This window comes from Spirosoma pulveris (assembly GCF_054781875.1).
This window is the reverse complement of record NZ_BAAGTO010000008.1, coordinates 230,072-279,143: the sequence shown is the minus strand read 5'-3', so window position 1 is coordinate 279,143 and position 49,072 is coordinate 230,072. Positions and strand designations below refer to the sequence as shown.

44 protein-coding genes (1 of these 44 only partly in view) are annotated in these 49,072 nt (G+C 51.0%); 24 read left to right on the top strand and 20 right to left on the bottom strand.

What is annotated here, in order from left to right:
- Nucleotides 1-114: 114 nt before the first annotated feature.
- From ACYVJM_RS24105 to ACYVJM_RS24090, 4 genes are read left to right on the top strand one after another with little or no spacing between them, the layout of a single operon-like run.
- The gene (locus ACYVJM_RS24105; RefSeq protein WP_461150797.1) at nucleotides 115-720 is read left to right on the top strand and encodes a hypothetical protein; all 606 of its coding nucleotides are present in this window, start codon (nucleotides 115-117) and stop codon (nucleotides 718-720) included.
- On the top strand, nucleotides 717-1,142 hold the full coding sequence (locus ACYVJM_RS24100) for a DUF2846 domain-containing protein (RefSeq protein WP_461150796.1): 426 nt from the start codon (nucleotides 717-719) through the stop codon (nucleotides 1,140-1,142). Before ACYVJM_RS24105 ends, ACYVJM_RS24100 begins: the two co-directional genes overlap by 4 nt.
- A gap of 27 nt (nucleotides 1,143-1,169) precedes the next feature.
- Nucleotides 1,170-2,192, top strand: coding sequence for a sensor histidine kinase (locus ACYVJM_RS24095; protein WP_461150795.1), 1,023 nt, complete (start codon nucleotides 1,170-1,172; stop codon nucleotides 2,190-2,192).
- A 5-nt stretch (nucleotides 2,193-2,197) separates the two neighbouring features.
- Nucleotides 2,198-2,881 (top strand): LytR/AlgR family response regulator transcription factor, encoded by a 684-nt coding sequence (locus ACYVJM_RS24090; protein WP_461150794.1) that lies wholly within the window; start codon nucleotides 2,198-2,200, stop codon nucleotides 2,879-2,881.
- A gap of 25 nt (nucleotides 2,882-2,906) precedes the next feature.
- On the opposite strand, the gene ACYVJM_RS24085 is transcribed toward ACYVJM_RS24090, so the two are convergent.
- The 4 genes from ACYVJM_RS24085 to ACYVJM_RS24070 form a co-directional block, all read right to left on the bottom strand.
- Nucleotides 2,907-4,178 carry a replication-associated recombination protein A gene (locus ACYVJM_RS24085; RefSeq protein WP_461150793.1) on the bottom strand — a complete coding sequence of 424 codons (1,272 nt, stop codon included), beginning with the start codon at nucleotides 4,176-4,178 and terminating at the stop codon, nucleotides 2,907-2,909.
- A 185-nt stretch (nucleotides 4,179-4,363) separates the two neighbouring features.
- Nucleotides 4,364-4,963, bottom strand: coding sequence for an RNA polymerase sigma factor (locus ACYVJM_RS24080; protein ID WP_012925035.1), 600 nt, complete (start codon nucleotides 4,961-4,963; stop codon nucleotides 4,364-4,366).
- A 101-nt stretch (nucleotides 4,964-5,064) separates the two neighbouring features.
- A complete protein-coding gene (gene ade / locus ACYVJM_RS24075) occupies nucleotides 5,065-6,720 on the bottom strand; it encodes an adenine deaminase (RefSeq protein ID WP_461150792.1) in 1,656 nt (551 codons plus the stop codon).
- 4 nt (nucleotides 6,721-6,724) lie between these two features.
- Nucleotides 6,725-7,933 (bottom strand): acyltransferase family protein, encoded by a 1,209-nt coding sequence (locus ACYVJM_RS24070; protein WP_461150791.1) that lies wholly within the window; start codon nucleotides 7,931-7,933, stop codon nucleotides 6,725-6,727.
- Nucleotides 7,934-8,066: 133 nt separating this feature from the next.
- On the opposite strand from ACYVJM_RS24070, the gene ACYVJM_RS24065 reads away from it, so the two are divergent.
- From ACYVJM_RS24065 to ACYVJM_RS24045, 5 genes are all read left to right on the top strand, one after another.
- On the top strand, nucleotides 8,067-9,740 hold the full coding sequence (locus ACYVJM_RS24065) for a UxaA family hydrolase (protein ID WP_461150790.1): 1,674 nt from the start codon (nucleotides 8,067-8,069) through the stop codon (nucleotides 9,738-9,740).
- A 77-nt stretch (nucleotides 9,741-9,817) separates the two neighbouring features.
- The gene (locus tag ACYVJM_RS24060; RefSeq protein ID WP_461150789.1) at nucleotides 9,818-10,591 is read left to right on the top strand and encodes an SDR family NAD(P)-dependent oxidoreductase; all 774 of its coding nucleotides are present in this window, start codon (nucleotides 9,818-9,820) and stop codon (nucleotides 10,589-10,591) included.
- Nucleotides 10,592-10,828: 237 nt separating this feature from the next.
- Nucleotides 10,829-11,683: a fumarylacetoacetate hydrolase family protein gene (locus ACYVJM_RS24055; RefSeq protein WP_461150788.1), complete on the top strand. Its 855-nt coding sequence runs from the start codon at nucleotides 10,829-10,831 to the stop codon at nucleotides 11,681-11,683.
- A gap of 109 nt (nucleotides 11,684-11,792) precedes the next feature.
- Nucleotides 11,793-12,617 carry an amidohydrolase family protein gene (locus ACYVJM_RS24050; RefSeq protein WP_461150787.1) on the top strand — a complete coding sequence of 275 codons (825 nt, stop codon included), beginning with the start codon at nucleotides 11,793-11,795 and terminating at the stop codon, nucleotides 12,615-12,617.
- A gap of 202 nt (nucleotides 12,618-12,819) precedes the next feature.
- On the top strand, nucleotides 12,820-14,307 hold the full coding sequence (locus ACYVJM_RS24045; RefSeq protein WP_461150786.1) for a gluconokinase: 1,488 nt from the start codon (nucleotides 12,820-12,822) through the stop codon (nucleotides 14,305-14,307).
- Here the strand turns inward: ACYVJM_RS24045 and ACYVJM_RS24040 are convergent.
- The 4 genes from ACYVJM_RS24040 to ACYVJM_RS24025 form a co-directional block, all read right to left on the bottom strand.
- Nucleotides 14,278-14,790, bottom strand: coding sequence for a GNAT family N-acetyltransferase (locus ACYVJM_RS24040; RefSeq protein ID WP_461150785.1), 513 nt, complete (start codon nucleotides 14,788-14,790; stop codon nucleotides 14,278-14,280). The genes ACYVJM_RS24045 and ACYVJM_RS24040 overlap by 30 nt on opposite strands.
- 152 nt (nucleotides 14,791-14,942) lie before the next feature.
- Nucleotides 14,943-15,926 (bottom strand): N-acetyl-gamma-glutamyl-phosphate reductase, encoded by a 984-nt coding sequence (argC, locus tag ACYVJM_RS24035; protein WP_461150784.1) that lies wholly within the window; start codon nucleotides 15,924-15,926, stop codon nucleotides 14,943-14,945.
- Nucleotides 15,927-16,006: 80 nt separating this feature from the next.
- Nucleotides 16,007-17,221, bottom strand: coding sequence for a glycosyltransferase family 9 protein (locus ACYVJM_RS24030; RefSeq protein WP_461150783.1), 1,215 nt, complete (start codon nucleotides 17,219-17,221; stop codon nucleotides 16,007-16,009).
- On the bottom strand, nucleotides 17,218-18,420 hold the full coding sequence (locus ACYVJM_RS24025; protein ID WP_461150782.1) for an argininosuccinate synthase: 1,203 nt from the start codon (nucleotides 18,418-18,420) through the stop codon (nucleotides 17,218-17,220). Before ACYVJM_RS24025 ends, ACYVJM_RS24030 begins: the two co-directional genes overlap by 4 nt.
- Before the next feature lie 286 nt (nucleotides 18,421-18,706).
- Here ACYVJM_RS24025 and ACYVJM_RS24020 point away from each other — a divergent pair, with 286 nt between their 5' ends.
- Both ACYVJM_RS24020 and ACYVJM_RS24015 read left to right on the top strand, forming a co-directional pair.
- On the top strand, nucleotides 18,707-19,255 hold the full coding sequence (locus ACYVJM_RS24020; protein ID WP_461150781.1) for an HD domain-containing protein: 549 nt from the start codon (nucleotides 18,707-18,709) through the stop codon (nucleotides 19,253-19,255).
- Between the two features lie 190 nt (nucleotides 19,256-19,445).
- Complete coding sequence (locus tag ACYVJM_RS24015; RefSeq protein ID WP_461150780.1) at nucleotides 19,446-20,330, top strand: T9SS type B sorting domain-containing protein; 885 nt, start codon at nucleotides 19,446-19,448, stop codon at nucleotides 20,328-20,330.
- Between the two features lie 31 nt (nucleotides 20,331-20,361).
- Here the strand turns inward: ACYVJM_RS24015 and ACYVJM_RS24010 are convergent, their stop codons facing one another.
- Nucleotides 20,362-21,240 carry a diacylglycerol/lipid kinase family protein gene (locus tag ACYVJM_RS24010; RefSeq protein WP_461150779.1) on the bottom strand — a complete coding sequence of 293 codons (879 nt, stop codon included), beginning with the start codon at nucleotides 21,238-21,240 and terminating at the stop codon, nucleotides 20,362-20,364.
- Between the two features lie 169 nt (nucleotides 21,241-21,409).
- Nucleotides 21,410-22,147 (bottom strand): 3-oxoacyl-ACP reductase FabG, encoded by a 738-nt coding sequence (gene fabG, locus ACYVJM_RS24005; RefSeq protein ID WP_461150778.1) that lies wholly within the window; start codon nucleotides 22,145-22,147, stop codon nucleotides 21,410-21,412.
- A 122-nt stretch (nucleotides 22,148-22,269) separates the two neighbouring features.
- On the opposite strand from fabG, the gene ACYVJM_RS24000 reads away from it, so the two are divergent.
- The 4 genes from ACYVJM_RS24000 to ACYVJM_RS23985 all read left to right on the top strand — a co-directional run bounded on the left by ACYVJM_RS24000 (nucleotide 22,270) and on the right by ACYVJM_RS23985 (nucleotide 27,706).
- Nucleotides 22,270-22,722: a YybH family protein gene (locus ACYVJM_RS24000; protein ID WP_461150777.1), complete on the top strand. Its 453-nt coding sequence runs from the start codon at nucleotides 22,270-22,272 to the stop codon at nucleotides 22,720-22,722.
- Between the two features lie 225 nt (nucleotides 22,723-22,947).
- A complete protein-coding gene (locus ACYVJM_RS23995; RefSeq protein WP_461150776.1) occupies nucleotides 22,948-24,624 on the top strand; it encodes a putative maltokinase in 1,677 nt (558 codons plus the stop codon).
- 188 nt (nucleotides 24,625-24,812) lie between these two features.
- Nucleotides 24,813-26,825: a 1,4-alpha-glucan branching protein GlgB gene (gene glgB / locus ACYVJM_RS23990; RefSeq protein ID WP_461150775.1), complete on the top strand. Its 2,013-nt coding sequence runs from the start codon at nucleotides 24,813-24,815 to the stop codon at nucleotides 26,823-26,825.
- A 107-nt stretch (nucleotides 26,826-26,932) separates the two neighbouring features.
- The gene (locus tag ACYVJM_RS23985) at nucleotides 26,933-27,706 is read left to right on the top strand and encodes a hypothetical protein (RefSeq protein WP_461150774.1); all 774 of its coding nucleotides are present in this window, start codon (nucleotides 26,933-26,935) and stop codon (nucleotides 27,704-27,706) included.
- 78 nt (nucleotides 27,707-27,784) lie between these two features.
- Here ACYVJM_RS23985 and ACYVJM_RS23980 read toward each other — a convergent pair whose 3' ends face one another.
- The gene (locus ACYVJM_RS23980) at nucleotides 27,785-28,747 is read right to left on the bottom strand and encodes an alpha-E domain-containing protein (protein WP_461150773.1); all 963 of its coding nucleotides are present in this window, start codon (nucleotides 28,745-28,747) and stop codon (nucleotides 27,785-27,787) included.
- Between the two features lie 247 nt (nucleotides 28,748-28,994).
- On the opposite strand from ACYVJM_RS23980, the gene ACYVJM_RS23975 reads away from it, so the two are divergent.
- The gene (locus ACYVJM_RS23975) at nucleotides 28,995-29,783 is read left to right on the top strand and encodes an NIPSNAP family protein (protein WP_461150772.1); all 789 of its coding nucleotides are present in this window, start codon (nucleotides 28,995-28,997) and stop codon (nucleotides 29,781-29,783) included.
- A 55-nt stretch (nucleotides 29,784-29,838) separates the two neighbouring features.
- Complete coding sequence (locus tag ACYVJM_RS23970) at nucleotides 29,839-31,230, top strand: Gfo/Idh/MocA family protein (RefSeq protein WP_461150771.1); 1,392 nt, start codon at nucleotides 29,839-29,841, stop codon at nucleotides 31,228-31,230.
- Between the two features lie 192 nt (nucleotides 31,231-31,422).
- Here ACYVJM_RS23970 and ACYVJM_RS23965 read toward each other — a convergent pair whose 3' ends face one another.
- The 5 genes from ACYVJM_RS23965 to ACYVJM_RS23945 form a co-directional block, all read right to left on the bottom strand.
- Complete coding sequence (locus ACYVJM_RS23965; protein ID WP_461150770.1) at nucleotides 31,423-32,622, bottom strand: OmpA family protein; 1,200 nt, start codon at nucleotides 32,620-32,622, stop codon at nucleotides 31,423-31,425.
- 89 nt (nucleotides 32,623-32,711) lie between these two features.
- Nucleotides 32,712-33,320 (bottom strand): hypothetical protein, encoded by a 609-nt coding sequence (locus ACYVJM_RS23960; RefSeq protein WP_461150800.1) that lies wholly within the window; start codon nucleotides 33,318-33,320, stop codon nucleotides 32,712-32,714.
- Nucleotides 33,321-33,367: 47 nt separating this feature from the next.
- A complete protein-coding gene (locus ACYVJM_RS23955; RefSeq protein WP_461150769.1) occupies nucleotides 33,368-33,622 on the bottom strand; it encodes a Txe/YoeB family addiction module toxin in 255 nt (84 codons plus the stop codon).
- 7 nt (nucleotides 33,623-33,629) lie between these two features.
- Nucleotides 33,630-33,884 (bottom strand): type II toxin-antitoxin system Phd/YefM family antitoxin, encoded by a 255-nt coding sequence (locus ACYVJM_RS23950; RefSeq protein WP_097124126.1) that lies wholly within the window; start codon nucleotides 33,882-33,884, stop codon nucleotides 33,630-33,632.
- 59 nt (nucleotides 33,885-33,943) lie between these two features.
- Nucleotides 33,944-35,794: an ABC transporter ATP-binding protein gene (locus ACYVJM_RS23945; RefSeq protein WP_461150768.1), complete on the bottom strand. Its 1,851-nt coding sequence runs from the start codon at nucleotides 35,792-35,794 to the stop codon at nucleotides 33,944-33,946.
- 1,061 nt (nucleotides 35,795-36,855) lie between these two features.
- On the opposite strand from ACYVJM_RS23945, the gene ACYVJM_RS23940 reads away from it, so the two are divergent.
- The 3 genes from ACYVJM_RS23940 (at nucleotide 36,856) to ACYVJM_RS23930 (ending at nucleotide 40,862) form a co-directional block, all read left to right on the top strand.
- On the top strand, nucleotides 36,856-37,923 hold the full coding sequence (locus tag ACYVJM_RS23940; RefSeq protein WP_461150767.1) for a thioredoxin family protein: 1,068 nt from the start codon (nucleotides 36,856-36,858) through the stop codon (nucleotides 37,921-37,923).
- 114 nt (nucleotides 37,924-38,037) lie between these two features.
- Entirely contained in the window at nucleotides 38,038-38,607 is a 570-nt protein-coding gene (locus ACYVJM_RS23935) for a low affinity iron permease family protein (protein WP_461150766.1), read from the top strand.
- Between the two features lie 224 nt (nucleotides 38,608-38,831).
- Nucleotides 38,832-40,862, top strand: a complete 2,031-nt coding sequence (locus tag ACYVJM_RS23930; protein WP_461150765.1) for a PAS domain-containing sensor histidine kinase — start codon at nucleotides 38,832-38,834, stop codon at nucleotides 40,860-40,862.
- 34 nt (nucleotides 40,863-40,896) lie between these two features.
- On the opposite strand, the gene ACYVJM_RS23925 is transcribed toward ACYVJM_RS23930, so the two are convergent.
- From ACYVJM_RS23925 to ACYVJM_RS23915, 3 genes are read right to left on the bottom strand one after another with little or no spacing between them, the layout of a single operon-like run.
- Nucleotides 40,897-41,478, bottom strand: a complete 582-nt coding sequence (locus ACYVJM_RS23925; protein WP_461150764.1) for a biliverdin-producing heme oxygenase — start codon at nucleotides 41,476-41,478, stop codon at nucleotides 40,897-40,899.
- A complete protein-coding gene (locus ACYVJM_RS23920) occupies nucleotides 41,475-41,906 on the bottom strand; it encodes a response regulator (RefSeq protein ID WP_461150763.1) in 432 nt (143 codons plus the stop codon). The genes ACYVJM_RS23925 and ACYVJM_RS23920 overlap by 4 nt, the downstream gene beginning before the upstream one ends.
- Nucleotides 41,907-41,914: 8 nt before the next feature.
- Nucleotides 41,915-44,155 carry an ATP-binding protein gene (locus tag ACYVJM_RS23915; RefSeq protein WP_461150762.1) on the bottom strand — a complete coding sequence of 747 codons (2,241 nt, stop codon included), beginning with the start codon at nucleotides 44,153-44,155 and terminating at the stop codon, nucleotides 41,915-41,917.
- 213 nt (nucleotides 44,156-44,368) lie between these two features.
- On the opposite strand from ACYVJM_RS23915, the gene ACYVJM_RS23910 reads away from it, so the two are divergent.
- On the top strand, nucleotides 44,369-45,553 hold the full coding sequence (locus ACYVJM_RS23910; RefSeq protein WP_461150761.1) for a hypothetical protein: 1,185 nt from the start codon (nucleotides 44,369-44,371) through the stop codon (nucleotides 45,551-45,553).
- Nucleotides 45,554-45,646: 93 nt separating this feature from the next.
- Here ACYVJM_RS23910 and ACYVJM_RS23905 read toward each other — a convergent pair whose 3' ends face one another.
- Nucleotides 45,647-46,315 carry an outer membrane beta-barrel protein gene (locus tag ACYVJM_RS23905; RefSeq protein ID WP_461150760.1) on the bottom strand — a complete coding sequence of 223 codons (669 nt, stop codon included), beginning with the start codon at nucleotides 46,313-46,315 and terminating at the stop codon, nucleotides 45,647-45,649.
- 338 nt (nucleotides 46,316-46,653) lie between these two features.
- Here ACYVJM_RS23905 and ACYVJM_RS23900 point away from each other — a divergent pair, with 338 nt between their 5' ends.
- From ACYVJM_RS23900 to ACYVJM_RS23890, 3 genes are all read left to right on the top strand, one after another.
- Entirely contained in the window at nucleotides 46,654-48,414 is a 1,761-nt protein-coding gene (locus tag ACYVJM_RS23900; RefSeq protein WP_461150759.1) for a DUF885 domain-containing protein, read from the top strand.
- A gap of 82 nt (nucleotides 48,415-48,496) precedes the next feature.
- Entirely contained in the window at nucleotides 48,497-48,940 is a 444-nt protein-coding gene (locus tag ACYVJM_RS23895; protein WP_461150758.1) for a DMT family transporter, read from the top strand.
- Between the two features lie 62 nt (nucleotides 48,941-49,002).
- Nucleotides 49,003-49,072 carry the beginning of a hypothetical protein gene (locus ACYVJM_RS23890; RefSeq protein ID WP_461150757.1) on the top strand. 551 nt of this gene lie beyond the right edge of the window, so only the first 70 of its 621 coding nucleotides appear in the window; the start codon lies at nucleotides 49,003-49,005; the stop codon falls past the right edge of the window.

Genomic DNA, 49,072 nt, shown 5'->3' with positions numbered 1-49,072 from the left:
CTGGAAAGGTGGAAAGAGGTGATGAGTTTTTCGCGGTCGTGTTTTCTGCCTTGCATAGATAGCTGAAGGTACAAAAACTCCATCTATCATGCAGTTTTAGGCACTGGCAGAGTTGTGCAACAGCCACGTGCGTTTTTTAAGACCAATCAAATCAAGGAAAATTATGGCCTTGATAATTTTTTTGTTGTTGGTTTTGGTTACCGTCGGCAGCGGTTTAAAGGCAGTCTGTACGCGTCCTATGGCCTTGACCAGAATTCACGCACATCCGGTACTACAAACCAAGGTTCTCTGGTAGCCCGTCGTCAGAATTTTAGCGGTGCTGTTCTTTTTGTGGGGTACGACCTGGCAAATACCCGAAATCAACGCGTATTTTTAAACGCAGGTTTTGGCAGCATTCGGTATGATTACAATGTGTTCCGAACCACGAATCAGGCTGTCCCTTTCCAGACAATATTACAGAATAATCCTTCCGGAAACATTCCTTCCCTGTTTATAAGCAGTAGTTACTGGGATGTAAACATAGAAGTTTCTCAACGGGAAAAACGCAGGCATACACTTCAGTGGGTGAGCCGATTTGGTTACCGACGGAGCTTCACCGCCGATACCTGGCAGTCTGATGCGTATCAACTCATTAATGCCCCTTCGGACCGTGTCAGTCAGTTCTATGCTCAGTTAAGCCTGTATATTTCCCGCAACTACATGGCTCGTCAAAAGCGATGAGACTACTCATACTCCCCTGGCTCCTCTTCCTGCTAATGGGAAGTAGCCAGTTGCAGACCAACCAGCCGGAGCAGGCTCAGTTGATCCTGTACCGCGAAAAAGAGTTTATTTCAGGTATGGGCAAGGGCTACCCGTTTAAGATCAATGAGGAGAAAATGGGTAAACTCTCTCCTAACCGGTATGTTCAGCTAGCCGTAAACCCCGGCCGTATCAAACTGGAGTTCGATGGCAACTACCTTTCAGACAGTCGGCCGCTCTGGCTTCGTGTGCAGGCCGGTCAAACGTATTACGTAAAGGTCGTTGTGGAAATTGATTTTTTGAGCACCACGATCGTAATGGCTCCTGTTGATCCACAAAAGGCGCAACAGGAACTTAGCCGAATGAAGCCGGAATACACGCAGACAATTGTTAAACCAGACTAAATTCACCCAGTTCCAAACCGATAATCTGTGCGTTTATCCCCATCATTACGGGCCTCGCTGCTGTTGGCAGGCTGCTTAGTCGCGCTACTTAGCTATTGGGGCTGGCTTCTTTACCGCCTTTTAGGGCCGCAGCTCACGCAGGAACTGCCAGACTTAGGCAGTCTGGCTGGCTATCTGCTGGGTTTATTTGTACTCCTGCTTGGCATCTGGCTACTGGCCTACCTGAGCTACCGATTTACGTTTAGGCAGTGGATGCCTCAGCGCGAAAAACGGCTGTATTATTGGAGCTGGCTTTGCTGTTTGGCCTGGTTGCTGTTTGAACTGCTTCAATTCCGCACCGATCAGGAACCCGCTTTCGTTGACGAAAACATTCTGGTGACGTTATTATTGCTTGGCTTTATCATACTGTATGGCTTCGTTGCAGACGCTCTACAAAGCAAACGCCTGCAACAGCGATTGATTCAGCAAAAAACGGAGGCTGAACTAACAGCCCTTAAAGCACAGATTAATCCCCACTTTCTGTTCAATGCACTCAACACGATTTATAATGAAGCCCAGCAGTCTGATAATCAATCCGTAGCCGATTTGATTGAACAGCTAGCCAGCATTATGCGGTTTACACTTCAGGAATCCACTCGCTCGCTTATCAGCATTGAGCAGGAATTTCAATTTCTGGAAAAATACCTGGCTTTGCAACGTGCCCGGCTTCCTAAACTCGAGACGCTGCAGGTACATACACACCTGGATTGGGATGGTCAACCTGCTCAACTGCCCCCACTTTTGCTGATTCCTTTCGTAGAAAATATGTTCCAGTATGGCGTCAGCCTGGAGCATCCGGCAACACTTGAGTTAAACGTGCGGGTTGAGAACGGGCTGCTTGACCTGCGAGTTTACAACACACTTAGGACAGCTATCGGCCGCAAGAATGGCTCAGGAACAGGCATCAACAACGCCCGGCAACGGCTGGCGCTGCTGTATCCGGATCGGCATGAGTTGCAGATCAAACAGGAAACTCAATTCTTTATGGTTACTTTACGGATAGCTTTATAACCTTTATGCTTCGTGCCATTGCCATTGATGATGAACCCGCTGCGCTGGACGTGCTGAGCCGGTATGCCGACAAAGTTCCATTTGTAGACCTGGTGCAAACGTTTATCAATACAACCGATGCGCTGAACTATCTCTTCACGCACCGGGTCGACTTACTTTTTCTGGACATACGGATGCCTGACTTACTGGGAACAGATTTTGCCCGGTTAGTTGCGCCCCTTCAAAAGTCGATTGTCTTTACGACCGCTTACGCCGACTATGCGCTGGAAGGGTTTACCCTCAACGCGCTCGATTATTTGCTTAAACCTATTGATTTTACCCGCTTTCTGCACAGCTGCAATCGGGCGTATACTCAACACCTGCTTCAGCGGGGTGAGCCATCAGGTATTTTTGTAAAAGATGGGTACGACTGGGTACGGGTCAATCTAAGCGAAGTTCTGTATATTCATTCGGACACGAACCTGCTGTTTATTCATGAACCTGGTCGGCAGGTCAATACCCGCATGACCTTGGCCGAGATGATGGACATCCTGCCGGGCGAGCAATTTATTCGGATCCATAAATCGTATATCGTTGCGCTGAAAGCCATCCGTAAAATCGAACGCCATCAGGTTACGGTTGGTGATGTCATTATTCCGCTGGCGTCCGGCTACCGACAATCGCTGGAGCAGCGTCTGTTACGGAAATAGACTGCTATCCCCCCATTTCCAATAGCTAGTACCCATACCAGTCACCCCACCATTTCTGTAAGCTGCGTCGGATTTCGGCTTCGCGGGCATTGTGGCCGGGTTCATAGAGTTTGTGTCCTTTCAGATCGTCGGGCAGGAAATTCTGCTGAGCGAAATTTCCTTCGTGGGCATGAGCATACTGATACTCTTTTCCGTAGCCGATCTGCTTCATCAGTTTGGTAGGGGCATTGCGCAGGTGCAACGGTACGGGCAGATGCGCCGTCTGTTCGGCCAGCGCAATGGCCTCATCAATCGCTACATAACTGGTATTACTCTTGGGCGATGTAGCCAGATAAACAGCCACCTGCGATAGTATGATTCGCCCCTCGGGCATGCCAATGGCGCGGATAGCCTGTACTGCTTCTGATGCCATGATCATAGCCGTGGGGTTGGCGTTGCCAATATCTTCCGACGCCATAATGAGCATACGCCGGGCAATAAAGATCGGGTCTTCACCCGCCACGATCATCCGGGCCATCCAGTACAGGGCGGCATTGGGATCGGAACCACGGAGCGACTTGATAAAGGCTGAAATAATATCGTAATGCTGCTCTCCCGACTTATCGTACCGGGCAATATTCTGCTGCGCTACGACGGTTACACCTTCATCCGTAATAGTCAGCGGCTCTGCCGCCACATGGGCCGATGCCACCAGTTCCAGCAGGTTTAACAGCTTACGTCCATCGCCACCCGATAACCGCAAGAGAGCGTCATACGACTCGACGGTAATCTGTTTCGATTGCAAAAACCGATCTTGTGCAATGGCCCGGTCTACGAGTTGAACAAGCTCTTCCCGACTAAGCGCTTCGAGGATGTATACCTGACAGCGCGACAGCAAAGCGCTGTTTACTTCGAACGACGGGTTTTCGGTTGTTGCGCCAATGAGTGTTATCTGTCCTTTCTCAACAGCTCCCAACAACGCATCCTGCTGGCTTTTGTTGAACCGGTGAATTTCGTCGATGAACACTACCGGCGGAAACATCCCACTGGGCCGACTCAGCACGTCACGAATTTCTTTTACGCCCGAATTTATGGCACTCAGCGCAATGAATGGCCGCTTAACGGCCTCGGCCAGTAGCAGTGCCAGTGTCGTTTTGCCCACGCCCGGCGGTCCCCATAATATCATGGATGGTAAACGTCCGGCATCCACCGCCCGCCGAAGTGCGCCCGTCGGGCCGATTAGCTTCCGTTGACCAATAACATCATTTAGGGTTTGTGGGCGTACCCGCTCGGGTAGTGGCGTTGAGTCTGTATTCATTCAGCGAAGTTACCCGAACAACGGATTCTTCACAAACACAGCCTGATTCGAGACTTTACTTCAGTTGCCAACGTCGACCGGGAAAACGGTACGACCTCCTGTCGTTGGTAAAAAATATAGGACAAACAAAAAGCCGGTAACTGTGTGAAGGTTACCGGCTTGAGGAAGGTTTGGCAAAAACAGCGTCAGAGCGACACATTTTCAAGCGTAACATAGCGCTTGAGATTGCTCATAGCTCCAAATATTAAGTTGTACACCGATTGAATATTAATTTCCATCAGTGCAGAAATTTCTTCGTTGCTCATATTCTGGAAATAACGCAGATGAACGGCTTCGCGCTGACGGCGGGGAAGTTTGTCAAGCGCCTGATGCAGGCAGTCATTCACGTAGGAATCTTCTTCGTGTGCAATCAGCAGGTTTTCGTGTGATGGATCAGCTCCCGGCAGTGTATCGCCCACGCGCCGACCGTTGATCATATCGTCCTGGCTAACCAATTTCTGTTCGGCTGTCAGGTGGCGAACCAGCTTACGTTTGATGGAAGCCATCAGATAAAAACGAACGGAAGTGGTTGGACCTATGGTGTTCCGATGCTTCCAAAGTTCAACAAACAGATCGTGGATGCAATCTTTGATTAAGGCGCGGTCAGTAGCAAAGTGCGCGCAATAATGATAGAGGGTTTGAACATAATTTTGATACAATCGGGCAAACGCATTTTCATCGCCACCGCGGAACAGATTCCAGAGGGTTTCGTCGTCGGGGCCAGTTTGGGAGCGTGAGCGAGCCATAGTTTGTAAAAGGAGGTAAAGGTTAGGAATAGCCTAGGGAAGTGTAAACGTACCCATAAAAAATAGAATTTAAAACAGTTACCAAATAAAATTTTTTTCTGTCACGATTTGACTATTTGAAGAGGAACAAAATTGAACGTTTTGCCATCAAATAAGCCTAAGTCACTCAGTTTGACCTTAGGAATGACCAGCAGCGCCATAAAGGACAAGGTCATAAAAGGCGCCAGAAGGGTACTTTTAAGTCTATACTTCGCATATTGATCTAACCTAGTATACTGCTCGGCTATGGTATACCCATCCATATCGCTCATCAGCCCGGCCACGGGCAGTGGCAGCAGCATCGACTCGGCATTCGACCCACCCCCTACTGCCGATAAACCGCCCTTTGCCTCGATTATTAAATTGACTGCTCTGCAAATGCTCTCATCATCACAACCCACAGCCGTTATGTTGTGCGAATCATGACCAACGGAAGAGGCCAAAGCGCCGGATGTAAGTCCGAAATTTTTGATAAACGCTACGGCGGGGGGCGTATCCTGGTATCGATTTACGACAACGAGCTTTAACATATCCCCTTCAACATCGGGCACAAGCTGACCATTTTCAACCTTCGCTTCCCGATGCAGTTCATTCGTGATCAATTGCCCATCGAGCGCTTCAATAACCCGGATCAGAACAGGCCCTTCCGAAACGGTTGCCTTCACCGCAAAATCTTCGGGCTTTTTTGCCGAGCAGGAAAACTGATTCACGGGCTCGCTCCGCAAGTCAGGAATAATCGATTGCCCATCCCTGGCGACAACCTCACCGTTAATTACGGTTTGCTGAACCTGAAATTCCTGAAGGTCATTAACAATGATGTAATCGGCGGGGTCGCCCTCGCGCAGGAGCCCAACCGGCATTCGGTAGTGAAGCACGGGGTTGAGGCAGGCTGCCCGCAGCACATGCCAGAGTGAATGACCTTTTCCCAAAGCCCGCACGACCAGTTGATTAATATGCCCCAGTGCCAATGTGTCGGGATGCTTATCATCCGAGCAGAACATAATCTGGCCCGGGAACTCCGCCAGCAGCGGAATCAGGGCTTCGAAGTTACGAGCCGCACTGCCTTCCCGGATTAGAATGTGCATACCGCGTTGGGCTTTGTCAAGGCCTTCTTCATAGGTAAAACATTCGTGGTCGGTGCTGATCCCGGCGTCAATATATCGCTGGGCATCGTTGCCGGTCAAGCCGGGGGCATGCCCGTCTACAGGTTTGTTAAAGGCGTTGGCCAGACTGATTTTTGTCATCATGTCGGGGTCCTGATTCAGCACACCCGGAAAGTTCATTACCTCAGCCAGATAACCAATGTCTTTCATCGCCAGTAACTCGCGGACATCCTGCGGACTGATCGTTGCTCCTGCCGTTTCGAAAGTCGTAGCGGGTACACAGGAGGGTGCCCCGAACATAAACTTAAAGGAAACCCGACGAGCCTCTTCAATCATGTACTTTACACCGGCAATGCCCAGTACATTTCCGATCTCATGCGGGTCTGATACAGTTGCAACCGTACCATGAACAACGGCCAGACGCGCAAACTGGGGCGGTGTCAATAAAGAGCTTTCTACATGAACGTGGGCATCAACAAACCCAGGAAGCACATAGGGCTCACCGGGGCGTTCGGGACCGAGTTGGGTCAGTTGCCGAATACGCCCGTTTTCAACAGCGATGGTACCGTAATAAATAGTTTGATCGAAAAGATTCAGGATATTCGCTGTAAGCATACAATCAGATACGTATAAAGAGTTTGCGACGGTACATCCACCGCAGAATGAGGTAAAAAATTCCGAGCGTAACCAGACCCGTGAGCAGCGTTTCGTAGGCAGGACCGAAAACCAGGAAAGGACGCGTACCCAGATGCGTGTGGAGCGATGTGATAATAAAGCGGTCAATAAGATGTACCAGGCAGTAAATTGCAATGGAGTTCATGCCAACGACAATGAGCGGAAAAGCCCAGTTGCGCCGGTTGGCCACGTCAATAATGCCGTAGAAAAGCGCAAGCAGCCAGAAGCACCAGCCTCCGCTAAACAATACCCAGGCGGGTGTCCAAATTCGTTTTACGATGGGACAAATGCCTGCTACATGCAGCAGGATACCTACTGCCATACAGATACCGCCAGCCACCAGAAAACGCTTTAGCAGTGCCCGTTGGTCCCTATCTGAGCGTAGCCAACGCCCGGCCTGCAACCCAAGGATCATGGTACCCAGCGTTGGAATGAAGCTAAGGGTAGCATACCCCCCGCCATTGAACAGAAATGGTTTCTCTCTCGGGAATAAATTCAGGAACCAGGTATCGAAGGCCCAGGCGAGGTTGCTGTTCTTGTTGAAGTGAGCCATTATACCCCTGTAATGCTCCGGCCAGTCGGGCGGTACGCCCACGGCCGTGTAATCGAACCCGTCGGCAGGAGCAGGATAAAGGACAAAAGCCAGCCAGTAACCTATCAGCACAACAGCCAGAGCAATCCAGCCGGTTCGGGAACTGTACTTACCCAGTAAAAATAGAAAGGGGTAACCAAGACCGATTTGGGTCAGGGTATCTTCAAACGTAAAGTTTGTCTGACTGGCATGGGTGGAACGCAGGAAAATGCCGAGCAGGATTAAAATCAGCGACCGGCGCAGGGCATGACCAAACTGTGTCGCAAACGACTGCCCCTGGGTGGCCCGGCTGGCCATTGAAAAAAGCAGGGCAACGCCTACCAGGAAGGAAAAAGACGGCTGGATCAAATCATGCAGCGAGCACCCGGCCCAGGCGACATGACTTTGATGATGCGCCAGAAAGGCCCAAAAGGCACTATCGGGGAAAGTTTCGTGCAGGTGGTCGAATTGCAGCATCTCGGCCGCCATTAACACCATGACAAAGCCTCGATAGGCATCCATGGACATCAGCCGACCGGGCAACGCAAAGCCAGTCTCGGTAGTAGACAACGGTGGGGGCATAATTAAGGGAGGAATTAGTTGTCAAAACTTAGCATTGGCGGTCACATTCGCAACAGAGTTAGTTAAAGTTTTTGGCATAGGTGGTATATTTCGAACGAATGAGACTCTTTACTATAAAATAATCCTTTAGCTGATGCCTGCCCGTGTGTTAAAAGTTCACCCTGCCGATAATGTCATCGTTGCCCTGCGCAACCTGGCGGCTGGTGAACACATTGAGTTTGATAATGCCTTGTATGAACTTCCCTATGCCGTTGGGGCCAAACATAAATTTGTGACCGAAGACCGCCAGCCCGGCGATCCGATTACGATGTACGGCGTACTCGTTGGCAAGGCAACCCAATTCATCCGCCGGGGCGAACCCATCACAACATTCAACCTTAAACATGATGCGGATACGTACGGACTCGACAAAAAGCAGCCGTACTCCTGGCAACCACCCGACGTTTCAACCTGGGAAGGTCGCACGTTTATGGGCTACCATCGGGCCGATGGCAGCGTTGGCACCCGTAACTACTGGCTGGTGGTGCCACTCGTATTCTGCGAGAATCGTAACGTACTGATCCTGAAGGACGCTTTTGAGCGAGAGCTTGGCTATGCTCAACCCGAAACCTATCGGGTGCAGGTTCACGAGCTGCTGAGTTTGTACAAAGCCGGCGAAATGGACGTTGCTAAAAAGATGCAGCCGTTTGTCGACGAGTCCCAGAACCAGACGCTTAATTCGAGCCGACATCAGGTAAACCGTCCTTTCAGGAATGTAGACGGCATTAAATTTCTAACGCATGAAATGGGCTGTGGCGGTACCCGACAGGACTCCGCCTATTTGTGTTCGCTGCTGGCCGGGTTTATTAACAACCCCAACGTAGCCGGAGCCACTATACTCAGCCTCGGTTGCCAGCATTTGCAGACCGATATGATCTCGGCCGAGATTAAACGGCAGAATCCAAAGTTCGACAAACCACTCCTGCTGTTTGAACAACAGGCAGGCACAGAATACGCGTTGATGTCGGAAGCCGTTAAAGAAACCTTTTTGGGGCTTGTTGAAATCAATAAACTCGAACGTAAACCCGCTCCTCTCAGTGCACTGACGGTTGGGCTGAAATGTGGCGGATCGGACGGATTTTCCGGTATTTCGGCAAACCCGGCGCTGGGGCAACTGTCCGATATTCTGGTAACGCTGGGCGGTAAAACCGTGCTGGCCGAATTCCCGGAACTGAACGGCGTTGAACAAGAGCTGATCAACCGCACCGATGATACCGATAAAGCCCAGAAGTTCATCACCCTCATGGGCGATTACTCGGCTCAGGCCGAAGCGGTAGGCTCGGGCTTCGACATGAACCCATCGCCGGGAAACATTAAAGATGGCTTGATTACGGACGCGATCAAGTCGGCGGGGGCTGCCAAAAAAGGAGGGACAGCGCCGGTAGCGGATGTACTGGATTACGCCGAACCTGCTACTACCCCCGGCCTTAACTTACTCTGTACGCCCGGCAACGACGTTGAAGCAACAACCGGCATGGCAGGTTCGGGCACCAATGTTATCCTGTTTACGACGGGTCTGGGCACACCCACGGGCAATCCCGTTTGCCCGGTCGTGAAGGTATCGACGAACACCATCCTCAAAAATCGGATGCCCGACGTAATCGACTTCGATAGCGGTCCCATCATTGACGGGGAACAAAGCATCGAACAAAACGCCAACGCCATGCTGGAATACATTATCAGACTGGCCTCTGGCGAGGTAATTACCCAGGCCGAACGGCTGGGGCAGGACGATTTCATTCCCTGGAAACGGGGTGTTTCACTCTAAATTGGCGAAAGAATGAACGAGCGAAAGAGCGCTGGAATCCGCGCCCGAACGTTCATTCTTTCGCTCTTTCACTCTCTATGTTCTCTCTCAATAATAAAACCGCGCTGATTACGGGCGGGGCCAGCGGTATTGGGCTGGCTATTTCTCAGACGTTCGCCCAGGCGGGCGCAACGGTTCACATTCTCGAAATTAACGGCGAGTTGGCGCAGCAGGTTGCCAGCGACATTACGGCGACTGGCGGGAAAGCACATGCCCATACGGTCGACGTGTCCGATCAGGCGCAGGTGGTGGCATTGATTGGCCGGATAGCGACCGAAGCACCCATTGCTATTCTGGTGAACAACGCTGGAGTGGCGCATATCGGGAAAGCCGACACAACGGAGGAAGCTGACTTCGACCGGATTTTCCGCATCAATGTGAAAGGTGTTTACAACTGTTTGTATGCCGTTATACCTCACTTTAAAGCCAACGGTGGCGGGGTTATCCTGAATATGGCTTCGGTAGCGGCCACCCTTGGTCTCTCCGACCGCTTTGCGTATTCGATGAGCAAAGGGGCTGTCCTGACCATGACCTTGTCAGTAGCCAAGGACTACCTGAACGACAATATCCGCTGCAACTGCATCTCGCCCGCCCGCGTACACACGCCTTTCGTGGATGGTTTTATCGCCAAAAATTATCCGGGGCAGGAAGCCGAAATGTTCGAGAAACTCTCAAAAACACAGCCTATTGGCCGCATGGCCGCACCGGGCGAAGTGGGAGCACTGGCTTTGTATCTTTGCTCGGACGAAGCAGGCTTCGTTACCGGATGCGACTACCCACTCGATGGGGGCTTTACCCGGCTGAACAGCTAGGCACTTTTTAAAGCATCCTTTTGTAAATGTCGGGGACGAAATTCTTTTTCCATCCCCGACATTCGCTTGTTATACCTGTCCGGTAGCCGTGTTTTCAGGTAGTGCCAACCGTCTGTACGACAAACTGAAGCCCGTTCTACCAGAAAACAATCATTCAACAGTAAACCATTAGGTTTGCGGCAGAATGGTTAAACTTGCAGTCTAGACTGCTTTTCGTTTAAAGAATCTCCTTTCTGCATGAAACTCTTCCGCTTCGGCTCGCCCGACCACGAACACCCTGGTGTTGTATTACCCACCGGTCAACATATCGACGTAACGCACTTTGGCGAAGATTACGACGAATCGTTTTTTGCCAGCAATGGTCCTGATCGTCTGGCGCACTGGCTGACCGCTCACGCCCATACCTGCCCGGAAGTGTCGGCCGATGAGCGCTTTGGCCCGTGTATCAAACGCCCGTCGAAAATCGTTTGTGTGGGTCTGAACTACGCCAAACATGCCGCCGAAACCGGTGCCACCACACCCGCTGAGCCCATCCTTTTCTTTAAGGCAACCACAGCCCTCTGCGGCCCGAACGATAATGTGGTCATTCCGAAACGCTCCGAAAAAACGGACTGGGAAGTAGAACTAGCCATCATCATCGGCAAACGGGCCAGCTACGTCGAGCTGGATGAGGCTATGGATTACATTGCGGGTTACGCACTGCACAACGACTATAGCGAGCGGGCGTGGCAGTTGGAACGCGGTGGCCAATGGGTGAAAGGAAAAAGCGCCGACACCTTCGCTCCGCTGGGCCCCTACTTAGTGACGACTGACGAGGTTCCCGAGCCGAACAACCTTCATCTGTGGCTCAGCATCAATGGCGAACGCCTTCAGGATTCGAATACCGACGATATGATTTTCAACGTGCCAACGCTGGTTAGTTACATTAGCCAGTTCATGACCCTGCTGCCCGGCGACATTATTTCGACCGGCACACCCGCTGGCGTAGGTCTGGGCATGAATCCACCCTGGTACCTGAAACCCGGCGACGTAGTCGAACTAGGCATCGAAGGGCTGGGCGAACAGAAACAGACGGCCGTTAGCTATCAATAACTAGTGAATAATGGAACATGTAAACTGGATAACGAAGAACAATCCACTAGTTGTTTAAGCTTCGTTATCCAGTTTACATGTTCCATTTCACATTCTTCATTAGCAATGTATGACAATCGACGCTCACCAACATTTCTGGCACTTCGACCCGGTTCGGGACAGCTGGATTACGGACGACATGGCCAACATCCGGCGCGATTTTTTACCCGCCGACCTGGAGCCGGTTCTCAAAGAGAATGGAATTGATGGGTGCGTGGCCGTTCAGGCATCGCAGTCGGAGGAAGAAACGATGTTTCTGGTTCGAATGGCCCAGACGTACGACATTGTGAAAGGTGTTGTGGGCTGGGTCGATTTGCAGTCGGACCAGTTGCCGGAACGCTTACAGGCTCTCTCGACACACAGCCAGATAAAAGGCTACCGGCATGTGGCGCAGGCCGAACCCGACGACTTTCTGGCGCGTCCTGCCGTGATCGACGGGATTCGTCAGCTAGCTGATTTTGGCCTGACGTACGATATTTTGATCTATCCAAGACAGTTGAAAGCAGCGTTGCAGCTGGTGCGGGCGGTGCCCAATGTCAACTTCGTGATCGACCATTTGGCCAAGCCCTACATTCAGAAAAAGGAAATCAGCCGCTGGTCGAATTTCATAGGAGAGATCGCCAAAAACAAACACGTTTCGTGCAAACTCTCCGGTATGGTCACCGAAGCCGACTGGCATAACTGGAGCAAAAAAGACTTTTTCCCCTATTTGGATGTTGTCTTTGAAAGCTTCGGCCCCGACCGGCTTATGTTTGGCTCCGACTGGCCCGTATGTCTGGTAGCTGCCAACTACACACAGGTTAAAACGCTGGTTGAGGAATACGTTGTCAACTGGGGTGAAGAGGTCCGGGCAAAGGTCTTTGGCGGTAACGCCGTGTCATTTTACAAACTATAAAGGTTTTCTCACAGCGATTCACAGAGACTAGAAGCGATTCACAGAGAAGAAAACAAGAACCGTCGCTCAGACGCGTGCCCCGATTACCCTAAAACGCACGAGGTAACCGTGGCACGCGTCTGAGCGAAAATCCTACAAAAAGACTCTCTGTCCCTCCTTTGCTCTCCGCGAATTTGTGTAACAAAACCCTTCCCTTTCGTTTATGAATTGTTTTGTGGGTGTTGATGTCGGTACAACAAATATAAAAGCGCTGGCTATGCCGCCGGATCTAAGTCAGATTCTGGCCCATGCCTCCGCTCCCGTCACGACCCTCAACCCCGAGCCCGGCTATGCCGAGCAGGACCCGGCCGAAATTTGGGCAGCTTTTGTACAGGTCATCGCCGAAGTCAGTCGCGAAGTAGCGCAGGGTGGGCATGTCATTACACATATCGCCTTCTGTACGGCCATGCACAGTCTGCTGCCCATGAACGCCGACGGGTCTCCCCTTGGGAATGCCATTCTCTGGTCTGACAACCGGGCCGAAGAACAAGCTAAAGCCTTACGGTCTACTCAGGCAGAATTGGGGAAGTCGATTTACGCCCAAACCGGAACGCCCATTCACCCCATGATTCCGCTTTGCAAACTGGCTTGGCTACGCGAAAATGATCCACGACTGCTGCGTCGGACGGCCCGTTTCGGCTCGATCAAGGAGTTTTTATGGCATAAACTAACCAGTCAGTTTGAGGTTGACTTTTCCATTGCCACGGCCACAGGACTATTCAACGAAAGCAAGCGGACATGGAGCGAACCGGCACTGAACTATGCCGGTGTCCGGGCAGACCAATTATCGACACCGGTCCCAACAACATCTCAGCGCTCTTACCAGCCCAGCCCCGAAACCGCCGGTACGGGACTTCAGGCGGGTGTTTCGCTGGTCATTGGTGCGTCGGATGGCTGTCTGGCCAATCTGGGTGCGGGGGCCATTAAAGCCGGAACGGCCACGCTCACCATTGGTACCAGCGGAGCCATCCGCCAGACGGTCCGCCAACCCCTGCGTGACGCTGAACTTCGCTTATTCTGTTACTTTCTGGACGAAGGTTATTACGTAGTTGGCGGCCCAACCAATAATGGCGGTAATGTGCTGGAGTGGCTCACCGAAAAACTAACCTTGCAGGATACAGACGCCGTTCTGGCCGAAGCCGCCACCATTGATCCCGGCTCCGATGGGCTGCTGTTCCTCCCCTATCTGCAGGGCGAACGAGCCCCGTTATGGGACGCTTCTGTCCGGGGGGCTTACCTTAATGTCGACTGGCAGCACACGAGAGCCCATTTTGTCCGGGCTGCGCTGGAAGGGGTTTTATTCAATTTACTCAGCATCAATGAACTTCTGATTGACCACACAGGACCGGCCAGGGTTATTCACGCCAACGGAGGCTTCGCCCAGTCGGACCTTTGGGTACAGATGCTGGCCGATATGGCGGGCGTTCCGGTACGGCTCAACGCCAGTAACGAAAGCGGCTCCATGGGTGCCATCCTCCTGACGATGAAAGCCATCGGCGCGGTAAAAACATTGGATGAAGCTGCGGAGAAGGTTGCCTTTGGGAAGACGTTTCAGCCCGATCTGGACCGCCATACCGTTTACCGGAAGGAGTTTACGAAATGGCAGGACGCTCAGAAAACACTATATGTCGATGGCGGGCGTACCAAATAAGAGGCTTTCCTCACCGTCGCTCTTGTACATGAATTTTCGTTCGAAACGCAGTCCAAGCTTTTCGAGCAGATGAATGGACGGCTGATTCATTGGGCTGGTGATGCCCAGAATCCGGCTGATGCCCAGTGTTTCGCGGGCGTACGTCATCAGCGCCGAAGCCGACTCATATCCGTAACCACCACCGGTAAAGCCCGGCAAGAATGCAAACCCAATATCAGGGGCATCCAGCATCTCGCGTTTGAACAGACCACACATGCCAACCGGCTGTCCGGTCGCTTTTATGGATACGCGATACGACCCGTAACCAAGCTGCTCATAATTTGTCAGCGGACCGGTGATGAGGTAGTTCTCGGCATCATGAAGCGTCCGCACACCCCGGTCGCCGATAAACTCCAGCCAGGCAGGCATGTTCAGCAACTCCAGTATAAACGGAGCATCGTCAATGGTAAACATCGAAAGCCTCAGTCGTTCCGTTTCGATCATGGCTCAATTATGGTGTGGGGAATGTTGGTATTTATGACGTCCGGACCAAACTGGCTTCTTCAGTGGTGTCAGGTTGGTAATCTGACACCACACTTAACTTGTCATTCATGTTAATAACTTTGTCTAAGCTAAAGCCTGGTCCTGATGCGTTCTTAGAACGCAACTGATTTCAGCCGCAAGCCCGTGTCTTCCGGCAAGCCAAATACCAGGTTGAGGTTCTGAACGGCATGACCGGAGGCCCCTTTGGTGAGGTTATCGATGACACTCGTGATCAGTAACTGGCCGTCGTGTACTTCCAGGTGCACCAGACATTTATTGGTATTTACCACCTGTTTTACATCCACCGGCGCATCGCTGACGTGCGTGAACGGGTGGCTTTCGTAATACGTCCGGTATAGTTGCTTCGCTTCGTCCAGCGTTCCGGCAAAAGGTGTGTAAACATTGGCCATGATGCCCCGTGTGAAATCGCCCCGGTAAGGAACGAAATTGATGGCCGACGTAAAATCAGGCTCCAGCTGGGTCAGACTCTGACGAATTTCGGCCAGGTGCTGGTGCGTAAACGCTTTGTAGATCGACACGTTGTTGTTACGCCAGGTAAAGCCCGTTGTGGGCACCAGTGCCTGCCCCGCACCTGTACTGCCGGTTATAGCGCTTACCTGGACGTCGTCGGTCAGTTTACCGGCTTTCGCCAGGGGTAACAGTGCCAGTTGAATGCTGCTGGCAAAGCAGCCGGGATTGGCAATACGCATGGCTTCCTGAATACGCTCCCGGTTTAGTTCGGGCAGACCATATACGAAATCATCGTGCTCATCCCGAAAATCGGCGCTCAGGTCAATTACGGCAATATCGTCGGACACCTCGTGTTCCGCCATAAACGTTGCCGAAGCGCCATGTCCCGAACACAGGAAAATAGCATCCAGGCCATCCTGAGTTAGTAATTCACTAATTTCTTCACCCGAAAAGGTGAGGTCGGTATCACCCAGCAGATCGGTATGGGTAGCCCAAACGGGTTTACCCGCCTGACTTTTACTATGTGTAAAGGCCACATTTACGAACGGGTGATTGATTAGAATACGCAGTAACTCACCACCCGTATACCCGGCTCCGCCAATAATGCCAACGTTTATTTTTTCCATGTTTTTGTAACGACCGCGTTCTTTTATTGATTCAATGTTGTGCCAGCATTCACCCCTGAAACCGGCTATGAAGGCCGGATTTATGGAGCCAACACCCGGCTTTGTTCACTAAGTGCGCGAAACCAAGCCAGCGCTCGGCTTAGTACACGCTCGTCGAAATCCGTGACGTATTCACTTTCAAATCCCGGCCGGTGGAGCGTTAAGAACCGGCTTAACGCATGATTGTGAATGACCAGGGTTCGCTTGCTGGCAATGGGAAAGAATTGAATACCCACGCCATTTGTCTGAAACGATAACGTCGGACAACCCAGACAGCATAGGTGCATAGGCAGCGAATCGAGTGTAAAAGCTGCCTCCGCCTGTTCGCTCAGGCTGGCCATATCCTGAAGACTTAACTTATTGACCGCCAGAACTAGTCTGTCAACAGCCGTTGGGTTGGTTGCCCGAACCCGTTCGTATACCTCCGTTGTGAAGGCTTTCTGCCCGCTAAATACCAGTGGATGGGGGCTTTGCTGTAGCAATTGGGTGGCTAACCGGCACCAGTAGTCGACCGGCAGCATCCGAATGGGATCTCCCGACTCAGGACAAATCAGAATGGGTTTGCTTGCAGGTACCGGGTAACCCAGCTTAGCCCATAACTGCTCCGGCGATTCGGGCGGATGAACGAAGTAAGGTTCGATAGTTTCCAGTCTGGCCGTAACGCCCATCGGCTTCAGGAGCCGGAGAATCAGGTCAACGTTATGAACTTCGCCGTCCGGCATAAAAAACTCATCATCGAGCAAACCGCCAAACCCCCTCGTTCCGTAGCCAATTTTGCGTTTTACCTTTAGGTAAGGCAGGATAAAATGCATGGGCGAATCCGAAAAACGAATATCGATAGAGTAATCATAAACGGTGTCGCTGAGGGTTTTGATAGCGGCCTTGGTCGTTTGCCAGAAATCCTGCCATTTCTGAAGTTTGGACAGCGGCCGACGACTTGTGCCAATATGATTGAGGTGGATAACCCGCCGGATGTACGGGTTATCCTGCCAAATGGGGTCGCACCAGCTACCCGCCAGTATGTCAATCCGGGCATTGGGGTATTGCTGCCGGATCAACGGGAATGTGTACGACAGAATCAGCGCATCGCCCAGATGCCCGGAGGTCATCAGGAGAATGGCGGGCTCGTCGGTAACGGGCAAGCTATCCTGCTTACGTGCAGACCTGCCGGCGTAGGCATCAACGACTATGTCTAACAGTTGCAAAGGATAGGCAATGCTCCGGGGAGCGCAATATTTCCGCGCTTTTCCAATCACTGGTTATTGATTTTCTCGTAGATCATCACCTGATTGGAAGCCACTTTCGAGAAGCCGCGCACGTCGTCGCCCGTCCAGGCATTGTTCATTTCGCCATACGAACCGAATTTCGACGACATCAGATCGTGATCCGACTCAATACCCATTACCTGGAACCGGTAGGGTGCCAGCAGTATATGCACTTTACCCGACACATGCGCCTGCGAATCGGCCAGGAAGGTTTCGATGTTGCGCATCACGGGGTCCATAAATTGACCTTCGTGGAGCATGGTGCCGTACCAGTTGGCTAACTGCTCTTTCCAGTACAACTGCCATTTGCCGAGCACGTGCTTTTCCAGCGTGTGGTGCGCCTTGATGATAATGAGGGGCGCGGGGGCTTCGAATCCAACTCGCCCTTTAATCCCGATAATGGTGTCGCCCACGTGAATGTCGCGGCCAATACCGAACGGACCGGCCAGTTCGGTCAATTTCCGAATGGCGTCGACCGGATTATTGTACGTTTCGTTGCCGAATGCGCCGGAAATACCTTTGATTTCGCCGTGCTGGAACGTGATCGTGATCGTTTCCGACTCCGATTTGGTCACCTGCGTTGGCCAGGCCGACTCGGGCAGGAACTGATCCGACGTCAGCGTTTCTTTACCGCCCACCGATGTACCCCACAAGCCTTTGTTGATCGAATAGGCTGCTTTGTGCCACTCCTGATCAACCCCTTTGGCTTTCAGGTATTCGATTTCCGCTTCGCGCGACAGGCGCAGGTCCCGGATGGGTGTGATAATTTCGGCTTCGGGCGCAATGATCCGGAATGCCATATCGAAACGAACTTGATCGTTACCGGCACCCGTGCTACCGTGCGCAATAGCCGACGCGCCAATTTCGCGGGCGTATTCGGCGGCAGCAATGGCCTGAAAAATCCGTTCGGCGCTTACGCTGAGCGGGTAGGTGTTGTTCTTCAGGACATTACCAAACACCAGAAACTTCAGGCATTGCTGGTAGTAGTCATCTGTTTTCGAGATGGTTACGTGAGACTTAACTCCTAATGAATAGGCCCGTTCCTCAATCGCTTTGAGCTCGGCATCCGAAAAACCGCCCGTATCAACCAGCACCGAATAAACATCCATGCCGCGATCTTCAGACAAATATTTAACACAGAAGGAGGTATCGAGACCTCCGCTAAAGGCGAGAACTACTTTTTGAGACATTAGAGAGAAAGACGCCGGGCAATGACTCGCTCGTTGTCGGAATGGTTTTGGTGGGACAAATATCGGGCTTGTTCATGAAAAACCCGACTGAAATTGTATCCTTTCGTGTATTAGGCCTGTAGCGTGTCGACTGAGTAGGGTTACCTGTGGTAAACCACTTCCCAATTTGGTCCGAATAAAGTACCTTGTTGTTCGGCACTGACCCGTACCTAACACGAAAATTCACTGCTAAGCCATCAAAAGCACATTGATAACCAATTCGTTACCGTACATACCTCTATAAGCTATGAGCATCCAATCCATCTACCAGAAAACGATAAAGTTTGCCGCCGGAAAGCATGGCGAAATGAATCAGACTATTCCCGGAACAAACCTGCCGTATGTCGTACACCTGAGCAATGTTGCTATGGAAATCCTGCTGGCGGCTCAGGAAACCAAAGACTTTGACCTGAGATACGCCATTCAGATTGCCTTACTGCATGATACCCTGGAAGATACGAATACTACGTTTGAGGAGTTACAGGAGACCTTCAGTAGTGAAGTAGCCCAGGCAGTACTGGCGTTGACCAAAAACGAAGACATGCCTAAAGATGGGCAAATGGCCGACAGCCTCACCCGAATCAAAAAGCTTCCCAAAGAAGTATGGGCGGTAAAACTGGCCGATCGGATTACCAATTTACAGGCGCCACCCGCCCACTGGTCGTCTGAAAAAATACAGGCCTATCAAACGCAGGCACGACAAATTGCTCAGGACCTGCAAGGCGGCAACAGCTATCTGGAGAACAGACTCACCCTGAAAATTAACGAGTATTCGATCTACTGCCTGAAAAACTGACAGTTGCCTGCCGCCTGATTTAATAAGCGTAAACTACACCAGCCAACTTAGCTGGCATTAATAAATCATACAAAGAGAAACAGATAGCTTCGCTTATTTTCCTCTACTGGTTTGTGTGAGATTTTCTATAAAATTTACACTACAAGAATATGATCGGCTGGTCCAAACTACTCACCTAACTTAAACGGGGATGTATACCCTATTGGCTATACCAACCTTACTTTTAGTAGTCTTTACTGTAGCTAATGCGCAAATCAGAGGCATTAAAATAAGCGGAGACACCTGTTCCAGCCAGACACTTGCTCTTCAGGCGGAAGGCACGAGTAGTTCGCCCTACTTTTCATGGAACTTTGGCGATCCGGCAAGTGGCACCAGAAATTCAGTAACGATAACCGGTGCCAGCCCATCCCCATTTCCCACACATACGTTTAGCAGTGCCGGTATCTACAACGTTTGTGTTTCGTTTCAGGAGCCGGGCTCCCCTGTCGCCACCGTTTGCAGACGACTTTCTGTTGGCTTATGCTGTACTGGCATTATTTCGACCCAGGACAGTTGTTCACAAAACAGAATTCCGTTCGCTCTGGTCTCTTCGGCCTCAGTCAATTCAGTTATCTGGAATTTCGGTGATCCTTCTTCCGGAACAGACAATACAGCAACGAACGTGTCTCCATCGCATCAATTTTCAAGTCCGGGTACATATATCCTAAAGGCAGTTGTGACCTTCAACTGCGGCACCAGAACGCTGGAAAAGACGATCAATATCATCTCCTGCGACACACCACCTTCTTCAACTTGCCTCTTTTATGTTCCAAAGGCTTTCTCGCCCAATGATGATACTGTCAATGACTTCTTTTCGCCGGTAAAAAGCCAAAATTGCTCATTGGAAGAATATGAGTTGATCATTTTCAACCGATGGGGTGAGGTTATTCATCAAACGACAAACCCGGATAACAAATGGGATGGAAAATATAAAGGCATAGCCTGTTCTGTTGGGGTTTATCCGTACCTGATAAAATTCAAGTTTGTTTCGCAAGCCAGACAAACCAGCAAAGGAAGCATTACCCTGGTAAGGTGATCAATACCAACCGCCGTCCCGGTCACAGGCCCTACAGTAAGACCAGTAAGCTCCCCGGCAGTACCCGGACGTTGACCTGACCGGCAGGCAAGGTCAGCGGCTCGCCATCGGCATGAATAAGAAGGGGGCCATCGGCTTCTACGGTGGCGTTGGTAACGGATTTTCCGCGCCAGTAAGGTGATTGATTAAGCGTCTTGTTAAATAACCGCCAGGTGAGGACACCGGCTGCCTGGGTAGGAAATGGGCGAATTTCGCACTGCTCCAGCCGACCGTCGGCGATGTTAGCCGTGGGCGCCATCCAGGCATTATTTCCGAACTGCCCGGCGTTGGCGAAGGTGAGCGAGAAGAGTTTCTGCTCCTGCCCATCCAGCAAAAATACCGGAGGCTTATACCCAAGAAACGCCTTGAACGCCGTCCGGATGTAAGTTGGGAGCCCCCGGACGGGTTGCCGGGCAAAGGCGTGTGCCACATAGGCTTCAAACCCAAGGCCGGCGGTACAGAAAAACGGATGTTCGTTGATTTCGCCACTGTCAATGACCACCGGGCGACCCGCCAAAGCGCGTTCAATGGCTTTCAGCGGAGCGAGCGGAATGCCCAGATGGCGGGCCAGCCCGTTGCCGGAGCCAATGGGCACGATACCCAGTGCCGTAGCCGACCGCCGTAATGCTCTGGCCGTTTCATTGATCGTGCCGTCGCCCCCAATGGACAGTACACGGTTAACACCCCGTTTCACCGCATCGGTGGCCAGTTCGGTAGCATGGCCGGGGTGCGTGGTAAAAATGGCCTCGGGTGCATAACCGAGCGCTTCAGCCCGACGCATAAACGCATCCTGAAGCAAGGCTTTCTGGGCAACCGACGTTGTACCCGACAGTGGATTGATGATGGCCAGAACGGCCGAACGACTACTCACTCAGGAGAAGAAAATAAATAAGATTAAAATAAAAACAACGATAAAAATATAGTACCAACCATCGGAGAAGATGTATGGTTTGTAATCGTTGTAGAACTTCCGAACCTTTTTCATGAATTGTTACGCTAGATACGGGTACAAAGATAAGAGGTGGTTTTCGGTATTCAGTCTACAACGCCTGCCCGCCGTTAACGGCCAGTACGTGTCCATTCACAAACGAGGCTTCGTCCGATGCCAGAAACAGATATGCGTTGGCAATATCTTCCGGCTTGCCAATACGCCGAACCGGGATGGTCGCCACGGCCTGGCTGCGCACCTCATCGGGCATGGCATCGGTCATGGCCGTTTGGATAAACCCCGGTGCCACGGCATTGGCGGTAATACCTTTAGGCCCCAGTTCTTTGGCCCATGACCGTACCATACCGATGATTCCTGCTTTGGCAGCCGCGTAGTTTGTTTGTCCGAACGCCCCGTGAACGCCATTGATCGACGATGTACAGATGATACGCCCGTATTTTTGCTCCACCATATAGGGCGCAACGACTTTTGTACAGGTAAAAACGCCCGTCAGGTTTACGTCGATCACCTGCTGCCATTCGTCAAACGACATTTTCAGCAGGGTTTTGTCACGGGTGATACCGGCGTTGTTGATCAGAATATCGATCCGGCCGTACTGCTCATGTACAGAACGGGCGGCCGCTTCAATACCGGGCACATCAGTAGTACTTACATGCTGGAATTGGCAGGCAAACCCCTGGTTGCGCAGTGACTGAGCGGTAGCCTCCCCTTCATCCAGCAGATCCCAGATGACAACGGTGGCTCCTTCGCGGCAAAACACCTCGGCAGCCGCTTGTCCGATTCCCCGGGCCGCCCCGGTAATGATGGCAACTTTGTTCTGTAATCTCATAACCTGGTAAGCAGGAAATCCGTTAGCATTGAATCAACGAATAACGCAAAATTCCACTCGATTAACCAATATTGTTTGGGTTATAGACTGTATAGCCTAGCTTTAGTCAAAACGCTTTCTTTATGAAACAACTCACCACTATACTCCTCTTTTGCCTGCTCGTTCTTCCGGCTCTGAGCCAACCTACAACGCAGACTCAGGCCGATAACCGCGAACGACGGGCTATCCTGGAAATCCTGAAGCGGCAAACCGACGACTGGAACGCCGGACGTATCGACCGGTTTATGGTTGCCTATTGGAATTCCGATTCGCTGACATTTATTGGTAAGGCGGGGATTACGTATGGGTATCAACCAACGCTCGCTAATTACAGAAAGCGCTACCCCAGCCGGGCATCGATGGGCACACTAAAGTTTGACATTCTGGAACTGGATTTACAAACACCCAATATGGCCTACGTAATTGGCCGTTTTCACCTCACCCGCCCCGAAATTGGCAACGCAGAGGGATACTTTACCTTACTCTGGCGAAAAATCAACAATCGCTGGGTCATTGTAAGCGACCATACGAGTTAGCCGGAAAACGGGTTCGGGACCGCTGATTGTCAGATTTAACCGCTCTCCAAAACTCGTGTCTCTGTCTGGTCGACACGGAGTGCCTTACCCTACACTTACATAATATTGGTTTACTTGGCCTTTTCTTATTATATATTCAAGAAACTTTTGACTTTGGTGGTGAAGCAGCTAAAAACAATACCGTGTCAAAACTGCTTGAATAGACAGTACTCCTGAACGCTACTCATGCTGATTACGCAACCCATGACTTCCGATACTGCCTGGCGCGACGCCCACTCAGCCCCTCATTTCTGGGAAATGCTGGCGCAGAGCCTATTGCCTCCTTATATCAACACCTGTCGCTGGTTTGCTGGCAAAGCCCGCCCTCAAACTGGTTTTTCGGTGCAGACGGTTCATACCCTGCCGCTTGCGGATGGCGATATGGCATATCTCCTTATTCTTGAATCGACCTATGCCGATGGCAGGCCGGAAACGTATTTACTGCCAATTTCCTTCCTGACCGATCAAACAACGCATACGCTGTCGTTTCAACCGGCGGCTATTCCCGAAAAAGCCCGGATCAGCGATACCATTACGATTGGCAGACAGATGGGTATGCTCATCGACGCTATCTATGATGACCGATTTCGGGACGTGCTGTTTACGGCGATCTACCAAAATCAGACCATGCCGCAAACCGATGGAACCCTCACGTTTCATCGGGGCAAGGGACTCGAAGAAGGCGACGAACGGCTTCCGTCGCGGGTGCTGCCGGTCGACTCAAGCAACTCGGCCATGACCTTCGGTGATAAATACTTCCTGAAACTCTACCGGAAACTCTTCCAGGAAACGAACCCGGAAGTTGACATGGTAGCATTTCTGACCGACGAAAGTGACTTCGAACACATTCCGGCTTTTGGGGGCAGCATTATCTGGCAGGGAAGTGACCGGCCGGATATTACGCTGGGAATGGTACAGCGGATGGTACCCAATGACAAAGATTCGTGGATGCAAACCGGCGATTACCTCAACGATTTTCTCTACGCCGTACCGCAGCGGCTGTTTGCCATTCGGGAGGATGTGTTCGATAAAGTGGAACTGCTGGGTCGCCGAACGGGCGAGATGCACTGCGCCCTCTACAAACCGTCCAGGCCCAACGCCCCAACCGACCCGGCTTTCGCACCCGAACCGTTTACGGACGAGTATCGGGAGTTTATCATCAAACGGTTCGAGGACTTACTCGAACGCCGATACGCACTGTTAATCGACAACTATACCAAACTCGACACGCAGGCGCAACGGCTGGCCTGGGTGTTTATGGAAGCCAAAGAGATGATCGACACGTTCATCGCCGACTTCCGTACCCGCCCCCTCAGTTCGCAGCGCATCCGAATCCACGGCGATTACCACCTTGGGCAGGTACTGGCAACGGAAAATGACTTCGTGATCATCGACTTTGAGGGCGAACCTGAAAGCAGCATTGCCGAACGAAAAATAAAACACTCCCCGTTGAAAGATGTGGCGGGTATGATTCGATCGTATCATTATGCCGTTTCGGCCAAGCTGTTCAACTCGGTCGAAACCGACGAACTTAATCCCGAACACCTGCAACGTGTATCCGATCGGTGGTTCTATCTGATTCGGGATACCTTTCTGGATGCCTATCTGGACGTATTTGGTGCCCCTCACCCGCTTTTCAAAAACAACAGCGAGATCAATTTTCTGCTCCTGATCTACCTGCTCGAAAAGGCCGTGTATGAATTGGGATACGAAATTAGCTATCGCCCCTCCTGGGTTAAGATTCCGTTGAAGGGTATCATCGATGTAATCCGTGAGATCGAGAAAATCCGGCTGAGTGATGGCGAAGTTGCGCCCCACGTGCCCATGCTGCAAACAGGACTGCTGCAAACAAAACGCAACTAATTTCTTCGGCAAATCACAATAGCAAGCCTGCTGTCAGAATGCCCTGATTGGTGGGGAGACCCCTGTTTTTCGTAGAAAGCGAGGGCGGTTGCGCTATAAATTGAGATCATGTATCTGCGAACGGTGAGGATTTTTTCTAACTTTCAGCCCCTGAATACGTTCAACAACGTATCTATTTAGTTCCAACAATGGCAAAACGCAAAACTCCTACCCCCTCGGCCGAAACCGAACAAGCGGTGCAGCCTGCTCTACCCGAACAAGTCACGAGCCAACCGGCCTCGTCGGACAAGCCGACCCAACAGGATGGGGTTTACTCCCGCTTCACTGATTTCGATATCCACCTCTTCCGGAGTGGGAAACACCAGAAGCTATACGATAAATTTGGCGCTCACGTTGTTGAGCACAACGGTGTTATAGGCACTTATTTCGCCGTCTGGGCACCCTCGGCCCGCTACGTGGCGGTTATTGGTAATTTCAACGGCTGGGACAAAGGCAGCCACTCCATGAATGTTCGCTGGGACTCGTCGGGCATTTGGGAGGTGTTCATCCCAAACATCGGCCGGGGTGAAACCTATAAGTATTTCATTGTCCACGAAGGCGGACGCGAAGTAGAAAAAGGCGATCCCTACGCGCACTGGTGGGAAGTGCCGCCCAAAACCGCTTCGGTCGTTTGGGATACCTATTACGAATGGCAAGATCAGGAATGGATGGCCAATCGGGGGGCGAAAAACGCCCTCAACGCGCCTATCTCCGTCTATGAGATGCACATGGCCTCCTGGCGACGCGACCCCGGCAACCCGGAACGCGAACTGACCTATGGCGAAATTGCCGATGCGCTGGTGCCTTATCTTCAGGATATGGGGTTCACACACGTGGAGTTCATGCCGGTGATGCAGTATCCGTACGCACCTTCTTGGGGCTACCAGATTACCGGCTATTATGCACCCAGCAGCCGTTTTGGTACACCGCAGGAGTTCATGAAACTCGTCGAAAGGCTGCACCAGGCGGGTATTGGCGTGTTGCTGGACTGGGTTCCCTCCCACTTCCCCGGCGATGCCAATGGGTTGTACGAATTCGATGGCTCGCACCTGTACGAGCACCCCGACCTACGCAAAGGCTATCACCCCGACTGGAAAAGCTACATTTTTAACTACGGCCGACCCGAGGTCCGCTCGTTCCTGATCAGCAATGCCATGTTCTGGCTCGACCGCTGCCATGCCGACGGTTTGCGGGTAGATGCCGTTGCTTCGATGCTGTATCTGGACTATTCGCGCAACGCCGGCGAGTGGGAACCGAACGTGTTTGGTGGCCGCGAGAATCTGGATGTTATTTCGCTTATCAAAGAGATCAACGAAGCGGTTTATAAGGAATTCCCCGATACCCAAACCATTGCCGAAGAGTCAACCGCTTTCCCGGGCGTATCTAGGCCGGTTTTCATGGGTGGACTCGGCTTCGGAATGAAGTGGATGATGGGCTGGATGAACGACACACTTCGCTATTTCCAGCGCGACCCGGCTTTCCGTAAGTTTCACCAGGACGAACTGACGTTTAGTACCGTTTATGCATTCACGGAGAACTTCATGCTGCCGCTATCGCACGATGAGGTTGTGTATGGCAAGCACTCCCTGATTGGTAAAATGCCGGGCGATGAATGGCAGCGATTTGCCAACTTACGACTGCTTTTCTCGTATATGTTTACCCATTCGGGCACCAAACTGCTCTTTATGGGGGGTGAGTTCGGGCAAACTTCGGAGTGGAAATTCGATGCCAGCCTGGATTGGCACCTGCTCGACTATGGACCCCATAAAGGCATGGCGGCTTGTGTGAAAGCACTGAATACGCTTTACAAAGCTGAACCAGCCCTTTATGAGCGTAATTTCACCGCCGATGGTTTCGAATGGATTGACACAACCGACCGCGAGAACAGTGTTATCACCTACATTCGTAAAGGCAACCGTCCGGAAGATAACCTGCTGATCATCCTGAATATGACTCCTGTTCCCCGCTCCGGTTATCGCATCGGCGTGCCGTCGGCAGGTTCGTACAGGGAAGTCTTCAATAGTGATGCCGTTGAGTTTTTCGGCAGTGGGGTCAGCAATTCGGAATCTATTGCCAGCTATGAGCAAGTGTGGCACGGCCGTCAGCAATCCATTGATGTAAACGTTCCTCCCCTGGGAGCTGTGGTTTTAAAATTGATTTAGTGAAGCATAAAAGGAAGTGGATAGTCTGTGGATAGACTATCCACTTCCTTTTTTATTGCCCGTCTATCCTCCTTTATCTTTGCCCGTACAACACCTTGATCCAATTGATGAAGCAAATACTTATTGCATTAGTAACGATAGTACCCCTTTATACCGTTGCCCAATCGTCCGTTTCGGCTCGCCTTAGCAGTGGTTATGACTTGGGAATGGCTTACTCGAAAAACAAGTACAATCCATCCGTTACCTATTTTCAGTTAATTAACGTTGGTGAACGCAAGCTGTTCTCCCTTGGCTGGACAGCCCGTTTGGGCGCTTTCTACGGCGACAATCAAAACTATTACACGGCGCCTGCCCGCCTGACCCGTGGCAAAACTGGTCTGGGTGCGCTTACGGCCCCGCTCATAACGGATAATATCGATACCGTTCGTTATGACTACATCACCAATACATCCTTTAATATTGGGTTTCGGGCGCAGATTAACCTGGGAAGACTGGAAATTGGGGGAAGTGCCGATTTATTGGGCATTACGCTGGGGAAGTCAAGACTGGGGCGCTACATGTCGTCCACGGGCCAGTATAAGATCAACTCCCGCACAGGGGCCGATTCAGCGACAGCCTATTTCCAGGGGGCCAACACCTTTCAGAACGCAAAGCCTGGCGGCCTTAATGTCCGCTTGCTTGGCGATAATGACCGGGGCACACTCGCCACCGAAGTTTATGCCCGTTTGCGCGTGAGTCAGCGTATGGGTATCAAGCTGGGCTACCAGTGGCTTACTACAGAAACAACCGTATCGAATCGCGATATTATTGCCGACAATAATCGGTTCCGAAACCGTGCTGGCATGGCCTACCTTGCAGTAACAGTACCCATTTTTTATTAGTGGAGCAGGGATTGGTAATTGGTGGCGTGGTGATGTGAGCGTCGTTTGACTGCACTCACACCACCACGCCACCAATTACTAAACTTCCACAGGTTTCAGGTCGAAGTACGTTTTAAAGATGGCGGACCCGATTTCGTTGGTACGCGTCTGGAAATTATCGAGGTATTGATGGAGTCCCCCTTTGAAGATATCCACTGTGTCGGTAAACTCAATCTCCGAACGAAGTCTGGACATGGTTCGCTCTGCCGAATTACCAAAGCCGTGCGCGATGTTGTTGCCGGAGATTTCGTAGAGCGATAACTCCGCCTGACGAATGCAATGCGCTACAGAACGGGGAAACATCCGGTCCAGAATCAAAAACTCGACAATGCTGGAAGGCGTTAGCGACCTGTACTGCTGGCGGTGCATGTTATACGCACTAACCGACTTCAATACGGCCGACCAGATCATTAAGTCGATGGTAGAGCCAACGGCTTCGATTTCGGGCAGCAGCGTAAAATATTTAACGTCCAGAAACCGGGATGTTTTGTCGGCCCGCTCCAGGAACCGGCCCAGCCGCCCGAAATGCCAGGCTTCGTTGCGGGTAATGGTCGCGTCGATAATACCGTAGAAAAGCTGGGTGCTGTTTCGAATTTCTGTAAAGAAATGCTGGGTTTCAATTTCCTCCCACTGCTGCTTAGGCGACGTATCGCGCACCATCAGATAAAACTGGTTGAGGTGCTCCCACATTTCTTTGGAAATGACTTCCCGAATGGTACGGGCGTTCTCACGGGCGTTGCTCAGGCAAGCCACAATGGAGTTGGGGTTACGCTTATCGAAAGTCATAAAATGAATGACATTCTCCCGCGTGGGCTGCTGGTAATACTTTGTGAATAAGTCGTGGTCGGCAGTGGCAATCAGCAAAGGCTCCCACTGCTGGTCTACATTCGGGGGCAGATCGAGCGCCAGGTTAAAATTCACACTCATGAACCGGGCATAGTTTTCGGCCCGTTCAATGTATCGGTGCATCCAGTAAACAGAATTGGCAACGCGGCTCAACATAACGTATAATATTGGGTTAAAGCGGTGGATGACCAACAAAAATAGGGCTTTTCTTCAGCAAACAAGAAAAGATGGCAATATTATACCTCCTAACCAAATAATCCTTTCACAGCAAGTACTTTATGTGTTTTATAAAAATTATAATTCCTGCCTTTAAAATTGAGTTGCGGGTAGTTGACTTAATTAGAAAAAGACGGTTTCAGGCTTCTGGGTATAGAACGCCTTATTCGTACGTTTCTGTAATATTATGATAGACAAGCTAGTTTCCTTATGCCTTTTTAGCCTGCTTTTCAGCATGGCCGCTTTCGCAACCACTACCTCCGGCAAAACTACGCCCCCCGCACCGGGTTCCAAGTTTTACGAAGTCAGAATCTATTACCCAACACCAGGCAAATATGCCGAAATAGTAGACCGTTTCCGGCAGTATACCACCAAAATTTTCGAAAAGCACGGCATGGAAAATATCGGTTACTGGACCCCAACCGATACCGCCCGCAAAGAGTTGATCTATATTCTGGCCTACCCCAGCCGCGAAGCGCGTGATGCCTCCTGGAAGGCCTTCGGCAGCGATCCAGAATGGAAAGCAGTGGTTGCCAAAACCGAAGCCAATGGCAAATTGGTTGATCATGTCGATCAGATTTTCATGACCGATGCCGACTTTTCGCCTAAGCTTAAACTAAGCCAGAAATCGCCGGAGCGGACATTCGAATTACGCACTTACACATGCACTCCCGGCAAACTACCTAACCTCTTATCCCGCTTCCGCGATCATACGATGAAGCTGTTCAGCAAGCACGGAATGACCAATGTAGCGTATTGGGTTACGCAGGAGAAAGATCCCGCTGCCCAATCCAAACTGGTGTACATCCTGGCTCACCCCAGCGAAGCCGAAGGAAAAGCCCATTTCGAAGAGTTCCGCAAAGACCCAAAATGGATTGCGGTCAAAGATGCATCGGAGAAAGAAGCGGGTGGATCACTGACCACCAAAGTTGAGTCGGTCTACATGAAACCAACGGATTATTCGCCTATTAAATAACTCGGGTAAACAACCCCTTTCGACAATCGGTTTCCTGACGTAAACAAACAACGTTATGAAACCGATTGATCGTTTTGTTACTAACCTATTAGGAAATCCAACCGTGTCTACCCTTTCGCGGCAGGATTTCCTTCAGCTAACGGGCCGGGGCCTCGCCGTTGGTGCGCTGGGAACCGCTCTAGCCTCGTGCGATAAAAAGCCCGCTGCCAGCAACACGACGGCCTCCACAGCCAGTACGCCCAGCGGACCCGTCCCTAAACTACCCGCCACCTCCCCCCCAGCCGAAGTCCCTGCCGACTCCACCAAGCCTATTGAACTGGAGCAGATCAAAGCCAAAACAGAGCAGCAGGAAGGCCCGACGCCAACCCCATTGGCCGAAGATCAACGCGTCGGCTACGCCCTCGTCGGCCTTGGACACTTGACGCTGAATCAGATATTACCCGCTTTTGGCACTTGTACGAAGTCGAAAGTGGTGGCTCTGGTGAGCGGTAGCCCCGAAAAAATGCAGAAGGTAGCTGCTCAGTATGGTATAAAGGAATCGAGTTGCTACAGCTATGCCGACTACGACAAGCTGAAGGACAATAAAGAGGTACAGGCCATATACATTGTGCTGCCAAACGGGATGCACGCCGAATACACCATTCGGGGAGCGCAGGCAGGTAAACACATTCTGTGCGAAAAGCCGATGGCAAACACCGCTCAGGAATGTCAGGCCATGATCGACGCCTGCAAGAAGGCGGATCGGAAGCTCATGATTGCCTACCGGATTCAGTACGAGCCCCACAACAAAATGGTGCGCGAGATGGTACAGACCGAAAAATTTGGCAAGGTGAAAAGCATCATCGCCAACAATGGTCAAAACTCCGACAACCCGAAACACTGGCGGTTCAATAAAGCACTGGCCGGGGGCGGCTCTCTCCCCGATGTGGGTTTATACTGCCTGAACACCATCCGGTTTGTACTAGCCGAAGAACCCACTGAGGTGATGGGCTATATTCACAGCACACCCAACGATCCACGGTTCAAGGAAGTAGAGGAACAGGTAAACTGGCTCATGAAGTTTCCGAGCGGGGTACAGGCCAGTTGTGCTACCAGCTACGGGCACCACGACGAGAAGAGCTATCGGGTTCTGGCCGAAACCGGCTGGATAAAGATGGACCCGGCTTTTCCATACACCGGCTTACAACTGGAGACCAGCCAGGCGCAGGGTACCGAAAACCAGATCATCCAGCATAAAATTGCCGACAAAGATCATTTCACTACCGAAATGGATCACTTCTCGGAATGCATTCTGGACAATAAAGTACCCTTTACGCCCGGCGAAGAAGGACTTCAGGACCAAAAAATCATGGAAGCGATTTATCAGTCGGCACGCGAAGGCAAACCGGTTAAACTGCCCGCAGTAAGCAAAAAAGACGCTTTCCGCGGGCCTCAGCCAACTGCCTGAACCAGGATTTATTGAGATTCAAAATGATTGTACAAGATTGCTACCGCGCTGCTTTCGCAGCTACAGGACACTCCTATAAGATGTTATCTTTAAGGGCGACCACCAATCTTCCTGTAATCGGCGCTCTTACAGGTTGGGGAAAGAGTTGCCGGAACAACGTGGTAGTAATCTTGAAAAATCCTTCAAATCTTTTTAAAATCCCGGTACTATTTCAACTCGCCTATTCTTTTTCCGGTTCTCCTCGTTGTTATTGGGAGCAATGGGATCGATGGGACCGCGGCCAACAGCTTTCAACCGGTTTTTAGCGATTCCCTTACTGGTTAGATAATCAACAACCGCCTGGCAGCGGTCGCGGGAGAGTTTTACGTTTAAATCGAAATCCCCCTGATTATCGGTATGGCCGCGAATCTCGATATTTGTCGCCGGATTCTCCAGCAGCACAGCCGCCAGTTGATCGAGTTCCGGAGACGATTCGGGTCGCAGCACCGGCGAGCTTTGATCGAAATAAATATTCTTCAGCGCAATGGCTTTCCCTTTTTCAAGATTCCCAAATGGTTTGTTCGTAACAGCCGGCATTGGTAGACTACCGGAAAGAGCAGGCACTTTCGGAGCTGGTTTTGCGGTGGCAGTTTCCACGTAAGCCGTCTTCGCCGATTTTACTACCGCTTCGGGCAGCGCCTGAGTTTTTGTTATATCCGGCGCTTTTTTAGGCGTTAACATAACCCGTGCTTCACTCTGTACACTATCCAGCTTAATGGACTTTGTGAAATCGCCATACCCATTGGCAGAACTGGTCAACTGGTAAACACCCTTACCGGGCAGGTCTGTTTTAACCAGACCGGTCGTCGAATCGGGCGTTAGCAGAAGTGTTGTCTTGCCCGCTTTGCCCGAAATCGTAAAGCGAGCCTCACGAATCAGTTTGTTTGTCCGGCTGTCGACCGCCCAAACGGTTAATTTAATTGGTGCCGGGTCCAGTTGGGCGTCAAATTCATAGCGGTTACCCGTCGACGACACGGCAATCGTCATACTTCGAAAAGCCGTTGTATACCCCTCGCCACTTACCTCAATGGCTAACACATCCGGCTCGTAAAACACCTGCTCAATCCGTCCGTTTGCCAGGGAGAGCGTTTGCGTCTTACCCGATGATTGGGAGGTTAGGCTGGCAACAGCCGATGTTAGCGGCTTACTAATATCAACGGCAAATGCCTTTATGGTTAAAATACTGGGATTGGCTGTGCGTCCGGCTTGAGCTGGGGAAGCCATGACCGGCCTGGCACTGGGTGTCGCTTTGATGCGTGAGTAGTCCATTTCCCTCCGTTGGGCCATACCAGAGCCTGCAAGCAGTACATAGACGGCTACCGCCAGAAATAGCTTTCCGTTTTGAAGGAACATCCGTTGCCTGTTTAGTTAGGAGCCCGTAAAGTCCTGAAAACCTTACGGGCTTATACTGTCTGATTCGCTACTCAACGCTTGACGTTCGCTTAATGATGCGCCGTAGTCGATACGGGCGGATTAATCATGATATGCGCCCTGTGGGTACCGGGGTCCATAATCCAGGGCATGCCAGGTGCTTCGGGCTTCAGCGGTAAACCGGTACTTTCGGCGGTAGCGTACGGAATGTACACGACCGAGCGCAGATAGCCGTCTTTTACCTCTCCCGTAGCGGCATCATAATCTTCATCCTTAGCGGTATAAGAGAATAACGACGATGGATGGCTTGGCATTGTCAGCTTTTTGGCCTTCACCTCCTGCTCACGCATGGCCAGAATTTCTGCCGGTTTTTTACCTTCTTTTTTTAACAATCGTCCCCGTTCCATAAAGGGGTCCAGATCGCGGTGGTAGCAGGAAACGCTCAGCCCTTTCTGCGCGGGATCATCGGCTAGACAAACGAGTTCGTTAGTTCCTTTACGCAGTACAACAAACTCATTTTTAGCGGAGTAGCCATACACCGTAGCTCCATCACGTTTGTCGGCTGGAGCCGCCAGCACAGCCGTTTTGATCTGAACATCGGGCGAAGGAATGCTGGGCGTCTGGGCGAATGCCGTGGCGGACAGGCTATACAAAGCGATGAAGGAAAGGGTGTTTTTCATATGGGTATTAAACGGGTTAGTTAGGATGGCACGAGGCAGGGCCATCATCAGTAATGAAAGTGACATTGGATGATGTGTATTCGGTCAGCTTCGACCCGGTATACGAGACGATGTTCGTCGGTGATTCGTCTCGACCAAAACCCCGACAAACTCTCCTTTAAGGGTTCTGCCTTTCCTTTCCCCTCAAATGGAGTACGGAGGCATTCTTTGATGAGTTCGTTAATACGACGCAGTACGCTTTTTTCTGTCTGCTGCCAATAGATGTAGTCTTCCCATGCATCCTTATCCCATGATAGGTTCATTATCCGCTTAGTCTTCTATCAGTGGATGCGACTCAAACTCCCCTCGGTCTGCACGGTCAATAGCGCTCATTAATCGGTTACGGTTCTTTTCCGAACTCAGTAAATGAAGCGTTTCCTTCAGTGAATTATACTCTCTTAGTGAGATTAAAACGACATTTTTGTTCTCACTGCGGTTAATAATAACTGTGTCGCCGTCATCGCTAACCTGATCAAGTTTGGCTTTCATCGACCGCCTAAACTCTGTGTAATTGACAACCTGCATAATTAGTTATTATTTACGTACAATTTTAAGTACTTATTCTAGATAAAACAAGCCTATTTTTACTGATATCCCCGTGCCTGTAAACCAAACAATTCGGCATAGCGGCCGTCTTTCTCCAGCAACTCATAATGGCTGCCAATTTCGAGCAGGGTGCCGTTTTCCAGTACCAGAATCCGGTCGGCCATGCGGACGGTGCTGAACCGGTGCGAGATAATCACCGATGATTTCCCATCCGTGAGTTGCCCGAAGCGCTGGAAAACTTCGTATTCGGCGCGGGCGTCGAGGGCTGCGGTGGGTTCGTCCAATATTATCAACTGAGCGTCGCGCATGTAGGCTCGGCCCAACGCCACTTTCTGCCACTCCCCGCCCGACAATTCAACCCCTTTGCCAAACGAGCGACCCAGTTGCTGGTCGTACCCGCCGGCGAGTTTAGCAATGACGGTGTCGGCCAGACTGCGTTGGGCAGACGTTTCGATACGAGGCTGGTTGGTTCGTTCGTCGATGTCACCCACGGCAATGTTCACGCCCGCCGACATTTTGAAGCGGGTATAATCCTGAAAAATGACACCAATATTTCGCCGGAGCTCCATCAGGTCATACTCCCGCAAATCGTAGCCATCGAGCAGAATACGCCCTTCGGCGGGGTCATACAAACGAGCCAATAGTTTAACGAGCGTCGTTTTACCCGCTCCATTCTCGCCAACAAGAGCCAGTTTCTCACCCGCCTGCAAGGTGAACGAAAGATTACGCAACGCCCAGCGCTCGGAGTTCGTGTATTTAAAACCTACATTCTCGAAGACAAACCCCTCCCGAATCGGGTTGGGGAACGGACGGGTCGTTTTGGGGGAGTGAATGAGGGGCTTAATGGCGAAATAATCGAACAGGTCCTGTAAATAGATCGCTTCCTGTGTCAGGCTGCTGAACTGAAGCAGGATACCTTCCAGCGATCCCCGCACCTGCCGGAACGACCCGGCCAGAAAGGTTAGATCGCCGAGCGAAATTTGCCCGCTCACGGCCCGCATGACAATCCAGACGTAGGCCCCGTAATACCCGGCGGTACCCAGCGCGGTGAGCAACGTGCCCCACCCCGCCCGACTGATGGCCAGCGAGCGATTTTTGAGGTAATATCCCCACGACAATTCCCGAAATCGGTCGATCAGAAAGCCCGACAGACCAAAAATCTTGACCTCTTTGGCCGTCTCGTCACTCGCGCCAATGTAGCGCAGGTAATCGAGTTCACGTCGTTCGGGGGTCCAGGAGCGGGAAAGTGAATAACTGCGTTGGTTAAAGTAGTTGTCGCCAATGAATGAGGGCGTTACGGCCACCAAGATCAGCAACAACAGCCAGGGGTTGTAAACGGCAAGACCAGCCGCCAAAAAACCGACGGAAATAAGCTCCTGCACCTGCCCGAAAACACCGGAGAGCAGCACCGTCCGGCCGGAGGTTTGCCGACGGGCGCGTTCGAGTTTATCGTAGAAAGTAGCATCTTCAAACTGTTCGAGATCGAGCGTTGCCGCGTGTTCCATCAGTTGGATGGAGGTCTGGTTGGCGAACAGGTCGCCCAGCAGGCTGTCCATCAGCGCTACGGCCCGACCCAGTGCGGTCGACAGAATCGCCAGCCCGAATTCGGCGCCGACGAGCCACCAGATGTAGTTTGTATCGTCCGTTGTGGTGTTTCTGGACAGGGCAACAACCTGGTCAATGATCAGCTTACCAATGTAAAGTGTAGCAGCCGGGATAGCGGCCCGAATCAGGCGCAGAGCAGCATTGCCAAGAAACAAGCCCGGCGAGACCTCCCACACCAATTTGAAAAATGCGGGCAGGTTTCCCAATGCCGCAAAGCGCTCCCGCCAGCTTACCTGGTCTTTGGTATCGGCGGGGTTAGCGTGTGGAATTTCTTTTTTTGCCATATACAAAAAAGACAAGCCCAACCGGGGATTAGTTCAATAGCCTGCGCTTCCGTCCATTCATAAAACACACCGGTTAAGCCACTTGCCTTCTTGGCGAAATTGCTTTTACACCAGCTATATCCAGCCGTTTCCCGCCCACGTCCTGAACTGTGCATTTGGCAAACAAATTACCAAATCGGGTCACTTATTAATCGCTATTAGGTTAAAGATTAAATCCCTTGCGGCCAGGGCTGCATCGGGGTTCACCTCTAAATTTTTGTCTGCTTTTTCTTTATGATCAATCGATTTCTCCTGCTCTCACTCATTACACTATCATTTATCTCCTTCAAGAAGAATGACGATCCTTAGCCCAATCTGCCGCCAGCCGCTTTTACAGTTACCGCTAAGGCTGCATCCACCAGCGTTGATGTCTGGACGTCAGTAAGAGCATACTTTTAAGGTTAATCAGTTGTGGTGCCAACAACATCACGAGTCTGGAGCTAAGCAAGAACACAGCCCTGATAACCATTCGTTGTGAATATAATAAGCTTACGAGTGTGGATGTCAGCAATAATACGGCGTTGGAAGTTTCAGTGTCTTACCCTACCCTCTTTTCCGGCACCTCATTGACCCGGTTGGATGTCAGCAAGAACACAAAACTGACTACATTAAGCTTTTTTGGCAATAGCCTCACAAGTCTGGATTTGAGTAACAATAAGTCATTGGACTACCTACGTTGCAATTCGAACAAACTAACTTCTTTAGATTTAAGAAGCCAGACCGGTCTACGATCACTATACTGTGAGAACAATAAGGTTCAAACAATTTGCCTTTCCAGCCTATCCCTGGTCAATTCTTTCTGGCCTAAAGATGCGACGGCCACTTATCAGATTTGTCCATAACCAGTTGGTAAAAATTAACATAAAGGCTCAAAACAAAAGGCCCTGTTCAAAAGAACAGGGCCTTTTGTTTTCTATTCTGGTGATTAGAGACTGAGTTGTATTGGCTCTGGCCTGCTGCTTGTCAGCCACTTACCGATAAGTCAGTACTAGAATTGAACGATTTTTATTGTTACTTCCCGAATGAATTCATTCGTGTCAAGGCTTCTTCTGTCCTCTATTTTATTAATCATCTGTAGAGCGGGTGCCCAAAGCTTGCCACTCCCGTTCGTCGACCCGCCGGGCATTGTCTTTTTTAAAGGTTCCTGGAAAGATGTACTCGCCGAAGCTCAGCGCCAGAACAAACCCGTATTTCTGGACGTCTACACAACCTGGTGCCCGCCCTGCAAACGAATGGCTATCGAAGCTTTTCCCAACCCAAAAGTAGGAGCCCGTTACAACGTACATTTTATCAACTACCAACTCGACGCCGAGACAGGCGAAGGCATTGCCATTGCCCGACAATACCTTGTGGCCAGCTATCCAACGTCTCTGTTCATCGCTCCCAATGGTGATCTGATCCACCGGGCGGTAGGGTACGGCGGCATCAACGCCATGCTTGTCCAGGCCGATCATGTACTATCTCTGCCACGCCTGAAGCCGACGGTTGCCAAAGGTGATAAAGCATACGCCGAAGGAAAACGAGACCCGGGCTTCCTGAAAAAATACCTCCAAACGCGTCAAGCGCTCAACCGCCCCACCAGCGACGTACTTGATGCGTATCTGGATGCCTTACCCGAGTCGGAACGCACCGCAGCGGAAACAGTACGGTTCGTGGCGGGGACCATTGAATCGACCGACACCAGAGCGTTTGACCTGTTGATTGCCAATCGTCCTAGTCTGCTTACGACCGATCCGGCAGAAGAAAGCCTGTCAAAAGTAATCTTCAGTGCGCTGGAGCGGATATTGAACAGCCCTTCTAATCAGGTCGGTACCCGTACGAACAATGACGCGCAAACGTCCGAAAAAGGTAGTGTAAACTGCAAACGGGAGGCTCCAACCGACTGGGAACCGGCCCTGGTGTGGGCAGAGCGCTCCATTCGCCTGTATCGCACCCACAACTCCCTGCACACCTATGCCCAACTGCTCAGAAAACTTGGCCGTACTCAGGACGCAATCAATGCCCAGAGAGAAGCGATTGTTGAAGCAGCAAAAGAGGGCTGGCCAGTGCGAGACTACGAAGACGAACTCGCAGAAATGAGCCGAAGGTGACGACGCGTAAAAAAGACAAAGAATTACTCATTTTTTAATTTCAGAACGCTTTATTACCCAGCCTTTAAGCGTTTATATCAATGTCATTACCTTTTTTTAACCCAAGTAACTACAATGAGTACCTCTTCATTTACCAAATTTTTTGAGCGATTTGCCTCCCGGGCAACGCAGGCGACCGGCTCCTCTACCGCTTTTTTGCTTGCCCTTCTCACCATTATTGTCTGGATCATCACCGGCCCTATTTTCGGCTACTCCGACACCTGGCAATTAGTCATCAACACGGGCACGACCATTATTACCTTCCTTATGGTTTTCCTGATCCAGAAGTCGCAAAACAAGGATTCACTGGCCATGCAACTCAAACTGAACGAACTCATCGCCGTAAACCGCAAAGCCAGCAACCGGCTGCTGAATGTCGAAGACCTGACCGAAGCGGAACTGCACGCTCTGCATCGATTTTTCGGGCAGTTGGTTGAAAAGGCAAAGACGGAGGCTACGTTATCGGTATCGCACTCCGTTGAAGAAGCCGAAGATATCCATCAGGATAAGCTCGATGCCTTATTCGAGCGGCAGTCAGTTCGCCGAAAAGAGAAACGAGTTGACACATTGGCACCATCACCTACCCTGAAATCACCCTCAAAAAAACGGTCGGCCAACAGAAGTCAGGCTAATAAGAAATTTTAAATCCTGCTGTTCTTACGCAAGAGCAGTGTAAACGAGAGTAGACACTTTTCCCTTACTTTTGTTTAATATAAGATCAACATTTTTTTTGGGCCGCCCACTCGGCGAAAAACGAATTGATTGATCCCAAACACCGGGTAGTTCGTTGTTTGTCAACTCCTCACAAGACGGTAATTAACGTCTAGTACAACCAAGCGACAAACGAATTTTACAGACAGTCTCAACGCATGAATCGGCCTTTTGCTGCCCCATCAACCTCATTATTAGTCAACGAAGAAGCCTTACTTCTTCGTTCTTATGATCAATTACAAACGGCACTTAGCATTGGCCTGATTGCGACCTGGTTCTGGGATCTTGAGGCAGACAACGTAGTTGGCGACCTGAACCTCCTTCGCATGTTCGGTATTCACGAAACTGAGGGAAAAGCTGGTCTCCCCCTGCATGTATTTACCGATTCCATACACCCCGACGACCGCCCCCGGGTTGTTCAACTGATCGATCAAGGCGTACAAACGGGCCAGCCCTATGAAGCGGAGTACCGCATCGTGGTTAATAACCAGACACGCTGGTTACTTGCCAGAGGGCGATTGATGTACGATATTCAACAGCAACCGCTTGCCTTCTCGGGCGTTCTGGTCGATGTAACAGACCGGAAGGAAGTTGAACTGCGCTCGCACATAGCCGAAACGAGTTTCCGGCTATCGGTTGAAGCCGCCCGCATGGGAACCTGGGATTACAGTCCGCCCACGGGCCAGTTGATCTGGTCAGATCGGACAAAAGAGTTGTTCGGACTGCCGCCAACGGCACCTATCAACTATGCTATTTTCCTCCAGGGACTTCATCCGGATGATCGGGAACGAACGGATCAGATGGTTCACCTGGCGCTTCAACCCGGCAGCAGTGGTCGATTCGACTGCGAATACCGAACGCTGGGCCTCGAAGATAAGCAGTTACGCTGGATACGTGCCAACGGGCAGTCCTTTTTCGATGATGATGGGACCGTCAATCGGTTGATTGGTACGGTTATCGATATAACGGCCGACAAAGAAGCGGAAACATTGCTGCAACGACGGGTAGATGAACAAACCCACAAACTGGAACAACAGGCCCTTGCGTTGCGAACCACCCTCGACGCGTCGATCAATAGTATCATTGCGATGACTTCCCTGAGGGATGAGACGGGCACGATCGTTGATTTTATGATGGATACGGCCAATGAAGCCGTCATTAAAAGCAACTTTATGACGCCCGATCAAATCATTGGCCGAAAGTTGCTGACTGTATTTCCGGGAAACAAGGATAACGGTTTTTTTGATCTCTATGTCCGTGTTGTCGAAACGGGCCAGGCTGAACAAAGCAGCCAGTATTACCGCGATGAGTTTGGCCTGGAAGGCTGGTTTGAGGTATCGGCCGTAAAGCAGGGCAGCAACGGAGTGGTCGTTACGTACAATAACATCACCGACCGAAAGCTGGCCGAACTGGCCGCCCAACAGCAGGAACGTGAACTAAAAGAAGCCAACGCCGAGTTACAGCGATCCAACGAAAACCTGCAACAGTTTGCCCATATTGCTTCCCACGATTTGCAGGAACCACTCCGACGCATCCAGGCATTCAGCGATATTCTCCAGAATCAGTTTATCGATAGTCTCTCGGATGGAGAACGCGACATGGTCCGGCGAATTCAGAAGTCGGCGCAGCGCATGCAGATGCTTATCAAGGATTTGCTCCTTTACTCACAAGTAAGCACCCAGCGGGATTCGTTCACGACTATTCCTTTGGATACGGTTCTTGAAGATGTTGTCGCTGATCTGGAAATGACCATCGACGAGAAAAACGCAACAATCGATGTATCTCCCCTCCCATCGGTGTACGGGAGTGCCTCTCGGCTTCGTCAGCTTTTTCAGAACCTGATCACCAACGCCCTGAAGTTCTGCCAAACGGGTGTTCCTCCGCTGATTCAGATTCAGTACCGCGCTGCCCAACCGGACGAATTGCCACTCGCCCTTCTGAATGAGTCCAATGAGGCATTCTGGGTAATTACGGTTACCGACAATGGTATTGGATTTGACGAACGCTACAAAAACCGGATTTTCACGCCGTTTCAACGACTCCATAAGACGTCCTATAGCGGAACGGGCATTGGCCTGGCCATTGCACAACGCGTAACCGAAAGCCATGGCGGGGCCATTGACGTAGCCAGCGAGGAGGGAAAAGGTTCTACATTTAAAGTTTTCTTACCGGCTATTAGTGGCAAATGATAAATTGATAATTAATTATGGCCACTAACGAGCACTAACTTACTGACTTACCAACTTCAGTAAATGTCTCCTGATAAAGTTTAAACGTCTGGCTGGCCGAGGCAACTACCTCGTCGGCATGGGCCGTGCCTTTTTGCGTCAGGAAGTCGCCAAAAGTCCGCCAGTATTTACCCGTTTCGGCCCCGTAGCCACCGTAGAACCGGGCCTGTTCCATAACTGGCTGAAGGGTGCTATTCTTGTGCAGTAACCGGCCAATTACGGTGCCGCCCAGCATGGAGCCTTCACCAACATAAGCCGCACCCAGCAACGCCACCGCCGACCAGTCGGCAAATAAGGTTGTCATGGGAGCCGGCAGCGGCTCGTTCAGGTAGTTTAAATCAGCTGCCAGCCAGTCTGTTTTTTTACGACGTTCGGGCTGATAGTCTGCAAAAAAGTCGGAGTGCCGATCAATAGCGGATTCGAGGGCTTGATGAAAGACAAAATGGGTACGCAACAGGTGGGTATATTCTGCTACTGAAAGAGTACCATTCTGTAAGGCTTCTGTATAAAAAAGTTGCTCCGTTTGCTCATGAGCGGGCCGGGTTTCGTGCCGCAATCGTTCCAGTAATTTACTCATTTATAGTCTATTCGGGTATTGTTTTCCAGCCAGAAATCGCAAAGTTTTCTGAGCAGCGCACCGGTAGCCTGATAACTACCCGGCTTCACAATATACGCATTGATACCGGCCTGATAAGCTGACTGTATATCTTCAGGATTATCTGATGTACTAAAAACAACGATGGGCAGGAACCGAGTTCGCTCAAGCGAACGGGTTTGTTCAATGACATCAATTCCGCTTATCCCTATTAAATTAATATCCAGCAGCACTAGTTTCGGCAAACCCAGTCTTTGTTGTTCATAGGGCCCCTTTCCGGTCAGGTAGTCCAGTGCCTCTGAGCCGGAAGGCAATATAGTATACGTAACAGCCCGATTTAGCTTTCCCATTAGCCGACAAAATATATCTGCATCGTTCGGGTTATCTTCAACATATAGTACGTCTACCATGATCTAGTCTAATCAGCAGGTGTTATGGGAAAGGAAACGTGGAATACAGTACCCTTATTCGGCTCGCTATGAAACCATATTTTGCCATTATGCCGGTTAATGATTCGCTTCACGATGGCGAGTCCTACGCCGGAGCCTTCAAAGTTTCGGGCGTTTTCCAGACGTTTGAAGAGGTCGAACATCTTCCCGGCCTGCTTCATGTCGAAGCCAATACCGTTATCTTCTATCGAGTAAATAACCTCCTGATTGGTCTGGCGTCCACTTACTTTGATAATGCCCTCGTAAGTCAGCTGTGTGTATTTAGCCGCATTACTCATCAGGTTTGTAAAGAGCTGAAGCGCCATGGTAGAATCGGCCACAATAGGGGGCGTATCGCCAATGTCGATACGCAGCGATCGGTCTTTTGCCGTGACCAGAAGCTCTTCCCGAATCCCTTCCAGCAGATGTTTCATGTCGATAGTCCGGGTGTCCAGTTCGGTACGGCCCATCCGCGAATAGTACAGGATGTGGCGGATAAGCCGACGCATTCGATCCGTTGAGTCAATCACCTTCTGGAATAAAGCCTGCGCATCGGGAGTGAAATCCTCTCCATACTCTTCAAGCAGAATCTCGGCGTAACACCGAATGGACGACAGGGGCGTCCGCAAATCATGCGATACCGTGTAGCTAAACGCGTCCAGTTCCTCATAGGCCAGTTGCAGACGCTGGTTGAGCAGACGTACTTCGTTAGCCTGCCGGGTTACGATCTGCAAAACATCTTCCCGCAGTTTCACCACCACCGAAATCTCCGCTTCGGTCCAGCGCTCCGATGTGTTCCGAACCATTTCGGTCCAGGCCGCAAAGCTCGTGCGCGGACTGAGTCGGCGCATCCCGTTGTCTTCAACGGTTACGGGCTTATCCGGATTACCCGCCCAGGTAACCTGTTGAACCAGCTCAGGTTTGAACCAGAAAATATATTCGTTCAGCTCTCTCGACAGAACAATGGTCAGCAACCCTGCCCCAACGGCCCTGAACTCTTCAGCGGGCGGATACAGATTAGGCAGTTGATTCGTTTCCAGAAACGATTCGGTTGTTGTTGTGCCCACCCAGTCGGCTAAGGCTCGAATAGCCTGCTCATCAGGCGTTTGCCCTAGCGTGTACACTCTGTTGTTAAAGACAAGTGAGACACCGGTGGCACCGGTAACATCCAGCGCCGTAACGGACTGCTTCGTGAGGGCGCGGGCAACATCATCGCTAAGCAGCAGTTGCTCATGCAGTTGCTGGCCTACCTGCCGGTATTGCAGCAGATTTGTCTGATCCTCTTTATCCTTCCGAAACTCCAGGGCAGAGGACAAAAGCTGACTGACGAATTTGGCAGCCTGACGCGCCGTGAAATCAGTGAAATGGGGTGTACTGTTATGGCAGGAAATAAGCCCCCATAATTTGTCCCGATACAACAGCGAAATACTCATAGATGCTTGTACACCCATGTTTTTCAGGTATTGTATGTGAACCGGCGATACGGCCCGCAGCACAGAATGCGTAAGATCGAGCGGTTTATCCGTTGGCCAGTCGGCTTCGGATAGGATGGGCGACGGCGCACTGTTGACGTCGGCAATGAGTCGAACCAGATTGACTTTGTATAATTCGCGGGCCTGACGCGGAATATCCGATGCCGGGTAATGCAAGCCCAGAAATGACTCCAGATGCTCTTCTTTTTCTTCGGCAACAACCTGCCCGTGCCAGTCTTCATTAAATTGATAGACCATTACCCGATCGAAACCGATGATGGTTTTTACCCGGCGGGCGGTATTTTGCAGCAGGTCGGACAGGGTCCGGCTCGTTTGTACCTCGGTTAAGGCCTGCGAGATAAGCTGCTGGTTAATTAACGTATTTTGATCATCGCCCACGGGTTCCCATTCAAGCAGAACGAGGTTCTGGTACTGGTGCATGATCAGATTCCAGCTTGTACCGTTCACCGTGACCCGATGTGGATTCAGAATTTCCCATGACTCGTTCCGGCGGCTGACATTCAAAAGCTCGACCAGCGTACTGGCGGGCAGATCGGTGGCGCTCAGCAACGTATCAATGGGCTGGCCCAACAGGGAGGCCGCGGGAATACCAACTAAATCAACAATGTTCTCGCTGGCATGAACAATGGAATAGGTATCGGGCTGAATGGCAATCAGATAACCGTGCGACTGAATATGACCAAGAATATGAATGGGCTCCCGGTCACAATTTGTCAGATCAAAACTTTCTTGAATCATCGACTAACAGTCTATGCTAAGCAACGTAATCGCCAAGACTGCAAACGAAAACGAGACACTACTCTATTGTTACTAACTTACTGCAATATAAGCATACAAAGTCAATCGTTGTAGTAAACTTATCAACTGAATTGACTATCTATCCGCATTAGGCACCAAGCGACGAGTAAATGCCTGATAGTGACTACATTTATTAACTCAATTCGTAAAACTATGTTTTTTCGCAGGCTCTTTTTGCTCTTGTTTTTGTCGACTTCCGCATCAGCCCAAAAGCCTGTTCCGCCCTTGCTGCACATGAACCCGGCGGGAGAGTTAAAGACATACCACGACAACCTGACCGCGCTGCGAAAGGAACATACTCACCAGCGGGAGCTACCCGATTTAAAATTCTTTCTGTTCGGAATGGGCGACCGGCTGAAACTCATCTACCGCAACGGTCGGCTGCTGAACGCCCTAACCGGCAACATTGAAGAACAATGGTCGGTGAAAGAGGAAGTTATCGTACCGTCGGCCTATCTGGTCCACCTGGTCCTGGCAGATGGGCAAATTGTGCAGATTCGGGAAGATGAAACGGGGGTGTGGCTTCTGCAGCCCACCAAACGACCCCGGCTGATTCCGGGCACCCGCAGTCGGCTAAGTCTGCCGCGTTTTGCCGACAAACGCTTTGGTTCGGTGCTTCGGGTACTTCACCAGGAACTGTTGATCAACATTATCGATGGTCGTCCGGTCCCTAATTTTCTGGTTTATCAGAAGCCCTGGTATAGAAATGCCGCACTAATGGGCATGGTGCTGCACGAAACAAACAACCTTCCCTTGATACAGGACTGGATTATGGCCATCCGTGACCCATTCGACTGCAACAACCGTGGCATTGCGGAAGCGGATAACCTGGGGGAGGTACTGTTTCTGGTATCGCTGGTGTCAGACAAAACCCACCCGGTGGTACAAATGGCCCTGGATTCTGTGAGCCGATTCAGGAAAGAAACCCATATTCTTGGCCAGACCGACTCTAACGAACACCCTGTCTATCAAACCAAATGGCTCAAGTACGGGCTCAAGTCACTTAACCTTCCCGATCCCTACGTTATCCCTGAACAGTACGATAGTTACTCGTCTCTTTTCTGGTATGCGTACACGAACGAGCATGTTGACGGGAAGAAATTCGACGACGCTTCGGGCATCAACCGCCCTTGTCTGGGTTGGGCTGAAGATCATTTTTATCATGAGAAGCGGGGTATACTTGGTAATCTGGACTATCCCTTGAGTTGGGAGCAGAAAGCCAGCGACGCCCACTATCCGGGCATGACGGTGTTGGATAAAGATCTGGTTAAGCAGAAACTGGCATTTCCGCATACTCGGCACGCAGCCGAGATGTTTCTCCTGCTATATAAGCAATAAGTCAGGATGGCTGGTTGCACTACAACCAGCCATCCTGACTTAGAGAAGAAACGAATGCCGACACATGAACGGTTAAACCGTCTGCACTGCCTTTTAGCGCGAGCCACCAATGGTTAGGCCCGCTTTTACACTGAAGTATGAATTTTTGGCCGTTAAGGTCAAGCGGTTGGCTGCATTCATTACGCTAAGATCGCTAATAAGATTGTACGTACCTTCTACGTACACTATGCCATACTTAACCCCTACCCGACCAAGGCCACCCAGATTGACAGCGGCTGGCAACGGATACGACACGACAGAACTCGAGCCCGCAACCTGATTTGTTTGCAGACTTTCGCCGGTATAATAGCCACCAATTCCTACCCCGATATAAGGCCGAAAACCATTCTCCAGCTTCAGCACATAATTAGCTGTAGCAACTGCTGAAATCATGGAACTCACCTTGGTGTTTTTATAAATATCACCATCCAGTGCCTCCGAACGCTTGATGAACGCCTGCTCAAGTCGTACGCCAACTTCCAGATTTCGGCTCAGTTCATACTGAGGCTCCAGACTGTAGACGATGCCCGGCTTGACAAAACTGTTTACACCCGCGAAATCCACAGGCGAGGCATAGCCCACTCCCAGATTCACCTTAAATGGCTTCGCTATTTTAGACGATTTAGCAGGCTTTGCTAGTGTGACAGTAGTATCGGGTGCAGCCGTTTGTGCCTTTGCTACGAAAGAACCTACGACAAACAGAGTAACGAGAAACGTACGCATAAAAAGTTGAGAATTGTGTACTTGGTTGGTATGATACTGATTCGACTGACAGAGACCCGAAAAAGAACCATTTGGTTCGCAAATCTGGCTCTAATTTCGTTCTTACTCACTAAATAGCTTCTATTTTCGGCTACCGGTTACTATCAGCGTCGATCTATAGCCTATACAAGTAAAGGGCCTTATACGTTGCAATACCCCCTCACTCCGTGAGCCAAATTATGCCGCTTTCTTGTTTCGGCTTTCTGTTTTCGGGCGAAAAAGCCGATTTCTGCGCCTTGTCCCTCACAATTGCATCAAACTCATTATCTTGGGGCTAATCGATAAAACCCCTCCGTATCATGTTTTTCCTTATCCGCCCGTTCGTTGGCCTTTGTTTGACTTTTTTTTGCTTACACGCGTCGCTCAGGGCACAAACACCATCGGAGCAACTTCGCCAGGTTATCGACAGCACCTGGGCTTTTGAACTGCGGGAACATCCATTGACGGCCGTTTTTGCGGGTAAAAAGACCCAGATCGAAAGCCTGGGATCTTACACCGAAGCCACTATGGCCCGACAAACCGCTTTTTACCGAAATCAGCTAGCTAAACTCAACGCGATTCCCTCAGCCGCCCTTTCCGGACCCGAGCGCGTCAATGCCGAACTGCTCCGGTACACCATGGAAGACGATATTGAACAGTATGACCTGAAAGGGTATCTGAACCCTTTTACCTCCGACTCCGGTCCACATACCTCTCTGCCCTTTATTTCAAATTACCTGACCTTCCGCACCGCAGCGGATTACGAATCCTACATAAAACTGCTCTACACCTTTCCAGCTTACCTCGCGGACGTCGTTACGCTGTTGCGGGAAGGATTACGAACCGGCATGACGGCCCCCAAAGTCACACTGAAAGGCTACGAAATAACGTACCGAAACCACCTTGTCACGGACCCGACCCGGAGTGTTTTTTACGGGCCATTCCTGCACTTTCCGGCTTCGATTAGTGCCGAAGAGCAGACGCGTCTACAGCAGGCCGGTCAAAAAGCGGTTATGGAAGGGGCCGTTAAAGGCTATACCCAGTTTGGTGCCTTTATGGATACTGCGTACTTGCCGGGTGCCCGGACAACCCTTGCGGCCAACGACCTCCCCAACGGCCCGGCGTTCTACCAGCAGCGTGTTCGCTATTACACAACCCTCGACATGTCGGCCGAGGCAATTCACCAGCTGGGATTACAGGAGGTAGCCCGCATTCAGGCAGAAATGCAGGCACTTATCACGAAAACCGGGTTTAAGGGTTCATTTCAGGATTTCCTGAAGTTTCTGCGCACCGACCCGCAGTTCTACGCAAAAACGCCCGTCCAGCTGCTTAAGGAAGCCAGCTTCATCGCTAAACAGGCCGACGATAAGCTTCCGGCATTTTTCGGTAAACTGCCCCGGCAGCCGTACGGTGTTGCCCCTGTTCCCGACGCCTTAGCCCCTAAATACACCAGCGGTCGATACGTGGGTGCCCCTATCAGCAGCAAAACCCCCGGTTACTACTGGGTCAATACGTACAATCTGCCGAGTCGGCCGTTGTACACGCTGGAAGCACTTACCCTGCACGAAGCCGTACCGGGTCACCACCTGCAATCGGCTCTGTCGCAGGAACTAACCGGTCTCCCCGACTTTCGGAAACGCCTTTACGTCGATTCGTTTGGCGAGGGCTGGGGCCTTTACTGCGAGTGGCTGGGCAAAGAAATGGGTTTTTACAAAGACCCGTACAGCGATTTCGGGCGACTCACCTTCGAAATGTGGCGGGCCAGTCGGCTGGTAGTCGACACGGGTATCCACACCAAAGGCTGGACCCGGCAGCAGGTAATCGACTATTTATCGTCGCACACGGCCCTTTCCATTCACGACTGCACGACCGAAACAGACCGCTACATTTCCTGGCCCGGCCAGGCGCTGGCGTACAAAATCGGCGAGTTAAAGATCAAGGAGTTACGTCAGAAAGCGCAAAAAGCGCTTGGAGATAAATTCGATGTACGTGTTTTTCATGACCTGATTTTAAGCCAGGGCACTGTAACCATGCCGATTCTGCAACGTATGGTCGATGAATACATTCAGGCGGCTCACTAGCCACTTTGGCCCAGGCAACTATTTTTTCTGAAAAATAGCCGGGAACCAAGGCCGGGGAAAGGCGTTGTTTACCTTTGTACGCATGAATTACATTTATATTTTCTTTGCTTTCCTGATTGGTATGGCCATTACTGTGCAGGCGGGTGTCAATGCAAACCTGCGTCAGGCAATGGCCAGTCCAATTCTGGCAGCGGCCGTATCGTTCGGCTCCGGCTTTGTCGTTCTGGTTCTGTTATTTATGGGATCGGGTGCTTCCATCCCTCCGCTGGAAGCCATTAAACAGGTGAGCTGGTGGAAATGGATGGGCGGGGTTATGGGCGCAGTTTACATGATAACCGTTATTGTGAGCGTCCAGAAAATTGGCACCGCCAACCTGGTTAGTCTGAGCGTAGCCGGGCAGCTGGTAGCGGCCATTATCCTCGACCATTATGGTCTGTTGGGTTTTACGCTCCACCCCGCCAACGGCTGGCGGATTCTGGGCGTACTACTTATTGTGGCTGGTGTTCTGCTGGTGGTCAGAAACTAAGTACCTGCTTTCTGGTTTACAGTTTTCGGGCCTGCCAACCGTTAATCGAATTCTGTAAACTGATGATCAACTACCGTTTTTACCCGTCACTGCTCAATGTATTCGCTCGCTACGTACGGGGTGGGAATCTAT

What these genes read in the sequence shown, in the direction of transcription:
- ACYVJM_RS24045 (WP_461150786.1), top strand. Translation starts at nt 12,820, where the DNA reads ATGAATTGTTTTGTGGGTGTTGATGTCGGTACAACAAATATAAAAGCG.
- ACYVJM_RS24085 (WP_461150793.1), bottom strand. Translation starts at nt 4,178, where the DNA reads ATGAATACAGACTCAACGCCACTACCCGAGCGGGTACGCCCACAAACC.
- ACYVJM_RS23960 (WP_461150800.1), bottom strand. Translation starts at nt 33,320, where the DNA reads ATGAAAAACACCCTTTCCTTCATCGCTTTGTATAGCCTGTCCGCCACG.
- ACYVJM_RS24015 (WP_461150780.1), top strand. Translation starts at nt 19,446, where the DNA reads ATGTATACCCTATTGGCTATACCAACCTTACTTTTAGTAGTCTTTACT.
- fabG (WP_461150778.1), bottom strand. Translation starts at nt 22,147, where the DNA reads ATGAGATTACAGAACAAAGTTGCCATCATTACCGGGGCGGCCCGGGGA.
- ACYVJM_RS24090 (WP_461150794.1), top strand. Translation starts at nt 2,198, where the DNA reads ATGCTTCGTGCCATTGCCATTGATGATGAACCCGCTGCGCTGGACGTG.
- ACYVJM_RS23925 (WP_461150764.1), bottom strand. Translation starts at nt 41,478, where the DNA reads ATGAGTAAATTACTGGAACGATTGCGGCACGAAACCCGGCCCGCTCAT.
- ACYVJM_RS23995 (WP_461150776.1), top strand. Translation starts at nt 22,948, where the DNA reads ATGCTGATTACGCAACCCATGACTTCCGATACTGCCTGGCGCGACGCC.
- ACYVJM_RS24020 (WP_461150781.1), top strand. Translation starts at nt 18,707, where the DNA reads ATGAGCATCCAATCCATCTACCAGAAAACGATAAAGTTTGCCGCCGGA.
- ACYVJM_RS23955 (WP_461150769.1), bottom strand. Translation starts at nt 33,622, where the DNA reads ATGAACCTATCATGGGATAAGGATGCATGGGAAGACTACATCTATTGG.
- ACYVJM_RS24055 (WP_461150788.1), top strand. Translation starts at nt 10,829, where the DNA reads ATGAAACTCTTCCGCTTCGGCTCGCCCGACCACGAACACCCTGGTGTT.
- ACYVJM_RS23905 (WP_461150760.1), bottom strand. Translation starts at nt 46,315, where the DNA reads ATGCGTACGTTTCTCGTTACTCTGTTTGTCGTAGGTTCTTTCGTAGCA.
- ACYVJM_RS24025 (WP_461150782.1), bottom strand. Translation starts at nt 18,420, where the DNA reads ATGTCTCAAAAAGTAGTTCTCGCCTTTAGCGGAGGTCTCGATACCTCC.
- ACYVJM_RS23980 (WP_461150773.1), bottom strand. Translation starts at nt 28,747, where the DNA reads ATGTTGAGCCGCGTTGCCAATTCTGTTTACTGGATGCACCGATACATT.
- glgB (WP_461150775.1), top strand. Translation starts at nt 24,813, where the DNA reads ATGGCAAAACGCAAAACTCCTACCCCCTCGGCCGAAACCGAACAAGCG.
- ACYVJM_RS23900 (WP_461150759.1), top strand. Translation starts at nt 46,654, where the DNA reads ATGTTTTTCCTTATCCGCCCGTTCGTTGGCCTTTGTTTGACTTTTTTT.
- ACYVJM_RS23965 (WP_461150770.1), bottom strand. Translation starts at nt 32,622, where the DNA reads ATGTTCCTTCAAAACGGAAAGCTATTTCTGGCGGTAGCCGTCTATGTA.
- ACYVJM_RS23910 (WP_461150761.1), top strand. Translation starts at nt 44,369, where the DNA reads ATGTTTTTTCGCAGGCTCTTTTTGCTCTTGTTTTTGTCGACTTCCGCA.
- ACYVJM_RS23945 (WP_461150768.1), bottom strand. Translation starts at nt 35,794, where the DNA reads ATGGCAAAAAAAGAAATTCCACACGCTAACCCCGCCGATACCAAAGAC.
- ACYVJM_RS23895 (WP_461150758.1), top strand. Translation starts at nt 48,497, where the DNA reads ATGAATTACATTTATATTTTCTTTGCTTTCCTGATTGGTATGGCCATT.
- ACYVJM_RS23985 (WP_461150774.1), top strand. Translation starts at nt 26,933, where the DNA reads ATGAAGCAAATACTTATTGCATTAGTAACGATAGTACCCCTTTATACC.
- ACYVJM_RS24065 (WP_461150790.1), top strand. Translation starts at nt 8,067, where the DNA reads ATGCCTGCCCGTGTGTTAAAAGTTCACCCTGCCGATAATGTCATCGTT.
- ACYVJM_RS24000 (WP_461150777.1), top strand. Translation starts at nt 22,270, where the DNA reads ATGAAACAACTCACCACTATACTCCTCTTTTGCCTGCTCGTTCTTCCG.
- ACYVJM_RS24050 (WP_461150787.1), top strand. Translation starts at nt 11,793, where the DNA reads ATGACAATCGACGCTCACCAACATTTCTGGCACTTCGACCCGGTTCGG.
- ACYVJM_RS23970 (WP_461150771.1), top strand. Translation starts at nt 29,839, where the DNA reads ATGAAACCGATTGATCGTTTTGTTACTAACCTATTAGGAAATCCAACC.
- ACYVJM_RS23915 (WP_461150762.1), bottom strand. Translation starts at nt 44,155, where the DNA reads ATGATTCAAGAAAGTTTTGATCTGACAAATTGTGACCGGGAGCCCATT.
- ACYVJM_RS23930 (WP_461150765.1), top strand. Translation starts at nt 38,832, where the DNA reads ATGAATCGGCCTTTTGCTGCCCCATCAACCTCATTATTAGTCAACGAA.
- ACYVJM_RS24100 (WP_461150796.1), top strand. Translation starts at nt 717, where the DNA reads ATGAGACTACTCATACTCCCCTGGCTCCTCTTCCTGCTAATGGGAAGT.
- ACYVJM_RS23940 (WP_461150767.1), top strand. Translation starts at nt 36,856, where the DNA reads ATGAATTCATTCGTGTCAAGGCTTCTTCTGTCCTCTATTTTATTAATC.
- ACYVJM_RS24060 (WP_461150789.1), top strand. Translation starts at nt 9,818, where the DNA reads ATGTTCTCTCTCAATAATAAAACCGCGCTGATTACGGGCGGGGCCAGC.
- ACYVJM_RS23975 (WP_461150772.1), top strand. Translation starts at nt 28,995, where the DNA reads ATGATAGACAAGCTAGTTTCCTTATGCCTTTTTAGCCTGCTTTTCAGC.
- ACYVJM_RS23935 (WP_461150766.1), top strand. Translation starts at nt 38,038, where the DNA reads ATGAGTACCTCTTCATTTACCAAATTTTTTGAGCGATTTGCCTCCCGG.
- argC (WP_461150784.1), bottom strand. Translation starts at nt 15,926, where the DNA reads ATGGAAAAAATAAACGTTGGCATTATTGGCGGAGCCGGGTATACGGGT.
- ACYVJM_RS23920 (WP_461150763.1), bottom strand. Translation starts at nt 41,906, where the DNA reads ATGGTAGACGTACTATATGTTGAAGATAACCCGAACGATGCAGATATA.
- ACYVJM_RS24080 (WP_012925035.1), bottom strand. Translation starts at nt 4,963, where the DNA reads ATGGCTCGCTCACGCTCCCAAACTGGCCCCGACGACGAAACCCTCTGG.
- ACYVJM_RS24040 (WP_461150785.1), bottom strand. Translation starts at nt 14,790, where the DNA reads ATGATCGAAACGGAACGACTGAGGCTTTCGATGTTTACCATTGACGAT.
- ACYVJM_RS24070 (WP_461150791.1), bottom strand. Translation starts at nt 7,933, where the DNA reads ATGCCCCCACCGTTGTCTACTACCGAGACTGGCTTTGCGTTGCCCGGT.
- ade (WP_461150792.1), bottom strand. Translation starts at nt 6,720, where the DNA reads ATGCTTACAGCGAATATCCTGAATCTTTTCGATCAAACTATTTATTAC.
- ACYVJM_RS23950 (WP_097124126.1), bottom strand. Translation starts at nt 33,884, where the DNA reads ATGCAGGTTGTCAATTACACAGAGTTTAGGCGGTCGATGAAAGCCAAA.